Source organism: Methylobacterium sp. UNCCL125, assembly GCF_900116795.1.
Lineage (GTDB): Bacteria > Pseudomonadota > Alphaproteobacteria > Rhizobiales > Beijerinckiaceae > Methylobacterium > Methylobacterium fujisawaense.
Map to the genome: position 1 here is coordinate 1 of NZ_FPBW01000015.1, position 55,973 is coordinate 55,973.

53 protein-coding genes and 4 pseudogenes (1 of these 57 running past the window's edge) are annotated in these 55,973 nt (G+C 68.6%); 23 read left to right on the forward strand and 34 right to left on the reverse strand.

All coding sequences use genetic code 11. From position 1 onward, the window contains the following. Positions 1-23: 23 nt before the first annotated feature. A complete protein-coding gene (locus BM396_RS16195) occupies positions 24-485 on the reverse strand; it encodes a hypothetical protein (RefSeq protein ID WP_091994853.1) in 462 nt (153 codons plus the stop codon). A gap of 332 nt (positions 486-817) precedes the next feature. Here BM396_RS16195 and BM396_RS16200 point away from each other — a divergent pair, with 332 nt between their 5' ends. Beyond that, positions 818-1,021 carry a hypothetical protein gene (locus BM396_RS16200; protein WP_091994857.1) on the forward strand — a complete coding sequence of 68 codons (204 nt, stop codon included), beginning with the start codon at positions 818-820 and terminating at the stop codon, positions 1,019-1,021. A gap of 470 nt (positions 1,022-1,491) precedes the next feature. On the opposite strand, the pseudogene BM396_RS16210 reads toward BM396_RS16200, so the two are convergent. Further along, positions 1,492-1,933 (reverse strand): annotated as a pseudogene (locus BM396_RS16210) (BA14K family protein); the annotation flags it as partial. Between the two features lie 344 nt (positions 1,934-2,277). Here BM396_RS16210 and BM396_RS16215 point away from each other — a divergent pair. Continuing rightward, on the forward strand, positions 2,278-3,021 hold the full coding sequence (locus BM396_RS16215) for a glutaredoxin family protein (RefSeq protein ID WP_043387745.1): 744 nt from the start codon (positions 2,278-2,280) through the stop codon (positions 3,019-3,021). Positions 3,022-3,033: 12 nt separating this feature from the next. On the opposite strand, the gene BM396_RS16220 is transcribed toward BM396_RS16215, so the two are convergent. From BM396_RS16220 to BM396_RS16230, 3 genes are all read right to left on the reverse strand, one after another. Then, entirely contained in the window at positions 3,034-3,714 is a 681-nt protein-coding gene (locus BM396_RS16220; protein WP_043387743.1) for a LysM peptidoglycan-binding domain-containing protein, read from the reverse strand. A gap of 229 nt (positions 3,715-3,943) precedes the next feature. Further along, positions 3,944-5,104 carry an AI-2E family transporter gene (locus tag BM396_RS16225; protein ID WP_043387741.1) on the reverse strand — a complete coding sequence of 387 codons (1,161 nt, stop codon included), beginning with the start codon at positions 5,102-5,104 and terminating at the stop codon, positions 3,944-3,946. A gap of 190 nt (positions 5,105-5,294) precedes the next feature. Next, positions 5,295-5,558: a hypothetical protein gene (locus tag BM396_RS16230; RefSeq protein ID WP_139239501.1), complete on the reverse strand. Its 264-nt coding sequence runs from the start codon at positions 5,556-5,558 to the stop codon at positions 5,295-5,297. Between the two features lie 1,417 nt (positions 5,559-6,975). On the opposite strand from BM396_RS16230, the gene BM396_RS16235 reads away from it, so the two are divergent. Beyond that, entirely contained in the window at positions 6,976-7,680 is a 705-nt protein-coding gene (locus BM396_RS16235; protein ID WP_043387739.1) for a hypothetical protein, read from the forward strand. Positions 7,681-7,946: 266 nt separating this feature from the next. After that, positions 7,947-8,621 (forward strand): annotated as a pseudogene (locus BM396_RS16240) (DNA-binding protein); the annotation flags it as partial. A gap of 6 nt (positions 8,622-8,627) precedes the next feature. On the opposite strand, the gene BM396_RS16245 reads toward BM396_RS16240, so the two are convergent. The 5 genes from BM396_RS16245 to BM396_RS16265 form a co-directional block, all read right to left on the reverse strand. Then, positions 8,628-9,284, reverse strand: a complete 657-nt coding sequence (locus BM396_RS16245) for a hypothetical protein (protein WP_043387735.1) — start codon at positions 9,282-9,284, stop codon at positions 8,628-8,630. Between the two features lie 305 nt (positions 9,285-9,589). Beyond that, positions 9,590-9,928, reverse strand: coding sequence for a hypothetical protein (locus tag BM396_RS16250; RefSeq protein ID WP_043387732.1), 339 nt, complete (start codon positions 9,926-9,928; stop codon positions 9,590-9,592). Between the two features lies 1 nt (position 9,929). Next, entirely contained in the window at positions 9,930-10,232 is a 303-nt protein-coding gene (locus BM396_RS16255; protein ID WP_043387731.1) for a hypothetical protein, read from the reverse strand. Positions 10,233-10,525: 293 nt separating this feature from the next. Next, positions 10,526-10,969, reverse strand: a complete 444-nt coding sequence (locus tag BM396_RS16260) for a hypothetical protein (protein ID WP_043387730.1) — start codon at positions 10,967-10,969, stop codon at positions 10,526-10,528. A gap of 2 nt (positions 10,970-10,971) precedes the next feature. Then, positions 10,972-11,352, reverse strand: a complete 381-nt coding sequence (locus BM396_RS16265; RefSeq protein WP_043387728.1) for a hypothetical protein — start codon at positions 11,350-11,352, stop codon at positions 10,972-10,974. 382 nt (positions 11,353-11,734) lie between these two features. Between BM396_RS16265 and BM396_RS16270 the strand changes: the two genes are divergently transcribed. From BM396_RS16270 to BM396_RS16300, 7 genes are all read left to right on the forward strand, one after another. Beyond that, a complete protein-coding gene (locus tag BM396_RS16270) occupies positions 11,735-12,379 on the forward strand; it encodes a hypothetical protein (protein WP_043387726.1) in 645 nt (214 codons plus the stop codon). A gap of 76 nt (positions 12,380-12,455) precedes the next feature. Next, positions 12,456-13,004, forward strand: a complete 549-nt coding sequence (locus tag BM396_RS16275; RefSeq protein ID WP_051976274.1) for a hypothetical protein — start codon at positions 12,456-12,458, stop codon at positions 13,002-13,004. A gap of 90 nt (positions 13,005-13,094) precedes the next feature. Beyond that, entirely contained in the window at positions 13,095-14,684 is a 1,590-nt protein-coding gene (locus BM396_RS16280; RefSeq protein WP_051976273.1) for an AAA family ATPase, read from the forward strand. Positions 14,685-14,700: 16 nt separating this feature from the next. Next, positions 14,701-14,892 (forward strand): hypothetical protein, encoded by a 192-nt coding sequence (locus BM396_RS16285; RefSeq protein WP_043387724.1) that lies wholly within the window; start codon positions 14,701-14,703, stop codon positions 14,890-14,892. Further along, complete coding sequence (locus BM396_RS16290) at positions 14,882-15,097, forward strand: hypothetical protein (protein WP_043387723.1); 216 nt, start codon at positions 14,882-14,884, stop codon at positions 15,095-15,097. The genes BM396_RS16285 and BM396_RS16290 overlap by 11 nt, the downstream gene beginning before the upstream one ends. Beyond that, the gene (locus tag BM396_RS16295) at positions 15,070-15,429 is read left to right on the forward strand and encodes a hypothetical protein (protein ID WP_043387721.1); all 360 of its coding nucleotides are present in this window, start codon (positions 15,070-15,072) and stop codon (positions 15,427-15,429) included. The genes BM396_RS16290 and BM396_RS16295 overlap by 28 nt, the downstream gene beginning before the upstream one ends. A gap of 12 nt (positions 15,430-15,441) precedes the next feature. Beyond that, on the forward strand, positions 15,442-15,867 hold the full coding sequence (locus BM396_RS16300; protein WP_043387720.1) for a hypothetical protein: 426 nt from the start codon (positions 15,442-15,444) through the stop codon (positions 15,865-15,867). Here BM396_RS16300 and BM396_RS16305 read toward each other — a convergent pair. Both BM396_RS16305 and BM396_RS16310 read right to left on the reverse strand, forming a co-directional pair. Beyond that, positions 15,850-16,242, reverse strand: coding sequence for a RuvC family protein (locus BM396_RS16305; RefSeq protein WP_043387719.1), 393 nt, complete (start codon positions 16,240-16,242; stop codon positions 15,850-15,852). The genes BM396_RS16300 and BM396_RS16305 overlap by 18 nt on opposite strands. Further along, positions 16,242-16,586, reverse strand: a complete 345-nt coding sequence (locus tag BM396_RS16310; RefSeq protein WP_043387717.1) for a hypothetical protein — start codon at positions 16,584-16,586, stop codon at positions 16,242-16,244. The genes BM396_RS16305 and BM396_RS16310 overlap by 1 nt, the downstream gene beginning before the upstream one ends. Positions 16,587-16,995: 409 nt before the next feature. Here BM396_RS16310 and BM396_RS16315 point away from each other — a divergent pair, with 409 nt between their 5' ends. After that, positions 16,996-21,030, forward strand: a complete 4,035-nt coding sequence (locus tag BM396_RS16315) for a bifunctional DNA primase/polymerase (RefSeq protein WP_043387716.1) — start codon at positions 16,996-16,998, stop codon at positions 21,028-21,030. Here the strand turns inward: BM396_RS16315 and BM396_RS16320 are convergent. After that, entirely contained in the window at positions 20,951-21,949 is a 999-nt protein-coding gene (locus BM396_RS16320; protein ID WP_043387714.1) for a hypothetical protein, read from the reverse strand. The genes BM396_RS16315 and BM396_RS16320 overlap by 80 nt on opposite strands. A 206-nt stretch (positions 21,950-22,155) precedes the next feature. Here BM396_RS16320 and BM396_RS16325 point away from each other — a divergent pair, with 206 nt between their 5' ends. The 3 genes and pseudogenes from BM396_RS16325 to BM396_RS16335 form a co-directional block, all read left to right on the forward strand. Beyond that, positions 22,156-23,490 carry an IS1182 family transposase gene (locus tag BM396_RS16325; RefSeq protein ID WP_091994862.1) on the forward strand — a complete coding sequence of 445 codons (1,335 nt, stop codon included), beginning with the start codon at positions 22,156-22,158 and terminating at the stop codon, positions 23,488-23,490. Between the two features lie 412 nt (positions 23,491-23,902). Then, complete coding sequence (locus BM396_RS16330; protein WP_139239504.1) at positions 23,903-24,304, forward strand: hypothetical protein; 402 nt, start codon at positions 23,903-23,905, stop codon at positions 24,302-24,304. 286 nt (positions 24,305-24,590) lie between these two features. Further along, a pseudogene (locus BM396_RS16335) lies at positions 24,591-24,992 on the forward strand (PhnA-like protein); the annotation flags it as partial. A gap of 556 nt (positions 24,993-25,548) precedes the next feature. Here BM396_RS16335 and BM396_RS16340 read toward each other — a convergent pair. From BM396_RS16340 to BM396_RS16395, 12 genes are all read right to left on the reverse strand, one after another. Continuing rightward, entirely contained in the window at positions 25,549-26,241 is a 693-nt protein-coding gene (locus BM396_RS16340; RefSeq protein ID WP_043387117.1) for a class I SAM-dependent methyltransferase, read from the reverse strand. Between the two features lie 118 nt (positions 26,242-26,359). Next, the gene (locus BM396_RS16345) at positions 26,360-27,217 is read right to left on the reverse strand and encodes an HTD2 family dehydratase (protein WP_091994865.1); all 858 of its coding nucleotides are present in this window, start codon (positions 27,215-27,217) and stop codon (positions 26,360-26,362) included. 64 nt (positions 27,218-27,281) lie between these two features. Then, the gene (locus BM396_RS16350; protein ID WP_244538884.1) at positions 27,282-28,151 is read right to left on the reverse strand and encodes an HpcH/HpaI aldolase/citrate lyase family protein; all 870 of its coding nucleotides are present in this window, start codon (positions 28,149-28,151) and stop codon (positions 27,282-27,284) included. Between the two features lie 13 nt (positions 28,152-28,164). After that, complete coding sequence (locus BM396_RS16355; RefSeq protein ID WP_043387119.1) at positions 28,165-29,118, reverse strand: electron transfer flavoprotein subunit alpha/FixB family protein; 954 nt, start codon at positions 29,116-29,118, stop codon at positions 28,165-28,167. 106 nt (positions 29,119-29,224) lie between these two features. Beyond that, positions 29,225-29,974 (reverse strand): electron transfer flavoprotein subunit beta/FixA family protein, encoded by a 750-nt coding sequence (locus BM396_RS16360; RefSeq protein WP_043387121.1) that lies wholly within the window; start codon positions 29,972-29,974, stop codon positions 29,225-29,227. Beyond that, positions 29,971-30,747 carry an alpha/beta fold hydrolase gene (locus BM396_RS16365; protein WP_244538885.1) on the reverse strand — a complete coding sequence of 259 codons (777 nt, stop codon included), beginning with the start codon at positions 30,745-30,747 and terminating at the stop codon, positions 29,971-29,973. Before BM396_RS16365 ends, BM396_RS16360 begins: the two co-directional genes overlap by 4 nt. After that, positions 30,744-31,853 (reverse strand): CaiB/BaiF CoA transferase family protein, encoded by a 1,110-nt coding sequence (locus BM396_RS16370; RefSeq protein WP_043387125.1) that lies wholly within the window; start codon positions 31,851-31,853, stop codon positions 30,744-30,746. Before BM396_RS16370 ends, BM396_RS16365 begins: the two co-directional genes overlap by 4 nt. A 13-nt stretch (positions 31,854-31,866) precedes the next feature. Then, positions 31,867-33,030: an acyl-CoA dehydrogenase family protein gene (locus BM396_RS16375; RefSeq protein ID WP_043387127.1), complete on the reverse strand. Its 1,164-nt coding sequence runs from the start codon at positions 33,028-33,030 to the stop codon at positions 31,867-31,869. 61 nt (positions 33,031-33,091) lie between these two features. Then, complete coding sequence (locus tag BM396_RS16380; protein WP_043387129.1) at positions 33,092-34,576, reverse strand: aldehyde dehydrogenase; 1,485 nt, start codon at positions 34,574-34,576, stop codon at positions 33,092-33,094. 20 nt (positions 34,577-34,596) lie between these two features. Beyond that, positions 34,597-35,193: a thiamine pyrophosphate-dependent enzyme gene (locus BM396_RS16385; RefSeq protein ID WP_043387131.1), complete on the reverse strand. Its 597-nt coding sequence runs from the start codon at positions 35,191-35,193 to the stop codon at positions 34,597-34,599. Beyond that, complete coding sequence (locus tag BM396_RS16390; protein ID WP_043387132.1) at positions 35,181-35,714, reverse strand: thiamine pyrophosphate-binding protein; 534 nt, start codon at positions 35,712-35,714, stop codon at positions 35,181-35,183. The genes BM396_RS16385 and BM396_RS16390 overlap by 13 nt, the downstream gene beginning before the upstream one ends. 227 nt (positions 35,715-35,941) lie before the next feature. Beyond that, complete coding sequence (locus BM396_RS16395) at positions 35,942-37,306, reverse strand: MFS family transporter (protein WP_081948752.1); 1,365 nt, start codon at positions 37,304-37,306, stop codon at positions 35,942-35,944. A gap of 520 nt (positions 37,307-37,826) precedes the next feature. On the opposite strand from BM396_RS16395, the gene BM396_RS16400 reads away from it, so the two are divergent. Both BM396_RS16400 and BM396_RS16405 read left to right on the forward strand, forming a co-directional pair. Continuing rightward, complete coding sequence (locus BM396_RS16400) at positions 37,827-38,762, forward strand: LysR family transcriptional regulator (protein ID WP_043387166.1); 936 nt, start codon at positions 37,827-37,829, stop codon at positions 38,760-38,762. A gap of 144 nt (positions 38,763-38,906) precedes the next feature. Then, positions 38,907-40,058, forward strand: a complete 1,152-nt coding sequence (locus BM396_RS16405; RefSeq protein WP_244538886.1) for an MFS transporter — start codon at positions 38,907-38,909, stop codon at positions 40,056-40,058. 797 nt (positions 40,059-40,855) lie between these two features. Here BM396_RS16405 and BM396_RS16410 read toward each other — a convergent pair. From BM396_RS16410 to katG, 4 genes are all read right to left on the reverse strand, one after another. Further along, on the reverse strand, positions 40,856-41,551 hold the full coding sequence (locus BM396_RS16410) for a VIT1/CCC1 transporter family protein (RefSeq protein ID WP_043387136.1): 696 nt from the start codon (positions 41,549-41,551) through the stop codon (positions 40,856-40,858). 5 nt (positions 41,552-41,556) lie between these two features. Further along, positions 41,557-42,111, reverse strand: a complete 555-nt coding sequence (locus tag BM396_RS16415) for a cytochrome b (RefSeq protein WP_043387139.1) — start codon at positions 42,109-42,111, stop codon at positions 41,557-41,559. Between the two features lie 63 nt (positions 42,112-42,174). Further along, positions 42,175-42,978: a Dps family protein gene (locus tag BM396_RS16420; protein WP_043387141.1), complete on the reverse strand. Its 804-nt coding sequence runs from the start codon at positions 42,976-42,978 to the stop codon at positions 42,175-42,177. A 201-nt stretch (positions 42,979-43,179) separates the two neighbouring features. Next, positions 43,180-45,468 carry a catalase/peroxidase HPI gene (katG, locus tag BM396_RS16425; protein ID WP_170867481.1) on the reverse strand — a complete coding sequence of 763 codons (2,289 nt, stop codon included), beginning with the start codon at positions 45,466-45,468 and terminating at the stop codon, positions 43,180-43,182. Positions 45,469-45,583: 115 nt separating this feature from the next. Here katG and BM396_RS32810 point away from each other — a divergent pair, with 115 nt between their 5' ends. Then, positions 45,584-45,877, forward strand: coding sequence for a hypothetical protein (locus BM396_RS32810; protein WP_043387144.1), 294 nt, complete (start codon positions 45,584-45,586; stop codon positions 45,875-45,877). A gap of 167 nt (positions 45,878-46,044) precedes the next feature. Here BM396_RS32810 and BM396_RS16435 read toward each other — a convergent pair whose 3' ends face one another. Both BM396_RS16435 and BM396_RS16440 read right to left on the reverse strand, forming a co-directional pair. Continuing rightward, positions 46,045-47,427 carry a sensor histidine kinase gene (locus tag BM396_RS16435; protein WP_043387145.1) on the reverse strand — a complete coding sequence of 461 codons (1,383 nt, stop codon included), beginning with the start codon at positions 47,425-47,427 and terminating at the stop codon, positions 46,045-46,047. Further along, entirely contained in the window at positions 47,420-48,097 is a 678-nt protein-coding gene (locus BM396_RS16440) for a response regulator transcription factor (RefSeq protein ID WP_043387146.1), read from the reverse strand. Before BM396_RS16440 ends, BM396_RS16435 begins: the two co-directional genes overlap by 8 nt. 153 nt (positions 48,098-48,250) lie before the next feature. Between BM396_RS16440 and BM396_RS16445 the strand changes: the two genes are divergently transcribed. The 4 genes from BM396_RS16445 to BM396_RS32225 all read left to right on the forward strand — a co-directional run bounded on the left by BM396_RS16445 (position 48,251) and on the right by BM396_RS32225 (position 53,541). Next, positions 48,251-49,654: an efflux RND transporter periplasmic adaptor subunit gene (locus BM396_RS16445; protein ID WP_244538887.1), complete on the forward strand. Its 1,404-nt coding sequence runs from the start codon at positions 48,251-48,253 to the stop codon at positions 49,652-49,654. Positions 49,655-49,661: 7 nt separating this feature from the next. Beyond that, complete coding sequence (locus BM396_RS16450; protein WP_043387148.1) at positions 49,662-52,799, forward strand: efflux RND transporter permease subunit; 3,138 nt, start codon at positions 49,662-49,664, stop codon at positions 52,797-52,799. Next, a complete protein-coding gene (locus BM396_RS16455) occupies positions 52,768-53,130 on the forward strand; it encodes a hypothetical protein (RefSeq protein ID WP_043387150.1) in 363 nt (120 codons plus the stop codon). The genes BM396_RS16450 and BM396_RS16455 overlap by 32 nt, the downstream gene beginning before the upstream one ends. A gap of 201 nt (positions 53,131-53,331) precedes the next feature. Beyond that, a complete protein-coding gene (locus tag BM396_RS32225; protein ID WP_139239505.1) occupies positions 53,332-53,541 on the forward strand; it encodes a hypothetical protein in 210 nt (69 codons plus the stop codon). Positions 53,542-53,660: 119 nt separating this feature from the next. On the opposite strand, the gene BM396_RS16460 is transcribed toward BM396_RS32225, so the two are convergent. From BM396_RS16460 to BM396_RS16470, 3 genes and pseudogenes are all read right to left on the reverse strand, one after another. Further along, a complete protein-coding gene (locus tag BM396_RS16460; RefSeq protein ID WP_043387152.1) occupies positions 53,661-54,956 on the reverse strand; it encodes an arsenic transporter in 1,296 nt (431 codons plus the stop codon). Between the two features lie 36 nt (positions 54,957-54,992). Further along, positions 54,993-55,417 (reverse strand): annotated as a pseudogene (gene arsC / locus BM396_RS16465) (arsenate reductase (glutaredoxin)). Next, the gene (locus BM396_RS16470; RefSeq protein WP_043387154.1) at positions 55,417-55,764 is read right to left on the reverse strand and encodes an ArsR/SmtB family transcription factor; all 348 of its coding nucleotides are present in this window, start codon (positions 55,762-55,764) and stop codon (positions 55,417-55,419) included. The pseudogene arsC and the gene BM396_RS16470 overlap by 1 nt, the downstream one beginning before the upstream one ends. A 47-nt stretch (positions 55,765-55,811) precedes the next feature. Here BM396_RS16470 and arsH point away from each other — a divergent pair, with 47 nt between their 5' ends. Then, positions 55,812-55,973, forward strand: partial view of an arsenical resistance protein ArsH gene (gene arsH / locus BM396_RS16475; protein ID WP_043387156.1) — the beginning only. Its footprint extends 585 nt past the window's final position; 162 of the gene's 747 nt are visible here — the first part of the coding sequence; the start codon lies at positions 55,812-55,814; its stop codon lies beyond the right edge, outside the window.

The following is a 55,973-nucleotide window of genomic DNA, read 5'->3' on the forward strand; positions in this document are numbered from 1 at the left end:
CGCTCCCGGCTCACGCGCGGAGCCTAGTAGCCGCAGCCGTAAGACGGCTGGCGCGAGCCGTAGCCGTAGCCGTAGCCGACCGGGGCGTAGCCGTAGCCGACGGGGGCGTATCCCGAGCGATAGCCGTACGAGGGGCCGTAGTAGGCAGGCCGGATCGCCGCGGCGGCGAACCCGAGGCCCAGGCCGGCCGCGAGGCCGAGACCACGATGGCCGCGGCGGTACCCGTAGCGGCCGTAATGGCGTCCGTATCCATAACGTGCGTGTCCGAAGCCGCGATGGGCGCCGAACCCGCGATGGTGCGAGCGGAAACCGATGCCGCGGAATCCGCGATGCCCCCCGAAGCCGCGGTGATGTCCATGAAAGCCGCCGAAGCCGCCGTGGTGTCCGTGGAAGCCATGCCCCCTGCCGAAGGGCCTCGCCTCGCTGGACGGGGCGAACAGGACGAGGCTCGATACCGCCGCGAGGGCGACTGCGATGCGTTTCATGGGGCGACTCCGAATGGGCCATGCCTGGCCGCGCGGTGGTGAGAAAGGGCTCGGCCGGCATTCCGGCCTTGGCGAACGCGCCTGGACGGATGTGGCGCGGCCTTTCCGGCTCGAACGGTCATCTGGGTCGCCGAAGGTGCCCCGATCAGTCAGAGAAGACCGCAACCCCGTCGGGGTAAACCTGACAGCCGCCTGGGCCCTATCCACGCCAGGCTTGCATTCGATGCGAACGCATACGAGGTCCTGGCCATCGCCTTGTCCGTCCGGGTCGCGCTCCGGCGACGGTCCGGGGTTCTCTCGGTCGAGCGGTTGGGATCGCCATGAGGCAAGCGATGCGTCGAACGGCACGGCTGGTCCGCGTGCTTCGGAGACCGGCTCGCATCGTCTCGCCGCCGGGTGAGCTCGTCACCGAACCGGCGCAGCAGGCCGAACGCTCCATCGAGGACTGGGCCCGGTACGGCGGAGGGCTCATGGCGACCGACCACGCCCCCGACCAGGTCCGCAACCGGTATCACGCCCATGACGTGCCGACGTGAGCCGGGTCCGGATACCGAAGTCGTTCGGGTTCACGCGCCCTCCGCGTGCAGCAGGTGGCGACGCTGGCCGAGCGAGCTCCCGGGACCGGCCAACGATAACGCCACCCCCGCGCCGCCCGGTGCCATTCACGCGGCCGGCCTGGCCATCCTCGGATGCATCGTCCTGCTCAGCCTTCTCGTCGCCCTCGGGTCCTGACCGGGAACGACAAGCCCTCCGTGCCGCGTCACGCCGTGGACCGATAAAATCCGAGCAGCCGAGGCTTGCCTTGCCACGCTTCCCGAACCGTCGGCGACCTTGGAAGCAACTCGCGTTCGCGGATCGCCCCGGTGGAATGCCGCGCGTCTCGGACATCCTGATGGGCGTGCTCGGGATCGTGCTGCTCGCCGGCTACTGCCTGGTCATGGCCGCGAACGTGGGCGGCCTGACCGTGGCTTCTGGCTGACGTCACGAGGGGACGACCCCTCGCCCACGGGCAGGCGTGGCGGTCGCCGTCGTTGCCGAGATAGGTGCCGCTCGACGCATCGTGGGACCGGAACCGGCGCGCATGCTGCCACGGCTTCCGAGCCGACCGCGCCCTGCGCCGTCTAGGCCTCGGAGTTGGCGATGGCGCCCCCGATGATGGCGCCCGCGGCAAGGCCCGCAACGTCTGCGCCGACATCTGCGCCGACGCCCGGTCCGCGACGGTAGCCGTAACCACGCCCGTAGCCGTAGCCCCGACCATAGCCGCGACGGTAGCCGTATCCGCGTCGGAAGCCATGGTGCCGGTGGCCGAGGCGCCGGAACTGGACGTATCTAATCGGCGACGTCCCGGCCGAGAGCGCCTCGACGGGGGCGGTCGCGGGTCCGGCGAAGGCCGGTTGTCCGAGCCGGGACGCCGCGACCGCGGCGGCGAGGGCAGACGGGAGCTTCATCGGGATCGGGTTTTTTTGAAGGGGCGCCGCATGCAACCCGGCGCCGGGGCGCCCTGGAATACGGGCGATTGGACCGGCGGAGGCGGGACCGGTGTCCGCGGCGGTCGGAGGTTCACGAACACCCGCCCGCCCCGGACGTTTCGTATGTCCGGTCCCACGGAGGCCGGACACATCGCCGATACGGCCGTGCGCCTCACGGTGAAGCCCTTGACCTTCCAACCGTGGGAAGCCCCATTTCTGGGTCAAGAAGTTCCGCGCAACGCAGCTCGGGAGGGCGATTGCCGCAGTCGCTTCGTCAGGGTTCGGACGACCCACCTCCCGGCGCATTCCGAAAGGATTCCTCGATGCTCGACACCACCCTCAGGGCCACCGTCCATCGCATGGTGATGGAGAAGCACGTTTGCCCCTATGGCCTGAAGACCAAGGACCTGCTCGAACGCGAGGGTTTCCAGGTCGACGACCATTGGCTGACCACCCGCGAGGAGACCGACCGCTTCAAGGCCGAGTACGGCGTGAAGACCACGCCGCAGACCTTCATCGCGGGCGAGCGCATCGGCGGCTACGACGACCTGCGACGCCACCTCGGCAAGCCGGTCGCCGACCCGAAGGCGACGAGCTACACGCCCGTGGCGGCTGTGTTCGCGATGACGGCCCTGATGGCGCTGGCGGCGAGCCAGGCCGTTTTCGGGACGCCGCTGACGGTACGGGCGGCGGAGTGGTTCATCGCGTTCAGCATGTGCGTGCTCGCCATCCTCAAGCTGCAGGACGTGGAGAGCTTCTCCTCGATGTTCCTGGGCTACGACCTGCTGGCCCGGCGCTGGGTGCGATACGCCTACGCCTATCCGTTCTGCGAGGCGCTCGCCGGCATCCTGATGGCAGCGGGCGCGCTGTCCTGGCTGTCGATCCCGGTCGCCCTGTTCATCGGCACGGTCGGCGCGGTCTCTGTGTTCAAGGCGGTCTACGTCGACAAGCGCGAGATCAGGTGCGCCTGCGTCGGCGGCTCGGCCAGCGTGCCGCTCGGCTTCGTCTCGCTCACCGAGAACCTGATGATGGTCGGCATGGCCGTCTGGATGCTGGTCCGGCCCTGACGGCCCCTGCGGTCAGGGCGCGATCCGGAACGGCTTGCTGGTCAGCTTGACCGCATCCCCGTCTCGCAGGACGAACACGAGGCGGGCATCGTCTTGGCGCTCGGAAACCGTCACCTCGACGTCCAGCGTGCCCTTGCCCGACGTACGGGCGGATTGCAGGACCTGGAAGGCCGTGTTCGGCGCCCCGACCCCAACCAGGAGCGGCTCGTCCTTCGGCAGGCCCGTGGCCGTCAGGGTCACCGTCGAGCCTGACGGGCCGTGGTCCGGCGAGACGGTCAGGCTCGGGGCGGCCGCACCATCGGCCAGTCCGATCCGCCGACCGAGCCGCTCCAACCGTCCCTTGAGGTCGGGGTTCCGGTCGAGCAGGTCCTGGGCGGAGGCCCCGACCTGACCGGCGATGCGGCCCACGGCATCGTTGGCCTCGCGCCCCAGGTGGTTGAGGCGATCCGCGAGACCCTGGCCGGTCGCCGTCCGCAGGCGCAGGGTGGCGCCGACCTGCAGGTCGCCCGACCCGTCGATGGACGGATTGGCGGCCAGGAGGGCGCCTTCCGACACGTCGCAGCGGCTCGCGATCCGGCTCAGGGTATCGTCGGGCAGGACCTTTACGGGACCGTCCCCGCAGGCCGCCTCCTGCGCGTAGCCATGACCGGCGGTCAGCATGCCCGTCCCGATGATGAGGGACAGGGCGGTCAAGCGAGAGGACCGACGTCGCATCCTGAACTCCTCACCGCTTCAGATGCCATCCGCAACGTTGCGAACGACGGGCCGTTCCGTCACTCCCGAGGACGGCCGAACGCAGGATGCACCGGGAATCCCGACGCACGGTCGAGGGATGATGGTAGCGCCCTCGCTGTCCATCCCACGTCGGCACGCCACCGACGATGCGTCCGGGAACGGACGTCGCCGACGGAACGTCCCTCGATCAGGACCCGATCATGTGGCCCAGGGGTTTCAGGGGGTCGACGCGGTCGGATACGATCTTCATCATCGCCAGCAGAGGCACCGCGAGCAAGGCCCCCGGGATGCCCCAGAGCGTGTGCCAGAAGAAAACCGAGAGGATCACGAGGAAGGGGTTGAGCGTGAAGCGCTTGGCCAGGAGCAGGGGCGTGATCATCTCGCCTTCGACGATATGGATCAGCAGGTAGAGACCGGCGGGCAGGAGCGCGAACCAAGGCCAGTCCAGGCTGAGCACGCCCACCACGAGGAAGATCACGATCCCGGCGAGGGGCCCGAGGATCGGGATGAAGTTGAGCAGGAAGGCCGTCGCGCCCCAGAGCAGCGGCGTGTCCAGTCCGCAGGCCCACATGGCGAACCCCGTCACCACGCCGACGCCGACGTTCATGATGGTGATGGTGACCAGGTAACCCGTGATGTTGGTCTCGATTTCCTGGACGATCTCCACGGCCTGACGCTTGCCGGAGAAGGTCGGCAGCACCTCGACGAACCCGCGCAACAGGCGGTCGCCCGACGCGAGGAGGAAGAAGAGCAGGACCATCGTCGTGAAGAAGCGGGTCAGGAGGGTGGCGGTGCCGCTCATCAGGTTGCCCGCCAGCGTGGAGGCGGGCCTCGCGGTGACGACGTCGGCCGCGCCCTCCTGCCCGTTGGCCGCGGCGATGCTTTCCAGGGCCTGCAGGCCTTGCTGGAGGACATCCAGGGGCCGGCGTAGCGCCTCGACCTTTTCCTTCAGGAGCGGCAGGCTCTCGGGCGCGCGTCGTATCCAGCCCGACGCGGGTATCGAGGCCGTGAAGCCGACGCCCCCGATGGCCCCGAACACCACAAGGATCAGCAGTGCCGCGGCGGGCGCCTTCGGCAGCCGGAAGCGCTTGTGAAGGACCCGCATGGCCGGCGCGAGCAGGAGCTTCAGGACGAGCGCGAGGACGATGGGCAGGATCAGTTCCTGACCGACGTAGAGGGTGTAGACGATCCCGAGGAGGCTCAGGACCAGGATGCCCGCGGAGCGAACGCCGCGCGGGATGGCCTCGCCCGTGGCGACGGTCCGACGAGCCTCACGATCCCCGTGCTCGTCGATCCGGTCATCGGCAAGCGACGGCCGGACCGCGCCCTGTTCCCGCGTGAACGCCAAATCCTTCTCCTGAAAATCCTGCGCGGCGGCAACAGGGGCGTGATGGAATGATCCGAGCCCGCGCCGGGCGATGTCCCGGAACTCCGCGTGCGACCTTTCGGGGGGCGACGGTTCGGGTCAGCTTGGCTCCGATGGCGCTCGTTCGATTCCCCGCGCCCGAGGATTTGGACGGCTCGGGGAACGCTTGGGATCAGCCTTGCCCGCCGTCCCGGTAGGCGGCCCCACGCACGGAGTTTGATGCCTCGCCGGACATCCGGCCAAGTGCGGCCCGGTCCGGCTTCGGGTCGTGTGAGATCCCGGCATCGGACGATCCGGCGGTCCCGATCATCGCCTCGGCCCCCGTCGCGACGGCCCACTGCTCCGGTTCGGGCACGTCGCCGGCCTGATGGGCCGCGACGGCCAGCATGCCGGCGCAGAGGGCCGTCGCGATCAGGAGCGTCGAGAGGAACTTCATGCCCATCAACCGGCGGCCGAGCTATGCCGTTCCAGACGACCTCGGTACGTGCCCTCGTCCGGCAAGCTGTGACCGATGACCTGAGTCGCGGACGAAAGGCATATCTGGGGGCGCTCGCGACGCCGGTTGCGCGACTCCGACGGTAACGCATGCCGGGTAGCGCCATCCACCATGCGTTACGCCTTTCGAGCATGGATGCCGGCCGCCCTGACGGTTCGGTTCCGAGAGGTCCCCCGACGCCGGAAAGTCGACGACGGGGCGGGATCGCAAGGGAGTCCCTTCGAGTCCCTGGATGGCATCCAGGGAGCGTCCGATGGCAAACGGCCATGGCGCGGGTCGCATCCCGCCTCGGAGCGGTTCCGGCGACGCAGACGCGGGGATGGCCCATCGGATGACACGGGGGTCGACTTTGCCCGACGTCCATCCGGGGTGCTCGCCCGCGGGCGGGATCGCGAGCGCAAGGCACCGTCCGACCATGGCGCCACCGCGGCGCCGCCGGCACAGGGAGGACTTTTCAGCGCTGAGAGCGGCGGCCCGTCGATGGAGGACGGGTGTGATCGCCCAGGCTCGGTGAAGGGTTCGGCCCTCGACGGGCACCGGCGCGCAAGCGATTCCGATCGTTGCGGGATCCCGCGCGACAGCCTGAAACGACGCAAGGCCCAGGGAGCTTGCGCACAGCGCTGTTAAGTGCCTAAAAGAGGGAGGATCGCGGCGGCGTGCGTGGATTGGGCGGGGCGCATGCTTGGCCTGGGCCATCGTCGCAAGGCGCCGCGAACCAACCGTCGACGACGCGCAAACGTCGTCGACGGCCGACCCGGCTCCCTTGCGGGGCCATGGACACATCGGAGAACCGACGTACCCACCAAGTCCGTGTACCGGCCAGCTTTTCGACGACGACCGGTACAGGGCCAACAGAGAGACTCATACCGTGTGCGAATCCACCGATCAACCAGCTCTATGGAGCGGGGCCGAAGAAACTTGGCCCGAGGAGGCCGCCCCCGACCCGGTCGCCCCACCCTCGCCCCCTGTCGCCTCCCGGCAGCGCAAGGGCCCCCGGCTCCTCGCCCGCGAGGAGGCGGATGTCCGAACCGCCCTCGACCACGCCTGCATATCGGGGGCGGACATGCCTCCGACCGATGCGGACGGCAACCTGAGGCGGACCGCGCGGGAGGCGGTGGCGCGGTGTTTCGTCCGCACGCGTCAGGCGGACCTGTTGATGCCTGCCGCGACGGCCATGGACATTCTTCGAGGTGTCGCCGAGGCACGTCGCCTGAGGCTTCGGCGTGCCGCCGAGGCCCGCCGCCTGAGGCGCAATCGCCCGCAGGCATGACATGACGCCCGTGCGGCCCGGCGACGGGCCGCACGGGTCCTTCGCCCTTGCCACGCATCGTGGATGCCCACCGACGGTTTCGTTCGCATGGTCCAGCAAATCCTCGTCGATCAGGCGGCCGACAGGCTGGTCGAGCAGGGCGTCCGCGTCACCGTGGCTTCGCTGGGGGATGCCCTCCGGCGGGACGGTGGCGGGGCGGCCAAGGGCGTCGCCGTTCGCGATCTCGGCGCGCTCCTGGCCGACTGGAAGTGCCGGCGTCGCTATCGCGAACACCTTGCCGTCCTGGACCTGCCGGAGGATCTCGAACGCGTTCTCGCGACCGTCGCCACGGCCTTGGCCGCGTCCCGACCGCATGTCGGAGACGGCATCGAAACGGGATCGTCCGGTTCGGACGGGGACCGGCATCCGGCCGGGTGGCCCACTTCGACCCACGACCGGCTGGCTGCCATGGCCGACGACATCGGCGCCCTGCGGGAGCAGGTCGCCGCGCTTTCGCAGTCCCGTTCGAAGCCGCCGAAAACTAAGCGCGAGGGGCGCAAGCGGGGCCTCGCCGCGGTCATGGCGAGGCTGTTCTGGGACCGCATGATGCAGCATTTCGTCGAGGCGATCCGAAAGGAGGGCCCGAAGACGGCGTCCGAGTTGCTCGCGACGCTCGACGCGGACGCGCTGGAGATGGCCGAGAGCGCGTTCGAGCGGATCGACACGTCCCTGATCGCCGAGAAGGTCGGGGAGCGCGTGCGGCGCAAGAACTACTTCCGGCAAACCCCGGACGGTCGCTACGACGCCCTCTGAACGGATGGTCGATTGTCGCGTGCGCCGACCGGCATCCGTGCCGCCTTCGTAACGTGTGGCCGCAAGGGACGCGATTCCGCGATTTCGGGCATCGCGCATCCCGGATGGCGCCCTTCGCGATGTGCGATGGGGTCGGCACGGTTCCTTAACCCTGCTCGCGTGTCCTGGCGCCCTGCGGAAGGGGTCTGGCGATGGCGGGAAGGAAGTCGAGTCGGGAAGAGGCCATGGAGCGCCTCGAAGACCCGCGTTAATTCGAGGTCTTCCGGGCGGCGGACCAGATACGGGCCGAGGGCAAGGAGCGTGTCGCGCTCGGGAACGTGTGGGCGCGGGTCGGCCGGAACGCCGGCGTGGCGGGCGGCAGCCGGATCGTCGGCGAGCACCTGTCGGACTGGGCGGAGAAGCGCGGCTACAGCCCGATCATCGAGCCTTCCGAACTGCCGGAGGCGGTCGAGACGCGGCTTGCGAAGGCTGCAGCCGCCCTTTGGGAGGCGGCGGGGGCCGAGGCCGCGGGGATGCTGGAGCGCGACCGCATCCGCATGGCGGAGGCCCTCGCGGTGGAGCGTGCGCTCAGGACCGAGGCGTGCGGGATGGTGGACGCGCGCGACGCCATCATCGCGGGGCCGCGGGCGGAGATCGCCCGTCATGCGTCCGAGGTCGAGGAGTTGCGCAGGCACGTCGGCTTCGTGCAGGCGCGGGAGTTCTGGCAGAGGGTGGCGCAGGAGATCTGGGACGTGCTTCCGGAACGCGAGCCGATGCACCTGAATGACATTTCGCGGCGGGTCGGCCGCGATGTCGTCAAGGAGGCCGAGGAGCATCCCGGCGAGTGGGGACCGGAGTTGCTGCGGGGCGTGATCGACCAACGGGTCAAGTTTCGGAAGCTGTTCGCGAACGAGGGCGGCGGGCGTTACCGCAGGCGCCGGCCGGAGGACGATGCGGCCTGACGCCTGCTACCGGCGGAAGGTCGGGGCGAGGGCCTCGAAGTCCGACTGGTAGGTGGGGACGGTGAAGACGCAGCCCGGCTCGTCGCGTCCCGCGAGGTTCTGGTCGGCGTAGCGCTTGAAGGTCGGGATGGTGAGGGTGTCGGGGACGCGGTCCGAGATCACCAGGAAGGGTCCCTGCATGACGTCCGGGGCGAGCAGGGCGAGGGTGCCGCGTCGGAGCGCGGCCTCGATCTCGACGAGGTGGTCGCGGTAGCTCCTGCGGTGAGCGACGATGACGAGGCCGTCGTCGACCCACGCCGTGACCAGGCCGGTGGGGGCCTCGGGGTCCTCGTCGGCCCGGAACAGCGACGACCGGCCGGGGGTCACGATCAGCCTGCGGATGTCGATGGGCTTGGCGAACTCGCTCGGATTGCGCGTCAGGGCGAACACGGTTCCCTGGAACGGCCCCTTGTCGCGGTGGTCGTAGAGGGTCCGCCCCGAGAGGGTCGCGGGGTCGATGCAGGCTTCCTGAACCGTCTCGGCGACCGGGAGCACCCCGAGGCGCCGGGTGAGGAGGCGCATGCTGTCGTTGTGCTGCGCCCCGCCGCCGTTGCCCATGCCGATGGCGACGAGCTCCCTGTCCATGCCGACCATCACCTGCCGGTCGTCCGTTCCCGCTCGCATGACGCTCTCCGATGTCGATGGAGGCATGCTAGGACCGGCTGACGAAAGGCACATTGGGGTGGATCGCGGAGGCGGGCGCGCGACTCCGAAGGTAGCGGGTGACGCGTAGCGCAACGCGTGATCCGCTACGAAGACGTGACCGGGCGTCGCCCGGGATCGCAAGTCCGACTCGGAGAGGCAATCGTCCTTCGGGCTGCCTGCATCGATTGAGGGCGGCGGCCGGAGCCGTCGGAGGGCGTCCCTGGAGCCAGTGATCACTGCCCGACTTCGCGGACCCGGTCCGCAGGATATGGGGTAAGTTCGATTCAGGTTATGCGGGTCGTTGGCAAGTTATGGGTATCTGCACAGAGCGTCAGACGAAGGTCTGGGTCCTTCATCGCGTCCTCGACCTGGACCGCCTGCCAATGCTCGCGAGCGCCGGTGACGCGGTATTCCAGACCTTCGACCGTCAACTGGTCCCGGTACTCGCTCACGATGCGGATGCCGGGGCGTGACAGGTACCGCCTCCAGGTCGGCCAATCGTGGACGCCAAGATCTCCGTAAGCGCGAAAGCAGAAGGGCCAGCCCGCCGAGGACTTTCCGATGTGGTGCTGGACCGCGTTGGCCTCGGTTCCGTCGCGGACGGCGAAGTAGTTCGTGCCCATGTCAGGCGACCTCCCAGTCGTCGGCGAGCGCGTCGTCGAGATTGATGTCGCGCGGCTCCCAGACGGTGTCCTCCCCTTCGTCGTAGACCGGGCATCGCGCGGTCAGGGCGCCGTTCTCGATGCCCCAGGAGTGGTCCCAGCCTTTCCGGCGGATGCGCTTGCCAAGGCGCATGCCCCTGAGCGCCTGGCCGAAATGGAACGACCCCGACCAGTTGCTGGTGGGCGGGCAGGTGTCGCAGTTCGAGCAGGGATGCCTGTCGCTCCAGGTGTCTTCCCCGCAGGTCTCGCAGATGACGTTAGCCATGGTCACCGCTCCTCTCGAATCCGGCCTCGCGCAGGTAGTCCAGGCCGGCGCCGAGGCCGTCCCCGCGCTCGACGATGTCGACCGCCTCGGCGAGGACCTCCGCGTCGGACATCGCGCGAACCTCGGCGGCTCGCTTCCGGCGGACACGCTCGGCTTCCCGTGTGGCGGCCGCGGCCTTCCCGGCGTCGGACGCGTTGAAGCGGCGGACCTAATCCTCGTGGGCCGCGATCCGTTCAGGCGTCATCCCGGCGTAGAAGCGCGCTACGGTCTGTTGGGTGGTCTCGGCGGTCATTTCAGGCGGCCCTCCGGAACAGGCGGGCGAGGATCGACGACGGCCGGGCGACCTGCGGCGCGACCGCGGTCCGGGCTTCCGCCATGCGCCGGAAGCCTTCCGCGCGGCGCTCATCGCGCACGTCCCGGAGGGCCTGCACGCGGCGCTGGTGATCCCGATACAGGTCGGTGCGCTCCGCAATCGGTACGATGCGGGCCACCTCGGCGAAGAACAGGTAGGGCGACCGCAGGTCGGTGCAGTCCTCAATCACCCGGAGGCCGACCTCGGCGACGCGGACGAGGAATGCCTCCCACGACCCGTAGGCCGCCTCGGCGTCCGAGCGCATGCGGATGCGGTGGCCGTCGATGGTGAACAGCACCGGGGGGCCAAGGGGACGCTTCGGCGTCGGCGGCAGCGGCATGGTCAGCCCGCGGGCGCGGCGGACGCGGTTCCAGTGAAGGCGCATGGTCAGGCGCGTCCCGTGACGAGGACGCGCTCGATGGCGCGCTTCATGCCCTGCAGGAACTCGGCCGCACCATCGTCAGGGTACTTTGCGAGCGCACCGTTCCAGCCAGCCACGTATAGGGCTTTCAGGTCGTCGCCGCGGGCGAAGCCGGCGACCCGGAGAACCTGCAGGGCCGGCTCCGGCGGCCAGGAGTTAGCAACCTCATTGGCGGCCATGGCCGCCTTCACGACTTCGATGTCGCTGAGTGCACGCAGCGAGGCCTGGCGATCCGCCGCGGCCTCCTCCCGGCGAGCTCGGACAGCCTCGTCCAGCCGCCCGGCATCGTAACCATCCAGCGCGGCGACGGCGCGCGCCAGAGCCTGCAGTTCCCCATCGTCCAGCATCGTGTAGATCCCTTCCCACAGGGATCGTCATCCACGAGACCCGATTTGGCCATAGCCCTGTTGACTCGGGGTGCGCTTTCGGTATCCGATTGAGTCGTCCCACTCCCCGGAGGGGGGCAAACCTTGATCGACGTTCACCGCGTCGGTGCCTGCGTTTCCTCCCGTCGGGAGGGCAAACCTGCCGGTTCATCTCCGCGCCAGCGCGGAACCCAGCCTCCCCTCGTGTGGAGGGCATACCGAGACCACGATAAGGGCCCTGGCACGCAGCCGGGGCCCTTCGCGTTTCGGGGGCTTGCGCCATGCCAATTTTGTCCTATTATATCGGACATGGCCGCCTCGGCATGAGCCGGGGGCCACAAACGGAACGCAGGAAACTGAGACCATGTCGTACATCCGCATCGACACCGAAGCCGCCACCTACCTGTTTGAGGCCGAGACCGTTCCGGAGGCGCTCGACGCTTTCGCCCACCGGGCCGACTACCGCGACTACGCCGAGCTCGCCCGGACGCTCGGCAAGACCGTCGAGCAGGCCGAGGCCGACCTCACCATCGCGCACGTCACCGCCGCCGACATCGTCCGGGACATCGCCGCCGAGGCCATGGCGTCCGACGCGGTCGAGGACGGCGCCGAGGAGCCGTTCACCGATGTGTTCAACTGGGCCGACTGGTGCGTCGAGGGCTCCGACGGCGACGCCGTCCGCGAACTCGCCAAGACGCACGGCCTGGAGCCGGCCTACCTGATCGACGCCCTGCACAAGGCGCTGCGCGACCGCGACCTCGCCGACATCAACGCCCCGTTTGGGGCGCCCAGCGTCGAGCGCGTGAACCAGATCGCCAACGACATTTTCCCGGCGGTCATGGAGAGCGTCCGCGGCGGGAGCGAGCTCGATTCCTGGACGGGCGAGGAGGCCATCGACGCCTACGCCGAGGGCTCGGAGTGGGAGGAGGAGATCAGTATCCCCGCCCTCCGCGCCGCCGTCGCCGCACGCCTCGACGCCGACCTCGCCCGGCAGCGCGCCGAGGAATGACGCCCGGCGCCACGGCGAACACCACGACCAGGGCGGTCCCGACCGGGACCGCCCTTCCGCGTATCAGGAGCCCCGCATGCCCCGCCTCGTCCTCCGACCCATGCCCCAGCCCGCCGACGGCGTCTGCGTCGGGACCCTGGACGGTGAGCCTGTCACCTTCCATGGCCGCACGGCGACGGCCGGCGGCCGCGAGCACGAGGCCAAGGCCATCGCGCCGGACATCCTGGAGGCCGTCGACGTCGCGGCGCGCGACGTGTTCGGACCGGAATGGGTGCAGGCGCTCGCCCTCGTCACCGGACTGAATCCCCGGACCTGCCAGCGAGACCGCATAGGCCGCTACGGACTCCCGGCGCCGATCCTGCGCGCCCTCGGCGAGGCCGCCGCCGAGCCATGGCCCCGGGTCACCGGCGACATGATGCTGGCCTGCGCCCGGCTGCTGAAGACCAACGACATCCGTAATAGCTCAGGTCTACGCCCGAGGCATCCCGCCTTCGCCGGTCCGCCCGTCGGGGGCGACGTCGACGCCACGATGTACGTCATCGCCCAGCAGGCTCGCGCGCTCGTCTACCGCCTCGTCGCCGAGCGTTCCGAGCACCGTGCACCCGCCCTCGATGGCGAGGCTTAACCTCTCCTTAGGGTTTTAGGGTTAGCTTCGCCCCACGGGACTGCCTCGGCTTGAGCCGGGGGCCCGCTTCTACGGACGCAGGAAACCGACATGACGACCCACCTCCCCATCTTCGGGGTGCCGCCGCACGTGCGCGCGCTCCTTCTCGGCACGCCCCCGTATGCGGGGAGCCTGCCTCGCGACCTCTACGCGGCGCTGGCGTATTTTTACCCAGGCGTCCTCTCGCCCGACCCCGACGATCTCCTCCTCCAGTGCGGCGGGTCGCGCGTTCTCACCGAGCTCGTCTGGAGCCTTTGGGCGACCTGCGGGCATGCCCTCGACGACATCCATGGTGTCGGCGGGCGCGAGTTCCCTGGGCGGGTGGCTACCGCGTCCGGCGAGCTCCACAGACTGCTCGACGCCCGGGCGGCCGAAGACCACGACCTCGACCTCGCCTTCGACACCGTCGACGCTGTGCTGCTCCTACGGGACCGCCTCGACACGCTCCTGTCCCTAGCCGGGAACAGGTTGGCGGTCTCGCGGATGCCGGCGCTCCTGTGGCGTGAGGCTGGCCGGCAGAACAAGCCAGACCAGGGCGGGCTGATGGAGACCGCCGTCGGCGCGTCGCTGCTCGGGGCCAAGGTCAATCTCCGGCGTCGGCGCGACGGGCTTGCGACGCCGTTCGCCGAGTGGCGGGACTACGGCCGGGCGATCCTGTCTCGACATGCCTACGCGCCGCAGAACGCCCAAGCCGCCCCGGAGGCCGCCGGGCTCAAGCGCTCGCTGAAGGCCCGGCGGCCTCCGGCGGCCGAACCCGGCAGCGCGGTCTTGTTCCCGTCGAGCATCCTGGAGGGTGTCGGGCGGTCCGACAACCAGAAGGAGCTTCGACGCATCCTCGCGGACGTCCTGGATGAGCCGCTGCCGGGCGTGCCGGTGCCGGCCGACTGGGATGCGTGGGAGCGGGCGCTGCTCGCCCGGCACCCGAACGGGCGCGCGTTCTTCCGGGCCATCCGCCGCAGCCAGGGCAGCCGCGAGTTCTGGGGGCACGCTGTCGTGTGCGCCGACGGCCCCCCGGGCGCAGGCAAGAGCGCCATGTGCCGTTCGGTCGCCGAGATCTCCCGCATCCCGATGAAGCGCTTCCAATGCGATAATGCAGCGGACAACAGCTATGGAGGTACCCCCATCAGATGGAATAGCGCTCAGTTAGACTTTCTCACGGCAGCATTCATCGAGTTCAAGTCTAGGACGTTCTCTGCCGTCCTCGAAGAAGTCGAGAAGGCGGGCGGGTCCCGTGAAACCAACAGTGGCAAGCTGCACGATGTCCTGCTCGGGCAGTGGGAGCCCGAGACGGCAAAGGCCTGGCCGTCGACCTTTCTGTGCGCCCCCGTCGATCTGACCGGCGTGGTGTTCCTCTGCACGGCCAACGAGGCAGCCAACCTGCCGGCGCCGTTGCGCGACCGCATGGTCGTCGCCCGGGTCGAGGAGCCGACGGCGGACCATCTCGGCACGCTCGCTCCGCAGATCGCCCGGGAGGTCTGCCGCCGCCAGGGGCTCGACGAGCGGTGGGGCGCGCTCGACGCCGTCGAGATGGCGTCCCTAGCCGAGGCGTGGCCGGGGGGCTCGATCCGCCGGCTCGTCCGCCTCGTGGAAGTCGTCCTGCAGGCTCGGGACGAAGGTCCCGCAGCCGCCCCCCGCCACTGATCCCTGAAGACACGTCATGCTGACCGAAAGCACCACAGTCCGCCGCGAGCAGCTCGCGACCCTCTGCCTCAACGTGGCTCGCGTGGCCATGGCGGGCGGGCTCCACGGCGTGGATGCCCTCGCCGTCGTCGATGCCGTCCGTGCGATCCGCGACGCCCTGCCGGCGGACGCCGCCCCGGCTGAGCAGGAGGCCTCCGATGCAGCCTGAGGACCTCCACGCGATCCGCGACCGCACCCGCGCGGCGTGGATCACGCGCCGGGCCTGCGGGCTCGTCGGCATCGCGGCCACCCTTCGCATTGAGCGCATCATCGCCCTCGACGGGGCAGGTCGGCTCCGGCGCGAGGACGCCCTTCGGATGGCCCGCGAGGCTGAGGCGGTCGCGCTGTGCTTCCCCCCGCTACCCTGGCTGTAGAGGCCTACCGGAACCTCACGCGGAAGGCCTGGTCCGTCCGCGCCCAGGGACGCGTCGTCAGCCACATCGAGACCCTCACCCTGGCGGACGCCGAGTTCCGGGTTTCCGCCGCCGGGGTTCGCCGCATCCAGGCCCGCCGGGCCCGGGAGGTCGTCGCGACCGTCCGCGGCGTCCCCATCGAATCGAGCGCGATCCCAACCGGGGCGGTCAGGGTCCGCTTCTGCCCCTACCGGGGGCCCCGCTTCACGCTTGAGGACGGCACGCCGGTGAGCGCGGCCGCCCTCGTGATCCTCTCCGCCGACGGGACGGCGTGGGCCGTCAACCCTCTCTGAAGGAACCGAAGAATGCGCGTCGCTATCCTTGCTTTTGCCGTCCTCGTTCCCGGCGCGGCGCTCTCGGCCGAGCTTTGGCCGGGCTTCGACAGCGGCTGGCGTTGGGCCGTCACGGAGCCGGCGCCGGGCGGGCTGCAGCGATACGGCTACGTCGACGGCGAGCCTGGACGCTCGGGCCGGTGGCGCGTGCGCGTCGAATGCGGGCTCCAGGATCCCCGCACTGGCCGCGTCCTCCGGCGGGCCGTCGGGACCGGCGAGGGCACCCGCGGGGCGTCCCCGGGTTTCGGCGGCCGCTGGGACATGCCGGATGGCCGGTGCGGGTCGTACATCGTCACACAGGACGCCAAGCGACCGGAGAGCCTCTCTCTCTACGGCGAGATGGTCGGGGTCGACGAATGCCCGCGCCGTGGCGTGGGGGCACTATCCAGCGGGGACTGATCGCCTACCGTCCCCTGGGATGTCGGCCGAGACGCCGCAGGCCCGCTTCCAGACGTCTGGGGCGACCTCGTCCCCGGGCAGCCCGAGGATGTCGACGGCGGCGAACGCGGCCTCGAGGCGGCGCCCGAAGTTGAACATGCCCTGCACGCCCTGCTTCCGGCCGCCCTTCGAGGCGCCCATCGAGCCGACCTTCTCGACGGTCGCCCGAATCGGGCTGATCCCGGCGGTGACGGCGGAGAGCCGGCCGTGCAGCGCGGCCGCGTCGATCTCGCCGGTCGCGTCGAGGGGGAAGTGGTCGGCGTCGACGAGGCGGCCCGCGTCGTCGAGCAGGGCCCATGCGCCGTTCTTGCCGAGGTCGATGCCGAGGTGGGCCATCAGTGCACCCGACGCCGGACAGGCGGCGCCCCCGTCATGGCAAGGGCGGGATCGACCTTCAGGCTCTCGCAGAAGACCAGGTACCGCTCGAACCCGATGCCGGCGATCCGCTCCGGGCGCCCGGAGCGGATGACGCCGATCTCGCGGCGGACGTTCTTGCCGTCGTCGTCCGGGCCATCGACCAGCCGGGCGATCTTGCCCGTCGGCATGCCCTGAACGGCGGCCTGGATGTGGGCGGCGAGGGAGACCTTGATGGGCAGCGAGTGCGCCGAGCGCCGCTTATGGCTCTCGGTTTCCTTCCGCCGAGGGGCGGAGCCAACGCACGAGGTAGCGACTTGTTCCATAGGAATGGATGACAATCCTCCGGCCCGGATTCAACAAGCGGAAGTCACACGCAATCGACCCGCCCGATGCCGATTGCGTCAAAAACATACGCAGGTCCGAAGAATAGGCCGTGGCATCCTTGCCGGCCCCGAAGCTTTCCCGGGCGCGACCTGGCATCAACTTTGGACGAGGGGCCGTCGGGATCGCCGCACCCGGAAGATCGACCGTTGACGCATGCTTCGACTTCCGTACCCTGGTCTGTGGGACGGGACCGATCGGATTCGATTTGCTGTCAAGGCAAAGTTGAACGTCGTTCAGAAGTCGCCGCCCAATCCAGACTTGAAATGACGCGAAACCACTCATTCTGGGGCGAGGCACGTGCGGTCTGAAGATCTTCCTAACCCGGACGGCGCGCTCCCCGCGTCCGTCATGGACGCCATCGCGGCCAAGTTTGGCGCGAGCGTGGTCGCTGCCCGTCCCGCCACCGTCGTCGACCGCGAGGCCGAGGCCGCTGCCCGCGCCGCGCAGATCGCCGCCGACGAGGAGCGCGAGCGCCGGCTCGCGTGGGACCTTGAGGAGCAGCGCCAAGGCTTCCGCGCCATCGCCCCGGCCTGCGTCGCCAACGGATGGTCACTGTTTCCGCAGGCTCGCCGCGGTCGCCGTGGCCCGATCCTCGTCCTCCAGCCGGAACGCGGCCGGAAGGGCTTGGAGTGGAAGCCCTACCAGGAGAGGTTGCCCACGCTCGACGAGCTGACATGGTGGGCGAACAGCGAGAGCCGCGACAACAGGGCGAACACGGCCCTCATCATGGGCGCGGTCTCGGGCCGCGCCCTGACGCTGGACATCGACGTCAGCGACCCGGCAATCTCCGAGACCATCCTGCGGCTCGTCGACCAGTACCTCGGGCGCACCGAATTCCGCCGCGTCGGGCGCGCGCCGCGCATCGTGCTGATCTACCGCTCCGACGTCGCCGACCCGGTGCGGAACAGGGCGCACGCCCTGGAAGCCAAGGGAGCCGACGGCGAGGATCAGGCCATCGAGGTCCTCGCCGACCGGAAGCCCACCACCGCCTTCGGCGCGCACCACAAGACCGGCGCGCACTTCCGTTGGGTCGGCGCCTGCCGCCCTGACACCCACGGCCCCGAGCTTGCCCCGGTCATCACCCAGGCCCAGGTCGAGGCCCTGATCTCGGCCATCGATGCGGCCGGCATCATCGTCCCCGGCCTGCGGAACGCCGTGCGCTGGGGCGAAGGCGTGGCGCTCGATCCGGCGCTCGTAACCGCCTCCGGCTTCGTCCGCCCCGCCGTGAACACCGCGATGGCCGGGGTGACGTGGGACGCACAGGGCCGCATCGTCGCCGGCCGCGAGGCGTTCCTGCACTCCCGCGCATTCGTCTACGTCGCCCGCAACGCCGGCATGGCCCTGACGGACGAGGGGCGCTACACCCTGACGGGGCACCTGATCGCCGAGGTGAGCGACCTGTTCGCCGCCGGCGGCGACCGCTTCAAGAGCTCGACCGAGCTCGCCCGCGGCTGCCGGGAGCGCATCGATAGCGCCGCAGCCAAGCTGGCGAGGGGCGAGATCCAGGCCCGCGGCATCGTCCGCGACGAGGCCACCGGCCGGGTGTCAGCCATCCCCGTCGTCCCCCACGCGGTCGAGCGGCTCGGATCGGACGATCTCGCATGGCTGCCCCGGGAGCGCGTCCGCACCCAGGACGTCGCGTTCGAGCCGGCCGATCCCGCCCTGGCCCGCGAGCGCGCGCTGATCTCGGATGCCGACCGCGGCGAGCAGGCGCTGCGCCTGAGCACGGCCATCGTCGACGTGTTCCAAGGGTTCCACCGCATGGTGCGCCAGGACTTCCCGCTCGGGAAGGACGCGCCGGTCCGCCCGGTGTGGCTGCTCCGAACGCCGACGGGATCGGGCAAGAGCTCGACGGCGGTGAAGGTCACGACCGACGACCTCGCCGAGAACGGGCCCATCACCGGGCCGATGGCCGAGGGTGGCCGCCGCCGCGGCGCCATCGTCTACCTGCAGCCGAGCTACGACAACATCGCCGAGAACGTGAACCGCTTCCACGGTTCGAAGCGCGGCGCGCAGGCCGTGTTCCGGCGGAACGCCGAGGCGGCCGCCCGCGACCTGCCGCAGGGCACGCGGTACCTCATCATCGAGGGCAAGGAGCGCGGCGGCTGCCTGCGCGCCGCCGACCAGCAGGTCCTCCGCGCCGCCGGTATCTCGACCGCCAACCTGTGCAAGGCCACGGTCGATGACGGCGTCGGCGGGTCCGAGGAGCGGTTCTGCCCGCACTACGAGACGTGCCCCGTCATCGCCGCCCGGAAGAAGATCGGCGAGGCCGACGTCATCCTGGCGCCGACCTCGTTCCTGACGACCCCGTCCCTGCCGGGCGGGCTGCTGGACCACGCCGCCGGCGTCATCGTCGACGAGCGGTGCTGGGCCGAGATCCTGCGCTGGGACACGCTCCCGACCGCGACGCTCGAAGTGCACCGGGCCCCGCCGCGGGTCTACAAGCGCGACAAGGGCGTCGCCGGCGAGGACCTGGCGGCCTCCCGCGAGGCCGCGGCGCGCTCCGTCGCCAAGGCCATCCGCGGCGGCTACGACCCGGCGGCCGGCCTCGTCGCCGACCACGGGATGGAGCGGGCCGAGGGCCTGGTCGAGGACGCGATCAAGGTCGTCGGACGCGCACAGGATGCCGGTCGGAAGCTGCATCCGGGCATGAACTCGGACGCCATCCGCAATCTCGCCGAGCGCCCGAAGGGCAAGCATTTGCGCGAGGAGTGGCGCCTCTGGACGATCATCGCGGAGCGCCTCTCGGCCCTCAAGCATGACGCGGTCATCCGCAGCCTCAACGGCGGCCGGGACCGGCTCGACCGCGACGGGAACCCCATCCTCGGCCAGGCCCGGGGCGACCGCGACTTCCGTATCCAGAGCCTCGACGGCGGCGCCACCATCCGCATCTCGTGGCGCGCGGAGCCGAACTTCACGGAGAAGCCGATCCTGCTGCTCGACGCCTCGGCCGACGAGGACCTCACCTCGAAGTGCTGGGGCGGCCGGGATGTGAAGCTCACACACCTCGACGCCAAGCTGAACCTCCGGACCGTGCTCCTCGCCGACCGCACCTGGCACACCGGCGCGTTCGACATGGTCCGCGCCGGCGCCGACAAGAAGGCGCGCCGCGCGGTCGCCGGGACGCTCCGGCAGGTGCGGCACGCCATCACCGCGGCGTCGCTGCTGTACGCCAATGGCCGCGTCCTAGTCGGCGCGCCGAAGTCCGTCCGGGCCGCACTGATGGACACCTGGGGCGAGGCGCCCAACGTGGACTGGGCCCACTACGGCGCGATCCGCGGCCTCGACTTCGCCCGCGAGCACCTGGTGGCGTTCTCGGTCGGAAGGCACGAGTTCCCGATCCGGGTCATCGACGGCATCGTCGCCGCGGCGACCTACGACGACCCCGAGCCGGAACCGCCAATCGACCACTGGGGCGACGGCTACCTGCACAACGACGACGGCACCCTGGCCGCCGACGAGTACGGCCACGCCATCCCCATCCGCTGCCCCCAGGTCCGGCGCACCCACCCGCTCCGGAACGGCGGCAGCGTCACCGTCACGGTCTCGGAGTACGCGGGACGCTGGGCGCGGACGATCTGCGACCAGTTCCGCGAGCAGGAGCTGCAGCAGTTCGCCGGCCGCCTGCGCCCGGTCTACCGGGTCGGCGAGGCCCCGCTGTGGATCGCGGGCTCGAAGGTCCTGCCCCATGGCTTCGTCGTCGACGATGTCGTCAGCATGGGCGATCTCGCCGACCCGGCCCGCGTCGGGGCGCTGTTCGACGCGATCAGGCGGACCGGCATCGCCGACGCCGGCGTCATCGAGGATCGGGCATTCGATTCGCGCCTGAAGGGCGCCACGGCCGCGGTGCTGCACGAGCTCGGGCTCGACGGCGCCGACATGTCCGGCCGCTGGTCGAAGGGCATGGTGGCGGTCAAGGTGGAGGTCGACGGCGGCGAGGCGGCTGTCCGGCAGGTGCCGGCCTACGTCCCCGAGGCCGGGCTCCGGGACCACGTCGTGGCCGCCTACGCGGTCACCGGCCGCGAGGTCGACACGGTCGAGTACCTCGGTCGCGGCGCCCAGCCCGCCGGGGGCTACGCCCGCACCGAGGAGGGCGACAAGGTGGTGGCCGAGGTCGGGACACGGGCTGCGCGCGTCGACGCCGAGCTCGCGACCCGCGACGCGGTCATGGAGCGCCTCGGCCGGATCGCGGGAAGGTTCGGGAAGAACGGGACGGCCCGGTGGCTCGCCGACACCCTCGACATGGACGAGCAGATCACACTGCAGGCGAACCCGCCGCCGCCGGTCGAGGGCGGCGCCGAGGTCATCGTCCTGGCTGGATCGACGGACGCAGCGACCGCAGACCCGTCGGACCCGGACGAGGAGTCCGCGGAGGCCGCATAGCCGTCGGGGTTCGCGTCCTCTCCGGGGGACGCGCATCCCGCGGGCCGGAGACCCTCAAGCGCAGGCACTTGACCGCGTTCTTCATGGGCGAGCGCTCGTAGGCCCAGTCGAAGGCCAGCCCGACCCGGGCGAGGTCCTCCGCCACCGGCCGGAGGAGCTGCTGCTCGATGGCGGACGGCGTCGCCATGCCGGACGCGCCGAGGGCCTGCTGCATGTCGACGGACCGGATCTCCAGCGTGAGGTCGCCGCCCCGGCGCCGGCGCGGCCGCCATGCCTTCGGCAGTGAAGCCAGATCCTCGGTCCACGCCAGCAGGCGCAGGTAGACGACCGGGCTGTAGCGGCAGGCGAACGCGGCCATGACGCGCGGGTCGTACCCGAACGGCGCGGGATCGAGCTCGTCGTCGGTGGCGTCGGCGTGCGGGTGGGCGATGGCGGCGAGCGAGCGGTCGACGCGGAAGTCCAGCGACTTGGCCGCCTTCGCGACGCGTGCCTTGACCGCCCCGGCCTGCTCGTGGACGCCGGCATCCAGGATCGCGACCTCGCCGAGCGCAGGCTCGCCCACGATGGAGGCGCGGATGTTGGCGGCCCGGCCATGCGCCTCGACGAGCCCGCCCAGCGTCACCTTGCCGAGGTCGACCCGCAGCCGCGCGAGCGGGACCGTAACCGTCTCGCGGGGGCGGCCGGCGAGGTGCTCGTGATCCCACCTGGCGTCGAGCCAATCCCCTCGGTCGAGCTCCCGGCCCGCGGCCCGGGACAGCACCGCCAACGCGAGCCGGACGGCCTTCACGTCGACGCGGTCTCCCGCTGGGACGGGCTCGCCGTCGAGGTGGATCGGCATCTTCGAGGACAGGACGAGGGTGCGGGCGAGGTGACGGGAGAAAGTCAGCATGGCGAAGTCCGAGGCGATCCTGATCACCATGGTGGACCTCACGTAGGAAAACGGCAATAGGCGTTCAAACTCATGGGGATGCGAAATCGCGCCTGAGGCAGTCAAGGGAGATATAGAGGGTTCCCACCACCGGAGGTAGGCGAACGTAGTGAGCTAGGGGGACCCCTTCTGGGTCCCTAGGAGCCTGTCCGAGTAAGTGTCTCGACGGATTGGCTGCGGGGTGATTCACTCGGCTCATGGCCAAGGTGTTTCGCGCGTGGGACGTCGATCAGGGCTGGCTGCTGCCGCCCTCGCTGCACGAGTTCGTGCCACCCGGGCACATGGCGCACTTCGTGCGCGACACGGTGCGAGAGGCGCTCGATCTCTCGGCCATTCTCGACACCTACACGGAGGAGCGCGGCTACCCACCCTACCATCCCGGCATGATGGTGGCGCTCCTGCTCTACGGGTATAGCCGCGGCCTGTACTCCTCGCGTCAGCTTGCCCGCGCCTGTGAGGAGCGGGTCGACGTCATGGCAGTCACCGGCCTGAACCGGCCCGACTTCCGCACCATCGCCGACTTCCGTAAGCGCCACCTCGCGGCCCTGTCGGACCTGTTCGTGCAGGTGCTGCGCTTGTGTCGGGCGGCCGGTCTGGTCGAGTTCGCTCACGTGGCGGTGGATGGCACCAAGCTGAAGGCGAACGCCTCACGCCACAAGGCGATGAGCTACGGACGGATGAAGACGGCCGAGCCGGCCCTGGCCGCTGAGGTGGACGCTTGGCTGGAGCGCGCGCACGAGGCTGACGCGGCGGAGAATCAGGCTCACGGTGCCGGTCGTCGGGGCGACGAGACGCCGGACTGGATGGCCGACAAGCAGCGGCGGCTGGAAGCGATCCGCGCCGCCAAGGCCGCGCTGGAGGCGGAGGCGGCTGATCCGCCCGATCCCGAGGACGAGAGCGGGCCGGGCGCCTCGTCGGGCATGCGTTGGCAGGGGCGGCCACTGCGCGGCGAAGACGGCAGTCCGCCCGACCGGGCGCAGCGCAACTTCACCGACCCCGACAGCCGGATCCTGCCCACGCGTGACGGCTTCATACAGGGCTACAACGGCCAGATCGCGGTCGATTCCGCGCATCAGGTGATCGTCTCGCACCGCCTCGTGACCAACGCGGCTGACTACCGCGCGCTCGTGCCGCTTGTGGACGGGGTCCGCGCTCATCTTGGGCGCAAGCCGCGGGAGGTCTCGGGCGATGCCGGCTTTGCCAACGAGGCGAACCTCGCCGCGCTGAAGGAGCGGGGCATCACGGGCTACCTCGCTCCGGGCCGGGCGCGTCATGGCGAGGCGGACGCAGCCGGCCGCCGGAAGCTGACCAAGATGCCGTTGATGAGCGCGATGGCCGCCCGCCTGAAGCGGGCTGGGCGCCGCAGTCGGTACCGTCTCAGGAAGCAGGTGGTCGAGCCGGTGTTCGGGCAGATCAAGCAGGCCCGAGGCTTCCGGCAGTTCCTGATGAGAGGGCTCGATCAGGTCCGGGGCGAGTGGGCGATGATCTGCACGGCTCACAACCTCCTGAAGCTGGCACAGGCAGGCCGCTGAGGCCGCTGATCCGCCCTCATCGGCTCCCGTCTCGCCCCCTCTACCCGGCTTCAAACCCCGTTACTCAGACAGGCTCCTAGGGGTTCCTCAGCGCGTGACTTCGCACGAGCAAGCTCGCGCTCGCCACGCGTCAGCTTTGGGAGGGTTCCGCAGTTGGCAGGCTTACCCGCAAGGGGCTTCGCCTTTTCTCAGGGGGTAAGAACCGTCGAGCTACCGCCGCCGCCCCGCACCCGCCTCCGAGGCGCAGAGAAGCCCGGCACGGCACCTCCCGCCGTCGCCGCGGACCCGACTTCATCCGGCCAGATTGAGGGGCGTTCCCGGGCCTCCCTGCGCCTCGGCCTGATCGGGTGGCGAGCCATTGGAAACTTTCTGGCCGGGGTGCTTCAATGGCGCCATGAGCGAGAGCCGCACCATGACCGACACGGACACCGCCTCAGCCCGCGCCGCCCGCGAGCGGCAGGCCGCCCGGGATCGCGCCCGACGCTGGCGCGAGGAACGCCAGGCCGAGGTCGAGGCGCTGCGGGCGGAGGTCGAGGCGGCCCGGGCCCGGATCGCCGAGCTCGAAGTGCTGGTGACGCACGCCGAGGTCGATGCCCTGGTCGTCGCCGGGCTGGCCCGCGCCATCGCCCGGGCGCCGTCCCATCGGCCCGAGGCGCCGGTCGCCGGCACCGTCGCGATCCCGGCCATCCTGGACCAGTGCGGCAAAGCGGGTCGCGCCGCAGGGGCGGACTATGCCGCGTGCGCCCTGGCCGCCGGCACGCGCATCCAGGCCGCGGTCGGGCAGTTCGCGCCGGCATCGGCTCGGGCTGCTTGACATGCCGTCGCTTGCCGCGAATCGCCTGATTCGATATGCTGAGTACGTCCGGAGCACGTCCCGTGAGGGTCTCGCTTCAGGTCTGGAATAAGCCTCAAGGCCCCGCGTTGGCGTCTCGCCGCCGGGGCCTCTTTTTTCGGCAGATAGCGGGGTTCGAGGCGACATCCCTGTGGGCAGGGAGGTCGCATCGATCCAGGACGCCTTCGTCGATGGCTTCGGTCCGAAGAAGTTCGGGCGCGCCATCCGATACGTGTTCAACCGGGTCGTGGCCGATGGCGTGAATTAAGTGTCGTGGGGGGCCATCTTCGCCGGCGCTGTCACTGCACTGGTGACCCAGGTCATCCTGAACATGGTTGGCGTCGTCGTCGGCCTGTCCGACGTCGGCACCACCGTCGCCGACAACCCGGCCGCCCCGACCCTGTCGATGGGCGCCGGCATCTGGTTCGTCGGTTCCGGCATCGTCGCGGCGCAGGCCGGCGGCTTCCTCGCCGGCCGCCTCTCGGGAAAGCCCGTCTCCGGCACCGCCGACCTGCACGGCCTCATGTCGTGGGCGATGGCGACCCTCGTGGTGCTTTACCTGCTGACCTCCGCCGCCGGCGGCCTCATCGGTGGTGCCTTCTCGGGCGTGACCAGGACGCCCGGCGGAGCCGGATCGCTGGTCGACGGCCTTGAGCAGACGGCCGCACAACGACTGCGTTGGGTGGCATCCCGCCCGTCCGCTCTCGGGCCGAAATTTCAATAAGCGGTCATGAGCGCTTGCGCGTCCATGACCCGCTGCGAACCCGGGAAATCGCCGCGTCTTTTTGCGGCTCGATCTCAGGATGCGATTGCGAACTGACGTCCTGTCACCGTCCGAGGACAAACAACCATTCCCGATGCAGCCTGTCTGAACGGTCGGATCACCTCCCCGGCTCGCGTTCCGTCCGCCTTTACGCGCGGCTTCCACAGGTCTGAAGAGTATGCCCTAGCCGGCGCCGACACCGAACGGCATTGCACCGCGATCTGTCCTGCGGTCTTCACACATGCCAGGGCAAAGTTTCGATTATGGGCGGTGAAGTCTCGCCCGAGGGTAAGGCGTGATCCCCTTCTCCATGGCCTGTCCGGTCGCGATGGTGATCGGGGCTGGTCGTGAAGATGAGCAGTAGTGGCCGTCCGTAACCCATCGGTGTAGGCACGGCTGAACGCGGCCTCGGACTCGTAACCGACACGGAGCCCGATCTCACCGACACGCGCCTCGCGCTGACTTAGATTGGCGCCCGGGATCTGCGGGAATGCAATTCGAGGACACAGGCACGCAGCGGTTGGACCAGAACGAAGGCACCTTGCGGATCGCGCGTCGCCGCTGCCAGGAAGGCCGACGTGATGGAGGGCGCGTCTTTTCTAATCGCCTCGGCCCGCGCGGGATCCACCGCCAGGACGCGGTCCAGGAAATGAGCCAGCGATCCAAATGTGTCGGCGCGGTCGAACACCACATCACGCAGGCATCGGAATTCGGCCGATGCGATCAGGGCTTCAAGAGCGGCTTGCGACGCACGCCGGACTTCAGTTTCATCCTCGACCGGTCTAAGGGCGTCAAAGAAGCTTCCTTCGGCCAGCGGTTCGACGACGACGAGGCGAGCGTCCGCCTTCACGACCCGCGCGGCTTCGCGCAGAGCCGTACGCACATCGGACAGGTGGTGGAGGGAGTTGAGAAACACCGCTCCCCCGAAGGAGGCATCCGGAAAGGGAAGTAGCTCGGCCGACGCCACGTCGAAATGACCGTCGGGCACGGCGGTGGCTGCCGCCGTGACCATCGCGGCGTTCGGATCGATCCCGGTTACGACTGCGCCCTGCGCGACAAGGGCCTTTGCCAGCGCTCCGGGACCGCAGCCGATATCGAGAATGGGCCGGCCTGCGATAGGTGCGAAGGCTTCGAGAATGACCGAGAGCGCGTTCATGCCATGACGCCTTTCAACTTGACGAGCCGACCGTTGCGCGCCCTTGCCAGGACGCCCCCCCCCCGACGAAACGGATTGCGTCGAGATCCCGGTCGTCCAGATCGGAGAACCTCGGGCCTCAAGCCCCGCTGGCTTCCATGCAGATCGTGCCGTTCGCGTCCAGGGTCATCCCTCGGAATCCGCCCCCGGCTTCGCGGAGGCCGCAAACCCTGAACGTCTGGTTGGCCGTCATCGGTGACTTGCCCCGGTATGTGAAGCGCGCAGGGACCCGCCCCAGAAGCACGGCCGCAAGGTTCATCAGCAGGCTCACCTGCATCGGACCGTGCACCACGAGGTCGGCATAGCCCTCCACCTGCGTCGCATAGGGCTGGTCGTAGTGGAAGCGATGCCCGTTGAAGGTCATAGCCGAGTATCGAAACAGAAGGGTCGGCGAAGCCGGGACGGACCAGATCGTGGCACCCTCGGCCGGGGTACCCCGTGCCGGCTCGGGTGCGGTCGCCTGTCCGGCCTCCTCGCGGTAGACGATGTCCTGGCGCTCGCGGATGGCGAGGCCGCGTGCGGTCGTGACCTCGTGGTCGACGGTCACGAAGCAAAGGCGGCCGCTGCGCCCCTCCTTCATCACCACGTCCCGCACGATCTCGCGACGCCGGACATGGTCGCCCTCGTGCAGGGCATCGAGCGTCTCGATCTCGCCACCGGCCCACATGCGCCGCGGCAGGGGGACCGGCGGCAAGAAACCGCCTTTGGCGGCATGGCCGTCAGGTCCGAGTTCCTCCGCCCGGGGCGTCTCCGGCGCGAGGCACCAATGCAGCGCCGGTGGCGCCTCTCCGGCCGTCACCGGCGCGAGGTGGGGGGCCAGCGTCGCGTCGTACTCGGCCAGGATACGGCGCGTGACGACGTCCTCGCCCTCGCGCACCCGACCGATCCAGGACTTGAGATGCGCAACATCCACCGCGCCGCCCGCACTCGCCGTCATGACAATCTCCCATGGCATCGTACCGGTCGAACCGGTCATCGTCGGAATGTTGCCCGTGGCGGGCTCAAGGAGCCTCGGCCGCGGAGGCCAGGATACGTTCGGCCAACCTGAGGTGGGGGCGATCCACCATCTTCCCGTCGAGGACCAGGACGCCGGAGGCCGGACGCTCGGCGAAAAGGTCGCGCACGGCCTCCGCCCAGCGCACGCGCTCGGGCGTGGGCGTGAAGGCGTCGGTCACGGCGGCGAGTTGGTCGGGATGGATGCAGAGCTTGCCCGCGAAGCCATCGCGCGCAGCGGCTGCGAGCTCCCGTGCCAGACCATCGGGATCGCGCGGGTCGGGCCATGGCGTATCGATGGCCGGCACCTGGGCCTGTGCGGCGGCGATTAGGAGGGCGGCGCGTGCAGCCAGGACCGGCGCGGTCATTGCGCCATCCGCAGACCTGGGGGCGATGCCGAAATCGGCGGCGAGATCCTCGGCACCGAACAGGAGCGCACGCAGGCGCGGCGTCACCCCCGCGTACGCCATGTCGCGTAGCGATGCCGCCGTCTCCGTCACGAGCGCCAGGATGCCAATCGAGCCGACGGTCAAGCCCGAGACGGCTTCCAGGGCTTCGAGGTGGTGGTCGAGGGCGGCCAGATCCGCCGGCCCCGTGCATTTCGGCAGGAGGATCGCGGCCGGCGCCCGGGGAGCGATGGCCGCGAGATCACCCAGATACCAGTCCGTATCCCGCGGATTGATCCGTACGATGGCGCGGGACCTGTCCGGGGCGGCAGCGAGGAACGCGCTCGCGGCCATGCGCGCCTCCACCTTCGCGTTCGCCGCCACGCTGTCTTCGAGGTCGAGGATGACCCCGTCGGCGGAAGAGGCGAGAGCCTTGGTGCATTTCCGCTCGGAATCGGCCGGGGCGAACAGCAGGGTGCGGAGCTTCATCATGACGGAACCACCCTCACTGTCCCCTGGCCTTAGCCACCTCGGCTCGGAACTCCGGAACGATCAGGAACAGGTCGCCGACGAGACCGTAATCGGCCACCTGGAAAATCGGGGCATCCTCGTCCTTGTTGATGGCGACGATGACCTTCGAGTCCTTCATGCCGGCGAGATGCTGGATCGCGCCCGAGATGCCGACCGCCACGTAGAGGTCCGGCGCCACCACCTTGCCGGTCTGGCCGACCTGCCAGTCGTTCGGGGCGTAGCCCGCATCGACTGCCGCGCGCGAGGCGCCCACCGCCGCCCCCAGCGCGTCGGCCAGCGGTTCGATGAGTTCCTTGAACTTGTCTGCCGAACCGAGGGAACGCCCGCCCGAGACGATGATCCGCGCGGCGGCGAGCTCGGGCCGGTCGGATTTCGCGATCTCCTCGCCCTTGAAGGTCGACGCGCCGGCCGCCGGTGCGGCCCCGGAGACTGCCTCGACGGGAGCGGTGGCCCCACCCTCGACGGCGGCCTTGAAGGCGGCGGTGCGGACGGTGATGACCTTCTTCGCTCCCTTCGCCTGCACGGTCTGGATGGCGTTGCCGGCGTAGATCGGCCGCTCGAACGTGTCGGGCGAGACCACCGTGATGATGTCGGAGATCTGCGCCACGTCGAGGAGAGCGGCGACCCGCGGCAGGACGTTCTTTCCCGTGGTCGATGCGGCGGCGATGACCACGTCGTATCCCGCCGCGATGGCGGCGATCCCGGCGGCGGTGGGCTCGGCGAGCGCGTGGTCGTAGACGGCGTCTTCGGACAGCAGCACCTTCTCGACGCCCTCCAGCTTGGCGGCGGCCTCGGCGGCCGTGCGGCTGCCGGAGCCCAGCACCAGGATGTGGACGGGGGCGCCGAGCCCCGCCGCTGCGGTGAGCGCCTTCAGGCTTGCATCGCGAACCGCGCCGTTATCGTGCTCGATGTAGAGAAGGGTGGCCATCGGGGAAAATCCTCGAAACGTGTCGGGGCCGGAAGCCCGTCGCCGTCGCGGCGCCGGGCTTCACACGGGGCTTGGGCTTGCAGGCTTGGGCTTTGCGGACGGGGCGTCAGATCACCCCGGCTTCGACCTTGAGCTTCTGGACCAGGGCTGCGGCCGACTCGACCTTGACGCCCGCCTTGCGCCCGGCCGGCTCCACGGTCTTCAGCACCGTGATCCGGGGCGTGACGTCGATGCCGAGGGCGTCGGGGGTCAGCTCCTCCAGGGGCTTCTTCTTGGCCTTCATGATGTTGGGCAGCGACGCGTAGCGCGGCTCGTTGAGGCGCAGGTCCGTGGTGACGATGGCCGGGAGCTTGAGGCTCACCGTCTGCAGGCCGCCGTCGACCTCGCGGGTCACGTCGATGGCGCCGTCGCCGAACTCGATGCGGAACGCGAAGGTGCCCTGCGGCCAGTCGAGGAGGGCGGCCAGCATCTGGCCGGTCTGGTTGGAATCGTCGTCGATGGCCTGCTTGCCGAGGATGACGAGCTCCGGGCACTCCTTGGCGACCAGGGCCTTGAGGATCTTGGCCACCGCCAGCGGCTCGACGAGCCCATCGGTCTTCACCAGGATGGCGCGGTCGGCGCCCATGGCGAGGGCCGTGCGCAGGGTCTCCTGCGCCTGCTGCGGCCCGATGGAGACGGCGACGATCTCGGTGGCTTTGCCCTTCTCCTTCAGGCGGATCGCTTCCTCGACGGCGATCTCGTCGAAGGGGTTCATGGACATCTTGACGTTGGCGAGGTCGACCCCGGACCCGTCGGCCTTGACCCGGATCTTGACGTTGTAATCGACGACCCGCTTGACGGGCACCAGAACCTTCATTGCGGTCTCTCCGACGCTGGACTTGCGGGATCGAGCAGCCATTCCCGAAGCGCTCGGGCGACGGCTGCGGGCGCCTCTATGGGGGTCATGTGACCGCTGTCCGGAACGATCACGAGCCGGGCGCCGGGAGCCTGTTCCGCCATCTCGCGATGGATCTCCGGCGGCGTCAGGCGGTCGTTGGCGCCGCACAGGACGAGCACCGGACAGCCGAGCGCGCGCAGGACGTCGCCGCCGTCGATGCGGGCGATGTTGTTCTGCCTGACGAAGACGTCGGGACCGAGCCGCTCGGTCATCGCGCGGATGCGCGTCACGATGCGGTCGTCCGTGAGATGCGCGGGATCGAGGTAGGTCGCGAGCAGGCGGTCGCCGAAGCCGTGGAAACGGCCGGGGGAACGGGCGGCCTTGTCGAGGGTGCGCCGGACGGCGGCCCGATCCGGCGCATCCGCACGAAAGGACGTATCGAGGAGCGCCAGCCGCGTCACTCGCTCGGGGGCCCGCCGCATCACCTCCTGGGCAACGTAACCGCCCAAGGAGAACCCGGCCAGGGCGAAGGTCGCCGGCGCCCACGCCAGGACCTGCTCGGCAAGTTCGCCGATGGTCTCGCCCTGGGTGATGTCTCCGACCCAACAGTCCGCGATATCGGACAGCGCGTCGATCTGATCCCGCCACAGGTCTGCGTCGTTGAGCAGGCCGGGCAGCAATACCAGGCAGGTCAACCGCGCCTCCCGCGCGCCGGAAGCGGCCTTGTCGGATTGGGTAGCGGCATGGCTCAAGCGCCCCCGTGCTCCCCAAGGCCCGGGACCGTCCCGTAAGCCCGCTCCACACCCTCGATCCGTGCCGCCGGCGCCGGGAAGGCCACCGGGCCGGACGGCGTCCCCACGGTGATCCGCCGGATGTGCGGATGGGTGGCGAGGGCCGCCATGTCGTTGACGGATGCGAAGGCTACGTCGGCCTCCGTCAGGCGGGCGACCGCCGCCGCCTCGTCGAGGCCCGCAAATGCGCGCGCGACCATGGCATCGGTCTCGGCGCGGTTGCGGGTTCGTGCCACGTTGGTCGCGAAGAGCGGGTCCTTGCCGGCCGCCGCGTCGCCGACGAACAGGGTGCAGAACTTCACCCACTCGCGGTCGCTCTGGATCGAGATCAGCAGCCGCTTGCCGTCCTTCGTGGCGAACACGCCGTAGGGTGCGATGGAGGGGTGGGCGAGGCCGAGGCGCTTGGGCGGCCGGCCGCCTTCTTGATGGAGCAGCGGCACGGTCAGCCAGTCGGCCATCACGTCGAACATCGAGATGCGGATGTCGGCGCCCCGGCCGGTGATCCCCCGGCCGATCAGGGCCTCTAGGATCGCCGCGTGGGCCGTGGCGCCCGTGGCGATGTCCACGATGGAGATGCCGACGCGTGCCGGCTCGTCGGGGCCTCCGGTGATCGAGGAGAGGCCGGACTCCGCCTGGATCAGCAGGTCGTAGGCCTTGCGGCTGGCGAGCGGCCCTGTCTCGCCGTAGCCGCTGATCGAGCAGGCGATCAGGCGGGGGTGCTGGCGGCAGAGGGCCTCGGTCCCGAAGCCGAGGCGGTCGAGGGCGCCGGGCTTGAGGTTCTGGATAAGCACGTCGGCGCCTGCAACGAGGGTTCGCAGGCTCTCCTTGCCGGCCTCGGTTGCGAGATCGACCACCGCCGATTCCTTGCCGCGGTTGAGCCAGACGAAGTAGCTGCTCTGTCCGCCGGCCACGACGTCGTCGTAGCCCCGGGCGAAATCGCCCTCGGGGCGCTCGACCTTGATGACGCGCGCGCCGGCATCGGCGAGTCGGGACGAGCAGAACGGTGCGGCCACCGCCTGCTCGATGGCGACGACCACGAGGCCGTCGAGGGGAAGTCCGTCACGCATCGGAAGGCTCCCCTCAGAAGGATCTGGGCAGGCCGAGGACGTGCTCGGCGACGTAGGAGAGGATCAGGTTCGTGGAGATCGGCGCCACCTGGTAGAGGCGCGTCTCGCGGAACTTGCGCTCGATGTCGTATTCGCAGGCGAAGCCGAAGCCGCCGTGGAACTGGATGCAGGCGTTGGCGGCCTCCCACGACGCTTTTGCCGCGAGGTACTTGGCCATGTTGGCCTGGGACCCGCACGGCAGGTTCGCGTCGTAGAGCCGGCAGGCCTCGTAGCGCATGAGGTTGGCCGCCTCGACCTCGATGAAGCTCTCGGCGATGGGGAATTGGACGCCCTGGTTCTGGCCGATGGGACGACCAAAGACTTGGCGCTCCTTTGTGTAGGCGGTGACCTTGTCGATGAACCAGTAGCCGTCGCCGATGCATTCGGCGGCGATGAGGGCGCGCTCGGCGTTCAGGCCGGTGAGGATGTACTTGAACCCCTGGCCCTCTTCGCCGATCAGGTTCTCGGCCGGGATTTCGAGGTCGTCGAAAAAGAGCTCGTTGGTCTCGTGGTTGACCATGTTGAGGATCGGCTGGACCTTCATGCCCTTCTTCTGCGCCTCGTGCAGGTCGACGAGGAAGATCGACATGCCCTCGGACTTCTTCTTGACCTGGTCGAGGGGCGTGGTGCGGGCGAGCAGGATCATCAGGTCGGAGTGCTGTATCCGCGAGATCCAGACCTTCTGGCCGTTGATGACGTAGCGGTCGCCCTTGCGCACTGCCGTCGTCTTGATCCGCGTGGTGTCGGTGCCGGTGGTCGGCTCGGTCACGCCCATGGATTGCAGGCGAAGCTCGCCGGCCGCGATCCGGGGCAGGTACTTGCGGCGCTGCTCCTCGGACCCATGCCGGATGAGCGTGCCCATGTTGTACATCTGGCCGTGGCAGGCGCCGGAATTGCCCCCCGACCGGTTGATCTCTTCCATGATGACGGAGGCTTCCGTCAGCCCAAGGCCGGAGCCGCCGTACTCCTCGGGGATGAGGGCGGCCATCCAGCCCGCCTTCGTCAGGGCGTCGACGAAGGCTTCCGGGTAGCCCCGCGCCTCGTCGATCCTGCGGTGATACTCCGCCGGAAACTCCGCGCAGAGGGACTGGACCGCATCGCGGATATCCTGATGGCTGCCGTGATCGATGGTCTGCATCGCGTTTCCTCACCTTGCCGGATTCTGTTGTCGGTTGGTTCGATGGGCGCGCCGTCGCGCGTCAGCGCATGACGAAGGGGTTCGGCACGTCCTTCGCGAGGTTGATCCAGACGCTTTTCGTCTGGAGGTACTCGTCGATGGCGGATTGTCCGTTCTCGCGGCCGATGCCGCTGCGCTTGTACCCACCGAAGGGAGCCATGAAGCTGACCGCCCGGTAGGTGTTGACCCAGACCGTGCCGGCGCGGATGCGGTCGGCCATGGTCAGGGCGCGGCGTATGTCCGTGGTCCAGACGCCCGCCGCCAGACCGTAGATGCTGTCGTTGGCGATCTCGGCCGCGTGGTCGTCGTCCTCGAACGGGATGATCGACAGGACGGGTCCGAACACCTCCTCGCGGGCGATGCGCATGTCGTTGGAGACGTCGCCGAAGATCGTGGGCTCGACGAACCAGCCCCCGGCGAGGTCGGGTGCGGACGGGCTACCGCCGCCGAGGAGACAGTGTGCTCCCTCGTCCTTCGCCATCTCGATGTAGTCGAGCACCTTCCGGCGCTGCGGCTGCGTGGTGATCGGCCCGACCTGGGTCGTAGGATCCATCGGGTCGCCGAGCTTGGCCTGCGTCGCGAAGGCCACGAGGCGCTGGGAGACCTCGGCATAGATCGAGCGCTGCACCAGCAGTCGCGAGCCGGCGATGCAGGTCTGCCCCGAGGCCGCGAAAATCCCCGAGATCGCGCCCTTCACGGCATGATCCAGGTTGGCGTCCGCGAAGATGATGTTGGGCGACTTGCCGCCGAGTTCCAACGTGACGTGCTTGATGCCCTTGGCGGCGGCGGCGTAGACGGCCGCCCCCGTGGCGTCGCCGCCGGTGAAGGCGACCTTGGCGACGAGGGGATGCTCGACCAGGGCCGCCCCGACCTCGCTTCCGAAGCCCGTGACGGTGTTGACGACACCCGGCGGGAAGCCGGCTTCCGCCACGAGGTCCATCAGGGCCAGGGTCGAGCACGAGGTGAACTCGGAAGGCTTGACGACCACGGTGTTGCCCGCGGCCAGGGCCGGCGCGAGCTTCCAGGTGAGGAGCATCAGCGGCGAGTTCCAGGGCGTGATGCAGACGATGACGCCGAGGGGCTCGCGCTTGGTGTAGATGAAGACGTCCGGCTTGTCGTTCGGGAGAACCCCGCCCTCGATCTTGTCGGCGAGACCCCCGTAGTAGGTGAACCATTCGGGAATGTAGCGCAGTTGCCCGAGCATCTCGGCGTAAAGCTTGCCGTTGTCGCGCGTCTCCAGGGCGGCGAGCTTCTCGGCGTCGCGGGCGATGAGATCGCCGAGACGTCGCAGGAGCTTGCCGCGAGCCGTGGCCGACAGCGCCGGCCACGGCCCCTGTACGAAGGCCGCGTGAGCCGCCTCGATGGCGGCGGCGCAATCCTCCGGACCGCATTGGGGAACCTCGGCCCAATCACGCCCGTCGAAAGGGTTTGTCGTGGTCAGCCAGCGTCCGGTCGCGCTCTCGCATGACCGGCCGGCAACGACGTTCCGAAAGCGTTCGAGCGTCATGGTCCGAAATCTCCCTTCGCTCAGATCGGTGCGTGACCGAGGGCCGCCCGGAAGCGGTTCTTGATGAAGACACCGTCGCGGGGCGGGAGAACCCGGGGAGCGTCCGCCGCCGTGATCTTGATGGTGGCCAATGCGGGGCCGGAGCGGGCACCGAGGCGCTCGCGCAGGGCGTCCACCTGCGCCATCTCCCGGATCTCCGACGTCCACGCGAAGCCGCAGCTACCGGCGACCCGGTCGAGGTTGATCCCGCGGCCGGCATGGCTAAGCTGCATGCCCGTCTCGCCGAAATGCCCGTTGTCGAGCACGGCGATGGTGAGGTTCGGGGGGGCCTGCACGGCGATGGTCGCCAGCGCCCCGAGCCCCATCAGCATCTCGCCGTCGCCGGTCACCACCAGGACGGAATGGTCGGGCTTGGCCTTGGCGAGGCCGAGGCCCACCATCGCGGCGCTGCCCATGGCCGCCCAGAGGTAGTAGTTGTTGTCGTGGTCGCCCGCGGCCATCACGTCGTAGGAAGCCGAGCCGAGGCCCGTCACCACGAGAAGGTTGTGCCGGTCGGCGAGCAGGCGCGCGACGACCTGCCGGCGGTCCAGGGACCCGCCCGTGTTCACTTCACCCATTTCTTTTCTCCGATCAGACGTTGTCCAAGAAGCAGCGCGCAGGCGGAATCGCCGTTGAACGCCATGGTGGCGGCGCCGTGGAGAAGCGGCGCGACGTCCTTCGGATCGTCGGCCCGCCAGGTCATCACGCCCATGAGCTTGAGGGAGGCCTCGGTGGCCTGACCCATGGGGTTCTGCCAGGCGTTGAACTCGGCCCAGTCGCCCCGCATGGTGACGACCAGCAGAAGGGGGAAGCGGGCGCAGACCTGGAGGGCCAGGGTGTTGATGCAGTTGCCGACACCGCTGGACTGGAGCAGGAGCGCCCCGCGCTCGCCGCCGAGCCATGCCCCCGCAAGGTAACCGATACCCTCTTCCTCGGTGGTGAGGACCACGGAGTGGATCTCATCATCCGCTTCCGCCATGCGGATGGCGACCGAGTGGCCGGCATCCGGCACGTAGACCACGTGCTTTACGCCGGTTTCCCTAAGGACACGGTAGACGTCGTCTTGCCAATCGTGGGGTGATGCTTCGTCAGACTGCATGGCTGAACCTCACTGCTGTTCGAACGATTGCGGTATCGAATTCTGTTCTAGCGGACGGCCGAGGCCGTCACTCATACAAACGGCCGCAATGCGCTATGCCGTTTGGTTATAGATCGGGGAGGAGCCATGGAGGCCAGAGGCAGTCCTGCGCATGCCGGCGACCGGGAGTTCTCGCAAGGCGTGCGACGATGCCTACGGCTCCTGATCCCGCCGTGATCCGGGCAGTCCTAACGCCCGAGGATGTTGGCGAGACGGGACTTGGCCTCGACCTCGCCATCGCCTTCGAGGTAGCCGTGCCGGCTCAGGTTGGGCAGGATCAAGGATGCGGCCAGGGCGACCAGGGCCAGGCCGGCGACGTAGTAGAAGAACGCGGACTCATTATTTGCGGCGCGCAGATGCAGGGCGACGTACTCGGCCGTTCCGCCGAACATGGCGTTGGCGATGGCATAGGGCAGGCCGACACCGAGGGCCCGGATCTCGGCCGGGAACAGCTCGGCTTTCACGAGCCCGGCGATGGGGGTGTAGAACGAGGCGATCAGCAAACCTCCGGCGACGAGGGCAAAAGCCTGCAGCGGGCTAGTGGTGGTGCGCAGGGCTTCGAGGATCGGGACCACGAGGAGGGCGGCCGTCGCCGTGAACAAGATCATGCAGGGCCGGATGCCGATGCGGTCCGACAACATGCCGAAGATCGGTTGGCTCAGCATGAAGCAGACGAGCGCCGAGGTCATGATGAAGCTCACCGTTGGCGAGGGAATGCCCGCGGAGACGACGAGAAACTTTTGCATGTATGTCGTGAAGGTATAGAAGTAGAGCGATCCGCCGCCGGTGAAGGCGAGGACGAGAAGGACGGCGCGCGGGTGGCGCAACAGACCGGCGATGGTGCCCGCCTCGCGCCGGTGCATCGCGCTCTTGGAGGCGGTCTCCGTCATCGACCGGCGCAAGTAGGCGACGACGATGGCGCCGCACGCTCCGATGAAGAACGGGATGCGCCAGCCCCAGGCCTTCAGATCCTCAGGGCTCAGGAGTTGCTGCAACGCCGTGACCGTGAGGAGCGCCAGCAACTGGCCGGCGATGATGGTGAAATACTGGAACGAACCGTAGAAGCCGCGACGGCCCGGGGTGGCGACCTCGCTGAGATAGGCGGCGCCCGTTCCGTACTCGGCGCCGACGGACAGACCCTGGACCATGCGCGCCATCACCAGGATGACGGGAGCGAGGACGCCGATGGTCTGATAGGTCGGCAGCACCGCGATCACGAGGGATCCGCAGCACATCATCGCGACGGACACCATCATCGAGATCTTGCGGCCGCGAGTGTCGGCGATCCTGCCGAACAGCCAGCCGCCGAGGGGTCTCATGAAGAAGCCGACGGCGAATACCCCTGCCGTCGCGAGCAGCTGCGTCGTCTGATCGCCGGATGGGAAGAACGAAGAGGCGAAGTAGATCGCCGTGTAGGCGTAGACGAAGAAATCGTACCACTCGACCAGGTTGCCGGCACAGGCACCCATGATCGAGGTGATCCGCCGTTTCGATGCTTGTCTTGGGGTATCGCTTGCATCGTCCGAAATCGGATACTGTGCGGCACTGCTCATCGGCGTCCTCCCATCGTTATGATTTGACGTCTCGTCGTTCTGGCGTGTCCGTCGCGACAAGGCCGATGCGAGGGTCGCATCACCCGGGGTTCGCGGATGGACGAGCGGATGCCGCCCGGCATGGCGTGCCGGCTGCACTCGATTTGAAAGATGCACCGTTGAATCCGGTCCGACGCGACCGTGGGCCCGGCCTGTGAGGGCGGCACCGGTCGGCGGAATTAAAGTGACGTCGCGCTTGCCGTCTTTTTCAGGCTAGGTGAAATAATACCGAATCTGAAGGGCGGGCATTCCTCTAACTGAAATGCCGAAATGCTATGGCTTGCCGCGTCGAGAATTCCGCGGGCACGGCCCCGGCGGGAAATGAGGCGGTCCGCCAGAACCTTGAGCCGGATGCCGGCGCACCGCATCCCCGCGCAGGAATGCGGTCGAACGGTTCGTTCGAGCTATCTCACAGCGTGATAGCCTTGATCCATCACAAGCCTGTTTGGTATGGCTTCACGACGTCATCGAAGTGGCGATCATGGACATCAACCAGCTCAAGACCCTCATCCACGTCGCCGAACTCGGAAGCGTCAGCAAGGCGTCCGAGCGCCTGGGCATCGCACAGCCCGCCCTCAGCCGGCAGATACGGCTGCTGGAACAGGAGCTCGGCACCTACCTGTTCGAGCGCCACGGCCGTGGCATGGACGTCACCGAGATCGGTCGCGAGGTCCTGGACCACGCCACGCGCATCCTTGCCGAGATCGATGCCATCCGAAATCTCGCCCTCGACCGCCGCGTCTCCTACCGCGGCACGGTCTCGGTGGGGACGACGCCGACCGTGGCGGAGATCGTCACGGTGCCCCTGGTCCAGACGATCCGCCAGGCGCATCCCCACCTCAACGTACGGCTGTCGGCGGCCTTCAGCGGGCACATGCTGAACTTCCTCCAGCGGGGCGAGATCGACATCGCGGTCATCTACAATTTGCCTGCGATCCGCTCCCTGAAGATCGATCCGGTGCTCGTCGAGAACCTCCTCCTCGTCGGGGCGGGCGAGCGTGGCCTGCGCCTCGACCGCGCCATTCCCTTTTCCGATCTCGCGCAGGAGCGGCTCATCCTTCCGAGCGTCGGGCACCGCCTGCGGGACATCATCGACGATTGCGCGCGCCAGGCCGGCCTCGACCTGTCCTCCGCCATCGAGACCGACTCGTTCCAGTCGATGATCAACCTGGTGCGGGCCGGCCTTGGATCGACGGTGCTGCCCCTCGCGCCATTGTACTCCCTGGTTGAGCGGGGCGAGCTCAGCGTCTCGCCCCTGGTCGATCCGACCCCGTCCCGCAAGCTGGTGATCGCCTATCCCGCCGACCGCCCGGTGAGCCTCGCGGCCCGCTTCGTCGGCGACACCATCAGGGAGATCGCGGCGGATCTCGTCGCGCGCAACATCTGGGTCGGGCACATGATCGGCCATCCGAAATAGACGACCAACGACGGACCACGATCCTCAAGGCCCGACCACGGATCGGCCGGAATGCGGAGCAAATCCCCTTTGTCGACGACGTCTCCCGCGACTCCTTCGGTGGAATCTCTTGGACCGACGCTGCCCGGGAACGTGGCACTTGGCGTGACGCAGATCATCCTGTGGGGCGGCTCGTTCTTCCTGATGGCCGTGCTGGCCGACCCCATCGTCCAGTCCACGGGCTGGTCGCAGGGCATGGTCGTCGGCGCCCTCTCCCTCGCGATCCTGATCTCCGGGGTCCTCTCGCCCTGGATCGGCCGGATGATCCGACGGTATGGCGGCCGGACCGTGCTGGTCGCCGGATCCCTGGTCATCGCCGCCGGCCAGATCATGATGGCGGTCTCTCCGAACCTGCCGGTCTTCCTCCTCGCCTGGGCGGTCATCGGTGCGGGCATGGCGGCGGCACTTTACGATCCGCTCTTCGCCGCCATCGGCCAGGCATACGGCGCCTCGGCCCGCCGTGCGATGACGCAGATCGCCATCGCGTCGGGCTTTGCCATCACCCTGTGCTGGCCGGCGACGCGTTTCCTCGTCGTCCAGGTCGGCTGGCGCGGCACCTGCGTCGTCTACGCCCTGCTCGCGGCCCTGGTGGTGGCGCCGCTCTTCGCGTGGGCATTGCCCGGCCGGGTCCGGACCGCCGCCGTACCCCCGCCGCCGACCGTGGGGGCGACGCCGCTCGCGACGCCCGTCGGGCCAGCCCGCCTGCCGGGCGAGCACATCCTGGCCGTGACGTTCACCAGCGCGGCGGTCATCATGACGGCAATCTCGGTGCAGCTCCTGGTGCTGCTCCAGGCTAGTGGCATCTCCGCCGCCGCAGCCGTGGCCCTGAGCGCCCTCATCGGGCCGTCGCAGGTGGGGGCCCGCATCCTCGAACTCGCCTTCGGCCGGCGCGCCCATCCGGCTTGGGCCCTCCTCGTGTCGAGCGGGAGCGTCGGACTCGGTCTTCTCATCCTCGCCACGGCACCGTCCTTCGCTTGGCTCGCCATCGTCCTCTACGGCGCGGGCAACGGCATGCGCACGGTCGTGCGTGGAACCCTCCCCCTCACCCTTTACGGCCAGCACGAATACGCTGCTGTCATGGGCCGGCTCGCACGGTTGCCCCTTCTCGGGCAGGCGGCAACACCCCTGGCCTGCGGCTACCTCTCGGACTGGTTCGGGCTCGATGCCCTCCTCGACCTGATGCTGGGCATCGCGGTGGTAAACGTCGTTCTCTCGGTGACCGTCGCCCGGCGGGCGATACGGCATGCGAGGGCTTAGGAAATGAACTGAACCACGTGGCAAGAGCCGGAACACCCCAAAGTGGGATCCTCCACCCGAAGCGATCGGCTCATTCTTGCGCAGCATTATCAGGCAGCGCGCCGGTGAACCGATCTGGATCAAACCTCGGTTCTTCGAAGCCCAGTCGCTTGCAGCTGGATCATTGGCTTGAACTGGGTGGCCCTGGTGAGCCCGAGCTACATGTTACGCCCAACAATTGTCCGCTTCCGCGTCTCCGGTGGAGGCGCTGCTATGTCGTAGTTGGGTCGGGATCGGTCCGTCCGCTCTACGACCGGGTTGGGTGGAGAGCAGTCCGGCTGCTTTCGGTGGCTTGCTGTACTCAAGCAGACATAGGCGCACGCGACGGGTGCCAGACGACTGGCTTCGCTACTCTCATCGGCGAGGCGGTGAATGCTATGAACCCGCCAGCATCAGCGAACCCTAGAAAGAAGCACCAGCACTTACTTCGAGGGCGGCGATAAATATCACCGACATCATTGAGCTCTTGCGTGATGGCGAATATAAATTTTTGGTCTGATAGCTGAACAAATTGTCAGCATTACCCCCCCAAGGCCTCGTATTAAAACTACCTATAGTGGGTCGAAGCCGCATGGATATTTCAGCGGCCCCTAGGCCTCTGGTTTGAGAGACGGGGCGAGATGCATTCATATCGAAGACCGTCGATCGCGTCGTGCCACCGCACCGCCCAGTGGCACGGAGCGTCCTCGATGCCTGAATGAGCCAGACGGTGCGGCTTCCAGAAGTTTCAGCACGAAGGCGCCGAGGTGACTGATTGGTTAGACGGCCTTGCCGACTAGGTGCCCTATGCCCGCGGTGACCGCCATCGCCGCCGCACCCCAGAACGCCACCCGGGCAGTCGCTTTCGGGATCGCGGCACCGCCTACCTTGGCTCCTAGCGCCCCGAGGACGGCGAGGAATACGAGGGAGGCGGCGGAGACCGAGTAGACGACGAAACCGGTCGGCGAGACCGCGGCCACGAGCAGCGGCAGGGCCGCACCGGCGGAGAAGGTCGCCGCGGAGGTCAGCGCCGCCTGGATCGGACGCGCCGTGGTGAACTCGGAGATGCCAAGCTCGTCCCTGGCGTGGGCGCCGAGCGCGTCCTTCGCCATGAGCTGGTCCGCAACTTTGAGCGCAAGGTCGTGATCGAGGCCGCGGGCGACGTAGATTCCCGCGAGTTCCTCACGCTCTGCCGCAGGATCCTCGTCGAGCTCGCGTCGCTCCCTCGCGAGATCGGCTTGTTCGGTATCGGACTGCGAACTCACCGAGACGTACTCGCCGGCCGCCATCGACATGGCCCCGGCCACCAGCCCGGCGGTGCCGGCGACGAGGATCTCCCCGGACGCGGCCGAGGACGCGGCGACGCCAACGATCAGGCTGGCCGTCGAGACGAGACCGTCATTCGCTCCCAGGACCGCAGCCCTCAGCCAGCCGATGCGGTCGATGAGGTGATTTTCCTGATGAGTCGGACGCATCGTCGTCAGGGTCTCCTCAAGGGGGCGGAAGGATCGCGACCCGGGAGGATGCGACGCAGCACGGCATCGTGCCAGAGGTAGTGATGGACCAGGGCGGCCGCGGCATGGAAGGCGGCGACCGCCATTAGGATGTTGGCGGCGAGCCCGTGCCAATGGGTCAGCGGCCGACGCCATTCCGGATCACCGATAGCCGGCAAGGCGAGCGGGCCGATTAACGTCACGCCCCGCACGAAGGCATTCGCGATCCCGAGACCCGCGATGACGAGGAGAAGCAGGTAGAGCGCCGCATGGGTCGCCTTGGCGAGGACATGCAGGGGACCGGGATCGTCTACCGGAAGCTGACGCCCCTTCGTCTGCCGCCAGATCAGCATCGTGACGATGACACCGGTGAAGGCGAAACCCAGGACGAAGTGGGTGGACCATATCCCCGACCGGAGCGCGCCCTTTGGCACAAGGTCTTCCAGGAAAGTGCCGATGAGCCAGAGGATCAGCACCAGCACGGCCGTGACCCAATGCAGGGCGATGGTTGTCCCGTCGTAGGGCGTCTCTCGTGAAGGCATGTCGTATCCGGTCTCGTACGGCGCACGCCCCTGCAGCGGAGGGCAGGGGCGTGGCCCGGTGCATCAGGGCTTCGAAGGTGCCTGCGGCGCGAGGTCGATGGCCTTGTTGTCGTTGAGGTCCCAGCCCGTGTTCGGGTCGGTCTTGGTGCGCTGGACCTGGGCGCGCATCTGCCACTGGTACTTGGCGATGCCGTGCTCGACCTCCTGAAGGAGGTTGGAGGTGGTCGGGTCGACCTTCTCTGTGGCCTTGATGGCCGCGTTTACCTCTTCGCCGACCCGCTTGTAGGCGTTGGTGAACCAGACCAGGATCTGGGCGTCGTCGAGGAAGCCGCCGGGGATCTCCGGAACGCCTGAGGTCTTCACGATGGTGTTGGCGCGGCCGTCGGCCGAGGATCCGACGGCGAGCAGGCGCTCGGCGATAGTGTCGGCGTACTTGGACAGGCCTTCGTAGTGCTCCTGCAGGAGCAGGTGCAGCGGGTAGTACAGCGTGCCGGAGGCGTTCCAGTGCGCCTGCTTGGTCTGGAGCTGGAGCTGCTGCAGCTCAGTCAGGGTCTGCTGGAGTGCTGCGACATCCTTCTTGATCGCATCGGCGTCGCCGTCGAGGCCGATAACCGGGAGCGTCGTCATCTCGTTGGTTGGGAAGGCGCCGACCGGCTGCGGGCTGCTGGTCTTGGTCTGCGAGGCGCCGCGGACATCGTCGGTGCTTTTGGCGGTCTGCTGATCGGCCTGGGCGAGGTCGATCCGCGAGAGGACCTTCATCGCGCTCGGGGACGGCGGCGCGACAGCTGGCGTTCCGTTGGCGAGGACGGGAAGCGGCAGGGCCGTCCCGAGGAGGAGCATAGCCGAGAGGAAACGGGCGTTCTTCATGAGGTGCCGATGTGACCTTGGAGGAGGCACCGCCCGGGTCGGGCGATGTGTACTCGGAAAACGAACGTAGTTTAGAAGCGTTCGAAAATGACACCGAATTTAAGGTTCGGCTGGTTATGGCCTGAGATGCGACAGACGTGGCATCCGTCACGGCTGCCGCGGCCTTCGCTCATCACGCGATACCTTTGGGGCTAGGCCCGATCACGACCGGACATCGTAGCGATCCAGCATCATCACCTTGTCCCAGACCCTCACGAAGTCTTTCGCGAACCGGCCCGCGCCGTCGCCGGCGGCATAGACCTCTGCCACCGAGCGGAGTTGCGAATTCGACCCGAAGACGAGGTCGCAGCGGGTCGCGGTGAACTTCGTCGCGCCGCCGTCGCGGTCGACCAGATCGAAGGTCATGCCCGCCTCGTCGGCCTTGCGCCATTCGAGGTCGACGCTCGTGAGGTTGACGAAGAAGTCGTTCGATAGGACGCCGACCCGGTCGGTGAAGATGCCATGGGGCGAACCGTCATGGTTGGCCCCAAGGGCGCGCAGGCCACCCACGAGGGCGACCCACTCGGGCGCCGTGAGGGAGAGGAGATACGCCTTGTCGAGGAAGAGTTCTTCCGGTGAGACACGACCCGATGTGACCGCCGCGTAGTCGTCCGCCACGTAATTGCGAAAGCCGTCGACAACGGGCTTCAGCCACGTGAACATCTCGATGTCGGTCAGGTCCTGACGGGTGTCGACACGCCCCGGCGTGAATGGAACCGCGATGGCATGCCCGGCATCCGCCAGCGCCTTCTCCACGGCGGCGCAGCCGCCGAGCACGATGAGGTCGGCCAGCGAGACCCGTCTGCCGCCGCCGCGTCCGTTGAACGCGTCCGCCACCTGCCGGAGCGCCGCGACCACCGGCACCGTCCGCCGGTTGATCGCCCAGTCCTTCTGCGGGGCGAGCGCCAGGCGTCCGCCGTTGGCCCCGCCGCGCTTGTCGCTGTCGCGATAGGTCGAGGCCGCCGAGAACGCCGTGAAGGCGAGGTCGGAGACCGACTGGCCGGTCGCCAGGATGTCCTGCTTCAGCGCGGCGATGTCGCCGTCGTCGACCAGGCCGTGGTCGCGCGCCGGGATCGGGTCCTGCCACAGCAGGTCGTCCTCGATCTTCACCTCGGGGCCGAGGTAACGCTCCTTCGGGCCCATGTCTCGGTGGGTCAGCTTGTACCAAGCCTTCGAGAACGCGAGCGTGAAGGCATCGAAGTCGTGCAGGAACTTCTCGCAGACCTTGCGGTACTCGGGATCGACCTTCAGGGCGATGTCGCTGGTCATCATCATCAGGCCGTGCATCTGGCCCGGGACGTGCGCATCGGGGGTCTTAGGCGCATCCGGGTCGGCGGGAGTCCATTGTGTGGCACCGGCCGGGCTCTTGGTCTGCACCCATTCGAACTTGAAGAGGTTCTCCAGGTAGGCGTTGTCCCACTGGGTCGGGTTCGGCGTCCAGCTGCCCTCGATGCCGTTGGTCATCGTGTACTGGGCGAAGCCGGTTCCCTTGGGGTTATTCCAGCCGAGGCCCATCGCCTCCATCGGCGCGATCTCGGGGGGCGGTCCGACTTGGTCGGCCGAGACCATGCCGTGGCTCTTGCCGAAGGCATGGCCGCCGGCGATCAGGGCGACGGTCTCCTCGTTGTTCATCGCCATCCGGGTGAACGTGGTGCGGATGTCACGGGCCGAGCCCATCGGGTCGCCGTTGGCGTAGGGGCCCTCGGGATTCACGTAGATCAGCGCTTGGTGCGAGGCGGCCAGAGGGTTTTCGAGGTCGTAGTCCGCATCGCCGTTCTGACCGCGCCAGCGCTTGTCCCGGGTCACCATGCTGTCGAACGACTTCACGTCGGTCGGATCCCAGATCTCCGGACCCCAGTAAGTGGCGTTGTCGGCCTCCCAGGCGTCGTGGCGACCACCGGCGAAGCCGTAGGTCGGGAAGCCCATGATCTCCAGGGCGCAGTTGCCGGTCAGGACCATCAGGTCGCCCCACGACAGGGCGCTGCCGTACTTCTGCTTGATCGGCCAGATCAGGCGCCGCGACTTGTCGGTGTTGCCGTTGTCCCACCAGCTGTTGATCGGCGCGAAACGCTGCAGCGCCTCTCCGGCGCCCCCACGACCGTCCGCGATGCGGTAGGTGCCCGCCGCATGCCAAGCCATGCGGATCATCTGCGGACCGTAATTGCCGTAATCCGACGGCCACCATGCGACCGTGCTGGTGAGAAAGGACTTGATGTCCTGCTTCACGGCATCGAGGTCCAGCGCCTCGAACGCCGCCTTGTAGTCGAAGTCCTCGCCGAGGGGGTTGGCCTGGGGACCGTTCTGATGGAGGAGTTCCACCTTCAGCCGGTTGGGGTACCAGTCCGAGAGTGCCGGTGGGGTGCCGACCGCGCCGCCGATGCGGTCGCCGCCAAAGGGGCACTTGCCCTGCATCTCGAAGGTCTTAGTGTCCAGCTTGTCGTTATCGGAGATGTTCAAGTTCGCTTCCTCTTCAGGATGATCATGCGTCGGCGTGCGACGTCAGTCGGCTCGCCATCATCGAGGGCACGACGCGAAACGGGTCATGCCGTTGGCCCCAGGGCCACCCATGGCCCCCGACCTTTCGACGTTCCCGTCAGTCGGCTTTCAGTCCTCGCCGCCGCGGCATTCCATGCCCGGCGGGGCAGTCGAGCAGTTCAGCTCGCAGGTCTGGTCCGCCCTGCAATACCATTGCAGCGAACCACGACTGATGCATGAGCCCGCGCAGTGCTTATGGGGAACGCCGACCGGCTCGGAGAAGGACATCGGGGGTTCGTTCCGGGCCTGGCGGGAACCCGCCATCCCCGACGATGGCATCGCCGCGAAGGAGAGGATCGCGCAGGCCCACTTCCGGGCCGCATGAGGATGCTTTGACATCATACATGCGATCTCGCACCGAAACGCAGATTAGAACAATTCTTAAAATTATATTCATTTTTCGTGATGGGTCTTGACGAATGGAGCTCGGTCGTTCGCCTCTCCCCAGGTTGCAATCTGGCTCAGCCATGCCTCCGAAGGCACGCTGGTCGTTCATCCGATGACCGACGCATGACGCTCCGCCGTCGGGCACGCCATCTCGAAGCGACATCCACCGCGGGGACCGTCACCGACGGTGAGTGGAAATCCGTGCAGCTTGGCGATGGCCGCGACGAGGCCGAGACCGAGGCCGTTACCTTGAGTCTGCCGGGCACGCTCTGCACGATAGAACCGCTTGAAGACATGGTCTCGCTCGCCGGCGGCGATGCCCGGACCCGTGTCCTCCACGGACACCACGGCGACGCCGTCGCGCCAAGCGAGACCGATCCCGACGCGGCCTCCGGTCGGAGTGAACTTGATCGCGTTGTCGAGGAGGTTCGAGACCGCCTCGAAGATGAGGCTGCGGTCGCCCCGAACCGCGGACGCTCCCTCCTCGATACCGATGCCGAGGGCGATGCCCTTCTCTTCGGCCAAGGGTTCGAACAACTCCGCGGCCTCGCTCACCACGAGCCCTAGGTCGACCGAGCCAAAGGCGGCGCAGCGCCGTCCGTGCTCGATTTCGCCGATGCGCAAGACCGCCGTAACCATTTCCAGGGTTTGGTCGATCCAGATCAGCCCCTGGTCCACCGCCTCGCGCAACTCCTCGATATTGCGGGCTTGATCCCGGCCCCGCTCAAGCCGCAGCCGCAGGCGCGTAAGCGGTGTCCGAAGGTCATGAGCCACGGCGTCGCCCACGCCGCGCACCTCCTCCACGAGGCGCTCGATCTCGGCGAGCATGCCGTTGACGTCCCGTGCCAGACGGTCGAACTCGTCCCCGGCCTCGCCGACCGGCAGGCGCTGGCGCAGGTCACCCCGCATCACCCGCGCGACCGCCGCCTCCGTGGATGCCAAGCGTCGCCGGGCGCGTCCGGCGAGCAGGACGCCTCCGAGGATGGAGAAGGCCAGGGTCGGGACGAGGGCGAGGCCAAGCGCCCGGATCACCGTGGCCTTGGCGCGGTCGATCTCGTCGGTATCGTGGGCCACGACCACCACGGTCCCGTCCTCAAGGGACCGGGCCGCCGACCAGAGCTCCTCGTGCAGGCGCCGTCCCGCGATGGCCACCTGCGTGCCGATCCGGTGGACCTCGCCGTCGAGGGGCAGTTCCGGTGGGCGGGCGTCGAGGTTGCCGGCAAGCTTGCGGCCATCCGCACCGAACAGGCCGGCAAAGTGGACGCTGTGCAGGTCCTCGCTGACCCACGTCTCGATGCGAGCGGCTGCCTTGGCCGTATCCCCGGCGGCGTACCGGGCCTCGTGGCGTAGGACCTCGGCGAGCTCGTCCTGCATGAACGCCGCGGTCTGCCAGTACACGAAGGCGAAGAGCAGCAGCGAGAGGAGCGTCGACCACAGGGCGATGCCCAGGGCCCACCGGAACGCGAAGGAACGGACGAGCCTAGACATCGGGGGTCAGGGTGAAGCCCTCTCCCCGGACGTTCTGGATCAGCATCGGCTCGCCTTCGGCCTCAAGCTTCCTGCGCAGGCGTCCGACATGAACGTCGATGAGGTTGGATTTAGGCGCGAAGCGATAGTTCCAGACTTCCTCGAACATCATCCCCCGGGTCACGACCTGCCCTGGCCGCCGCATGAGGTATTCGAGCAGCTTGAGCTCGCGCGGCAGGAGGTCGAGGTCACGAAGGCCCCGGCGTCCGGTCCCGGCCATGAGGTCGAGTTCCAGGGTCCCCAACCTAAGCACCGTCTCGCGGGTGTCGGACGGACGCCGCAGCAGGGCCTCGATCCGCGCCGCGAGTTCGGCGAGGACGAAGGGCTTGCCGAGATAATCGTCGCCGCCGGCGCGTAGCCCGCGGATGCGCTCATCGACGTCGCCGAGTGCGCTCAGGACCAGTGCGGGCGTCCGGTCGCCAGTTCCGCGCAGGTCGCGCAACACGGTGAGCCCGTCCAGGCCCGGAAGCATCCGGTCGAGGACGATAGCGTCCCAGGAACCCGTTCGCGCGGCGACGGCACCCTCCGGCCCGGTGGCGGCCCAATCTACGGCGTGCCCGCGCCCGCGCAAGTCGGCGAGGATCTCCTCGGCCGTCGCGGCGTCGTCCTCGATCAGCAGCAGCTTGGCCAACCCGGTCCACTCCCGGGCCCACGCCCATGTTCCGAAGCATGATGTGGTTCGGAACCGGCTCCGGGACCACGAGTGTGAACGCGAATTTAATGGCGGGTTTGGTCGCCCGCTCTATGTCTTAGAACAACTCTAATCTGATCCGTGGATGACATCGTGCTGAAGGAGGCGGAGACCGACATGCCCGGGACCGGCGATGCCGAGATCGTCGACCGTAGCGGTTTGCGCGAGTATGAGAATACCGGCGGATCGGGCACGGTGGAAGCACCTATCGGCTCCGCGTCATCTACTCCTGCATCCACGCAGTTCGGACGTCGTTCGCGGTGGGTCCTGGTCGTTTGTCTCGCCGCGCTCGGGCTGGCCGGCTGGTGGTATCGCGACGCCGTCCGGCCTTATGTCGAACCGCTTCTCCAGACGGTCGGCCTGGCGCCTGCAGCACCCGCGGTCGCGCCGACGACGCCTGCCGCTTCGGAACAGCCGACTGAGGACAACGTCGTCCGGCTCGATGCCGACGGCCAGGGCCGCCTCGGACTGGCCTTCGAGCAATCCGAGACCCGCCGGATCATCCTGCCCGTGCGGACCCCCGGCATGGTCGCCTTCGACGAGCGCCGGGTCACCCGCCTGAAGCCCCGCACCTCGGGGCGGGTTCTCAGCCTCTCGGTGCAGCCCGGCGACCGCGTGAAGGCCGGCCAGACGCTGGCCACCCTCGATGCCTCCGGCGTTCTCGATGCGCGCAACGGCCTCGCCGCCGCGCAGGCCAGTCTCGGCGAGGCGCAGGCGACGGAGAAGGTCGCGGAGACCAACCTGAAGCGCGGCAGCGACCTCGTGAAGCTTGGCGGGGTTGCCCAGGCCGAAGTCGACCGGCGCCAGGTCGACCTCGCCAAGGCCCATGCCGCCACCCTGTCCGCCAAGTCGCAGGTCGACCTCTACCGGGCTCAGTACGAGCGCCTCGCCCCGGCCCCCGGAGAGGCTCCGGGCACCAGCGGCATCGTCTCGCCGATCAACGGTGTGGTGACGATGGCGGGGATCACCCTGGGTGAGGTGGTCGACACCAATCGCGACGCCTTCACGGTTGCGGACCCGTCGCAGATCCAGGTGCTGGCCAACCTCTACGGCCACGACATCGCCACCGTGAAGGCCGGCGACCGGGCGACCATCGAAGCCCCGGTGACGGCGCATCCCCGTTTCGAGGGCCGAGTCCGGTCGGTCAACGCCGCCATCGACCCGACGACCAACACCGCCCCGGCCCGCATCGAGATCGCGAACCCGGACGGGACGTTGCGCGCCAACATGTTCGTCTCCGTCGAGATAGCCGCCGACCTCGGGCGCGAGGGCGTCACGGTGCCGGCCGGCGCGATCCAACAGACGGAGGGTGGCCCCATCGCCTTCGTGCGCACCGCCGACGACCGTTTCGAGAAACGGGACCTCAAGCTCGGGGTCCAGCGTGCCGACTGGGTCGAGGTGAAATCCGGAATCCAGGTCGGTGAGACGGTGGCGACGCAGGGAAGCTTCGGCCTCAAGGCCATCCTGATGCGCGCGCTCCTCGGCTCCACGGATTGAGGCCGCCATGAACGCCTGGTTCGCCCTCCTCATCCGACGCCGCTGGCTCGTCGTGATCCTGGCGCTCGCCGGCGCGGTCGGCGGCATCGTCAATCTCGAAGGCCTGTCCATCGACGCGGTGCCGGACGTGTCGCCGAAGCAGGTCATGGTGCTGACGCTGTCGCCGGGCCTCGGCCCCTTGGAGGTCGAGCGCCTCGTCAGCTTCCCCGTCGAGAACGCCATGGCCGGGGCGCCGGGGCTGTCGGGCATCCGCTCGACCTCGCGCTACGGCGTCTCGGCCGTCTATGTCACCTTCGATGACGCCATGTCGATCACGGAGGCGCGCGCGCAGGTGTTCCAGCGCCTGCCGCTGGCGAAGACCATGATGCCGGCCGGCATCGGCGATCCCGAGATGGGGCCGATGGCGACGGGCCTCGGCGAGATCTACCAGTTCGAGGTGCGCGGGCCGGGCTACTCGCCGATGGCCCTCAAGCGCATCCTGCAATGGACCATCGCGCCGAAGCTCAAGCTCACCCCCGGCATCGCCGACGTGAACGTCTACGGCGGCCAGATGCCGACCTACGAGGTCCGCATCGCCGCCGAAAGCCTGCATCGCTACGGCGTGACGATGGGGCAGGTCTACACGGCTCTGGCTGAGAACAACGCCGCACGGGGCGGCGCCTACATCGAGCATAACGACCAGCAGGAGGTCATCCGCGGCCTCGGGCTGGCCAAGGACACCAAGGACCTCGCCAACATCGTCGTGACCACCGGCCCCGGTGGCGTTCCGGTGACGGTCGCGACCCTGGGCGAGGTGGTGGAAGCCCCGAAGGTGCGGCTCGGCGCCGTCACGCACGATGCCGCGGGCGAGACCGTCGTCGGCATCGCCATGATGCAGCAGGGCGAGAACGCCAGCGCCGTGGTCGTGGCCGTGAAGCAGACCATCGAGGCCCTGCGCCCGCAGCTGCCGCCAGGCGTCGACATCGTGCCGTACTACGACCGCAGCACCCTGGTGGCGCGGACCATCCGCACCGTCGAGCACAACCTCATGGAGGGGGCGGTACTCGTCATCGTCGTGCTGCTCCTGCTGCTCGGCAACCTTCGGGCCGGCTTGGTCGTGGCGGCCGCGATCCCGCTGTCGATGCTGATGGCGTTCGCCGGGATGCGGCTGTTCGGGCTGTCGGGCAACCTGATGAGCCTCGGCGCCATCGATTTCGGTCTCATCGTCGACGGCGCCGTGGTGATGATCGAGAACGTCCTGCGCGCCCGAGGGGAGCACCCAGAGCGTCTGGCCGAGGAGGTCATCCGCAAGGCGACCGTCGAGGTGGCGCGCCCGATCCTGTTCGCGGTGGCCATCATCATCATGGTGTACCTGCCCATCCTCGCCCTCGAAGGGGTCGCGGGCAAGATGTTCCGGCCGATGGCGCTCACCGTCATCCTGGCCCTGGCCGGGTCCCTCGTCCTCACCATGACGTTGATGCCGGCGCTCGCCGCCATCGTGCTGGCCGGACCCGGGATCGGCGAGCGCGAGACCCGCCTCGTCCATTGGGCGCGCAGCGCCTACACCCCCGTGCTGAGGCTGGCCGAGCGCCGCACGGGGATCACCGTCCTGGTGACGTTCGGCCTGTTCGCCGGCAGTTGCTGGCTCGCGACCCGGCTCGGGGGCGAGTTCCTGCCCAAGCTCTCGGAAGGCTCCATCGTCATCACGTCCGAGAAGCTGCCGGGCATCAACCTCGACGCCTCGCTCAAGGTCATGCATCGGATCGAGCGGACCCTGAAGAGCTTCCCAGAGGTCAAGCGGGTCGTCTCGCTCACCGGCAGCGCCGAGATCCCCACCGACCCGATGGGGGTGGAATCCACCGACAGCTTCATCACGCTGGCCGACCCGTCGACGTGGACGACGGCCGACACCCAGGAAGGCCTCGTCGCCGCCCTCGACAAGCGTCTGCGCGCGGAGGTGCCGGGGGTGTCCTACGCGTTCTCGCAGCCGATCCAGATGCGGATGGACGACCTGCTGGAGGGCGTGCGCGGCGACGTCGCGATCAGCCTCTACGGCGACGACCTCAAGGTCCTGAAGGACAAGGCGGACGCCATCGTGCGCGCGGTCTCCGGCGTCTCGGGGGCTGCCGACGTCAAGGCCGAGGCGCAGGCGGGCATGCCGGCGCTTTCCATTCAGGTCGACCGGGCGGCAGCGGCCCGCTACGGCATCAACGTCAGCGACGTCCTCGACGTGGTGGAGAGCATCGGCGGCCGCACCGCCGGCATGATCTACGGCGATGACAACTCCATCACCGACATCGTGGTCCGCCTGAAGTCCGCCGACCGCAGCGACATCGCCCGCATTCGCGACCTGCCCGTAGGGCGCAGTGGAAAGGCGCTGGTGCCACTTTCGCTGGTCGCTTCGGTCGACGTGGCGACGGGGCCGGCCCAGATCAGCCGCGAGAAGCTCCAGCGTCGGATCTCGGTCCAGGCCAACGTCCGAGGCCGCGACGTCCAGAGCTTCGTGACGGACGCGCAGGTCGCCGTTCAAGCCCAGGTGCCCCTGCCGCCGCGCTACTCCCTGCAATGGAGCGGACAGTTCCAGAACCTGCAGGAGGCCACGAGCCGCCTCTCCGTCGTGGTGCCGGCCGCCATGGCCGCGATCCTCGTGCTCCTCGTGGTGATGTTCGGGGACATCCGGCTTGCCGGCCTGATCTTCATGAACGTCCCCGTCGCCGCGACCGGCGGCATCGTCGCCCTGTACCTGCGCGGGCTGCCATTCTCGATCTCGGCGGCCATCGGATTCATCGCGACCTTCGGCATCGCCATCCTCAACGGCGTGGTGCTCACGAGCTACATCCGCGACCTGGAACGCGTCGGCCTCGACCCGCGCGAGGCGGCGACACGGGCCGCCGAGATGCGCCTGCGGCCTGTCCTGATGACGGCTCTGGTCGCGGCACTGGGCTTCCTGCCGATGGCGCTTTCGACGAGTGCCGGCGCCGAGGTACAGCGTCCGCTCGCCACGGTGGTGATCGGCGGCCTCGTCACCGCCACCCTCCTCACCCTCGTCGTGCTTCCCGCCGTCTATCCCTACCTGGCGCATATCCGGCTTCCGTGGCGACCTCGCGGTGATGCCGAGCCGGAAGTGAAGGCGCATGGCGGTCTTCGGGCGGGCGCCGATGGCTAGGGGCCTTCGGGTCGCGCCGGCGACGGCCCTCGCTACCGTGATGTTGCTGTTACCGGGCATGCGATCCGCGACCGCCGCCGACTTCGATTGCGTCGGCTTCCTGAGGATGCACGGCCTGCTGCGCAGGGCTTCGACGGCTTGTGGCTTCACCGAATACAACCCGGCCATCGTGGATCGGGCCCGCATCTGCTTCGACGCCCTCGGCAGCCGCCGCGGCACCGAGGAGGTTCAATCGGGGGTAGCGGAGTTCGAACGACTACGGTCCACACGCCATCACGATGCGGTCTGCGCGATGCTGGCCGCCAAGTTTTCCATGGTCGTCCGGCCGTGAGGCCCCCATCGTTCGGGCAGATGGACGACGGCCACCCCAAGCTCAGCATGCGGGCGCTCACGAAGCTCTTATCGATGGCGTCCCCGGCCGCCTGCATCGAAGAGCCGACCGCCCCGCCGCCGTGATGACCATTAGCGGAAAGTGGTGCGTATGCCGACGGATGATGACGGCGGCCTCGACAGGGCCGAACGGACGCGAGGGATGCTGAAGCGCATCGCGGATTTGCTCGGCTGCGATCCATCGGCGCTAGCCGATGGCGGCCCGCAAGGCCGCGGCCACGAAACGGTCGGGGCGCGGGAACTGGTTCTCGCTTGGCTCGACATCGAAGACCCGGATGACCGACGACGCGTCGTTGACCTTCCACGTGCGCTGTCGCGGTCGAGTACAAAAACCGGGCCTGATGTCCATTGAAAGGTATGGCGCGCCGGCACCTTCGCCCGCCCATCGGGCAAGAGGAGCTTAAGGTGAGAACTTGGATGACCCCCATGTCCTAGATCACGGCTCAGCGCCGCGCCGCGCCCATCGGATGGCTACCCGGCACCAAGCGCGGGCAGCCAGAGCACCAGCGCCGCCAGGCTGACCAGGAGGACCGGCGGGGTGATGACCAGGCCGACGCGCATGTACTGGCCCCAGGTGATGCGCTGGCCCTTGGTGTCGAGGACGTGGAGCCAGAGCAGCGTCGCCAGACTGCCGATGGGGGTGAACTTCGGGCCGAGGTCGCAGCCGATGACGTTGGCGTAGACCATCAGCTCGCGCATCAGCGGCGACAGGTCCGGTGCCTGCTGGATCGACAGCGCGCCCACCAGCACGCTCGGCATGTTGTTCATCACCGAGGACAGGATCGCGGCGGCGACCCCCGTGCCGAGGGTGGCCACGAACGGCCCGTGGCCCGAAAGCCAGACGAAGCCCTCTGCCAGGTAGTCGGTCAGGCCAGCGTTCTTGAGCCCGTAGACGACGAGGTACATGCCGAGGCTGAACAGCACGATCTGCCAGGGCGCGCCGGCGAGCACCTTGCGGATCGGGATGACGTGGCTCCAGTTCGCCAGCGCCAGCAGGACCACGGCGCCGGCGCAGGTCACGACCGAGACCGGCACTCCGAACGGGGCCGTCACGAAGTAGGCGACCAGCAGTAGGGCCAGGAGTGGAAAGGCCGCCTTGAAGACGAGCGGGTCCTTGATCGCGTGCCGCGGCGCTTCCAGCTCGGCCACCGGGTACGTGGCCGGCAGGTCGCGCCGGTAGAACAGCCACAGCACTACCAGGGTCGCGGCGAGCGAGACGAGGTTCACCGGCACCATCACGGCGGCGTAGCGGCTGAAGGAGATGTCGAAGAAGTTCGCCGAGACGATGTTGACAAGGTTCGAGATCACCAGGGGCAGGCTGGTGGAGTCGGCGACGAACCCGCAGGCGACGATGAAGGCCAGGGCCGCCGCCGGCTTGAAGTCGAGGCGCAGCAGGATGGCCAGCACGATTGGGGTGAGCAGCAGGGCCGCGCCGTCATTGGCGAACACCGCCGCGATGGCGGCCCCGAGCAGGATCACCAGCGGGAACAGCAGGCGCCCCCGACCCCCGCCCCACCGGGCAATGTGGAGCGCCGCCCAGTGGAAGAAGCCGGCCTCGTCGAGCAGCAGCGAGATGATGATCAGCGCCACGAAGGTGAAGGTGGCGTCCCAGACGATGTGCCAGACGACCGGGATGTCCCCGGGATGGATCACCCCGGTGGCCAGGGCTACGGCGGCCCCGATCAGGGCGCTCCAACCGATGCCGAAGCCCCTCGGCTGCCAGATGACGAAGACGAGGGTGACCACGAAGATGGCGAGCGCGAGCATCGGGACCGTTTCTTGTTCTTGGGTAGTTGGGACGGATCAGGCGGTGGCGACGCGCCGGCCGTGCTCGTCGACGACGCGCTCGCCGTCCTCCTTGAGGAACTCGCCCGGCTGGGCCGGCAGGAGGTCGAGGACAGCCTCCGACGGGCGGCACAGGGCGACGCCTTTAGGGCTCACCACCAAGGGGCGGTTCAACAGGATCGGATGCTCGGCGACGGCATCGAGAAGCTGGTCGTCCGTGAGGCTCGGGTCCGAGAGGCCGAGCTCGCCGAAGGGCGTGCCTTTCTCGCGCAGTAAGTCACGGACCTTCACGCCGTTCGTTCAGCAAGCTGGCGCACCAGGGCGCGGTTCCGCGGCGTCTTCAGGTACTCGACCACGTGCGGCTCGATGCCGGCGTTGCGGATCAGGGCCAGGGTGTTGCGGGACGTGCCGCAATCCGGGTTGTGGTAGATCACGACGTCCATCAGGCGGTCTCCGTGCAACAGGCGGCGAGAGCAGCGACGGCCGGGGCGCAGACCTCTGGTCGGCCCTGGCAGCAATCGCGCATCAGGAACTGGATGAGCTCGGACAGGTCGGGGTACGCGGCGCTGTAGATGATCGAGCGCCCCTCCCGCCGGGAGGTGACCAGCCCCGAATGGCTGAGCTCCTTCAGGTGGAACGACAGGTTGGTGCCCGACACGCCGACCGCCTCTGCCAGCATGCCGGCCGCCATGCCGTCCGGCCCGGCGGTGACGAGCTGGCGCACGATGCGCAGGCGATGCTCCTGGCCGAGGGCCGCGAAGGCGGCGACGGCTTGCCGTTCGTCCATCATGATGTCAATATCTCAACAATCGTTGAAACATAGAGGAAAGAGACGTCTTGGACAAGCCCCGACAGCCCTTCGCCGACGGCCTGCCGAATCTAAGCGAGGGACACTTCGTCGTCCCGACGAGCACCGACCTGCAGGTGGCGATGCCGTTCACCCATGCCCCGCGCTTCCTGATCCTGTACGGGTCGCTCCGGGAGCGCTCGTTCAGCCGC

Coding starts and splice junctions, on each gene's coding strand:
- BM396_RS16195 (WP_091994853.1), bottom strand. CDS start 485: ATGAAACGCATCGCAGTCGCCCTCGCGGCGGTATCGAGCCTCGTCCTG.
- BM396_RS16200 (WP_091994857.1), top strand. CDS start 818: ATGCGTCGAACGGCACGGCTGGTCCGCGTGCTTCGGAGACCGGCTCGC.
- BM396_RS16215 (WP_043387745.1), top strand. CDS start 2,278: ATGCTCGACACCACCCTCAGGGCCACCGTCCATCGCATGGTGATGGAG.
- BM396_RS16230 (WP_139239501.1), bottom strand. CDS start 5,558: ATGAAGTTCCTCTCGACGCTCCTGATCGCGACGGCCCTCTGCGCCGGC.
- BM396_RS16235 (WP_043387739.1), top strand. CDS start 6,976: ATGGTCCAGCAAATCCTCGTCGATCAGGCGGCCGACAGGCTGGTCGAG.
- BM396_RS16245 (WP_043387735.1), bottom strand. CDS start 9,284: ATGCGAGCGGGAACGGACGACCGGCAGGTGATGGTCGGCATGGACAGG.
- BM396_RS16250 (WP_043387732.1), bottom strand. CDS start 9,928: ATGGGCACGAACTACTTCGCCGTCCGCGACGGAACCGAGGCCAACGCG.
- BM396_RS16255 (WP_043387731.1), bottom strand. CDS start 10,232: ATGGCTAACGTCATCTGCGAGACCTGCGGGGAAGACACCTGGAGCGAC.
- BM396_RS16260 (WP_043387730.1), bottom strand. CDS start 10,969: ATGCGCCTTCACTGGAACCGCGTCCGCCGCGCCCGCGGGCTGACCATG.
- BM396_RS16265 (WP_043387728.1), bottom strand. CDS start 11,352: ATGCTGGACGATGGGGAACTGCAGGCTCTGGCGCGCGCCGTCGCCGCG.
- BM396_RS16270 (WP_043387726.1), top strand. CDS start 11,735: ATGTCGTACATCCGCATCGACACCGAAGCCGCCACCTACCTGTTTGAG.
- BM396_RS16275 (WP_051976274.1), top strand. CDS start 12,456: ATGCCCCGCCTCGTCCTCCGACCCATGCCCCAGCCCGCCGACGGCGTC.
- BM396_RS16280 (WP_051976273.1), top strand. CDS start 13,095: ATGACGACCCACCTCCCCATCTTCGGGGTGCCGCCGCACGTGCGCGCG.
- BM396_RS16285 (WP_043387724.1), top strand. CDS start 14,701: ATGCTGACCGAAAGCACCACAGTCCGCCGCGAGCAGCTCGCGACCCTC.
- BM396_RS16290 (WP_043387723.1), top strand. CDS start 14,882: ATGCAGCCTGAGGACCTCCACGCGATCCGCGACCGCACCCGCGCGGCG.
- BM396_RS16300 (WP_043387720.1), top strand. CDS start 15,442: ATGCGCGTCGCTATCCTTGCTTTTGCCGTCCTCGTTCCCGGCGCGGCG.
- BM396_RS16305 (WP_043387719.1), bottom strand. CDS start 16,242: ATGGCCCACCTCGGCATCGACCTCGGCAAGAACGGCGCATGGGCCCTG.
- BM396_RS16310 (WP_043387717.1), bottom strand. CDS start 16,586: ATGGAACAAGTCGCTACCTCGTGCGTTGGCTCCGCCCCTCGGCGGAAG.
- BM396_RS16315 (WP_043387716.1), top strand. CDS start 16,996: ATGGACGCCATCGCGGCCAAGTTTGGCGCGAGCGTGGTCGCTGCCCGT.
- BM396_RS16320 (WP_043387714.1), bottom strand. CDS start 21,949: ATGGTGATCAGGATCGCCTCGGACTTCGCCATGCTGACTTTCTCCCGT.
- BM396_RS16325 (WP_091994862.1), top strand. CDS start 22,156: ATGGCCAAGGTGTTTCGCGCGTGGGACGTCGATCAGGGCTGGCTGCTG.
- BM396_RS16330 (WP_139239504.1), top strand. CDS start 23,903: ATGACCGACACGGACACCGCCTCAGCCCGCGCCGCCCGCGAGCGGCAG.
- BM396_RS16340 (WP_043387117.1), bottom strand. CDS start 26,241: ATGAACGCGCTCTCGGTCATTCTCGAAGCCTTCGCACCTATCGCAGGC.
- BM396_RS16345 (WP_091994865.1), bottom strand. CDS start 27,217: ATGACGGCGAGTGCGGGCGGCGCGGTGGATGTTGCGCATCTCAAGTCC.
- BM396_RS16350 (WP_244538884.1), bottom strand. CDS start 28,151: ATGATGAAGCTCCGCACCCTGCTGTTCGCCCCGGCCGATTCCGAGCGG.
- BM396_RS16355 (WP_043387119.1), bottom strand. CDS start 29,118: ATGGCCACCCTTCTCTACATCGAGCACGATAACGGCGCGGTTCGCGAT.
- BM396_RS16360 (WP_043387121.1), bottom strand. CDS start 29,974: ATGAAGGTTCTGGTGCCCGTCAAGCGGGTCGTCGATTACAACGTCAAG.
- BM396_RS16370 (WP_043387125.1), bottom strand. CDS start 31,853: ATGCGTGACGGACTTCCCCTCGACGGCCTCGTGGTCGTCGCCATCGAG.
- BM396_RS16375 (WP_043387127.1), bottom strand. CDS start 33,030: ATGCAGACCATCGATCACGGCAGCCATCAGGATATCCGCGATGCGGTC.
- BM396_RS16380 (WP_043387129.1), bottom strand. CDS start 34,576: ATGACGCTCGAACGCTTTCGGAACGTCGTTGCCGGCCGGTCATGCGAG.
- BM396_RS16385 (WP_043387131.1), bottom strand. CDS start 35,193: ATGGGTGAAGTGAACACGGGCGGGTCCCTGGACCGCCGGCAGGTCGTC.
- BM396_RS16390 (WP_043387132.1), bottom strand. CDS start 35,714: ATGCAGTCTGACGAAGCATCACCCCACGATTGGCAAGACGACGTCTAC.
- BM396_RS16395 (WP_081948752.1), bottom strand. CDS start 37,306: ATGAGCAGTGCCGCACAGTATCCGATTTCGGACGATGCAAGCGATACC.
- BM396_RS16400 (WP_043387166.1), top strand. CDS start 37,827: ATGGACATCAACCAGCTCAAGACCCTCATCCACGTCGCCGAACTCGGA.
- BM396_RS16410 (WP_043387136.1), bottom strand. CDS start 41,551: ATGCGTCCGACTCATCAGGAAAATCACCTCATCGACCGCATCGGCTGG.
- BM396_RS16415 (WP_043387139.1), bottom strand. CDS start 42,111: ATGCCTTCACGAGAGACGCCCTACGACGGGACAACCATCGCCCTGCAT.
- BM396_RS16420 (WP_043387141.1), bottom strand. CDS start 42,978: ATGAAGAACGCCCGTTTCCTCTCGGCTATGCTCCTCCTCGGGACGGCC.
- BM396_RS32810 (WP_043387144.1), top strand. CDS start 45,584: ATGGCCCCCGACCTTTCGACGTTCCCGTCAGTCGGCTTTCAGTCCTCG.
- BM396_RS16435 (WP_043387145.1), bottom strand. CDS start 47,427: ATGTCTAGGCTCGTCCGTTCCTTCGCGTTCCGGTGGGCCCTGGGCATC.
- BM396_RS16450 (WP_043387148.1), top strand. CDS start 49,662: ATGAACGCCTGGTTCGCCCTCCTCATCCGACGCCGCTGGCTCGTCGTG.
- BM396_RS16455 (WP_043387150.1), top strand. CDS start 52,768: ATGGCGGTCTTCGGGCGGGCGCCGATGGCTAGGGGCCTTCGGGTCGCG.
- BM396_RS32225 (WP_139239505.1), top strand. CDS start 53,332: ATGCTGAAGCGCATCGCGGATTTGCTCGGCTGCGATCCATCGGCGCTA.
- BM396_RS16460 (WP_043387152.1), bottom strand. CDS start 54,956: ATGCTCGCGCTCGCCATCTTCGTGGTCACCCTCGTCTTCGTCATCTGG.
- BM396_RS16470 (WP_043387154.1), bottom strand. CDS start 55,764: ATGATGGACGAACGGCAAGCCGTCGCCGCCTTCGCGGCCCTCGGCCAG.